Annotated in this window: 47 protein-coding genes (1 of these 47 running past the window's edge); 8 read left to right on the top strand and 39 right to left on the bottom strand. The window is 63.8% G+C overall.

Features of this window, described 5'->3' with window-relative positions:
• From D7S89_RS14365 to D7S89_RS14245, 26 genes are all read right to left on the bottom strand, one after another.
• Positions 1-362 carry the 5' portion of an O-succinylhomoserine sulfhydrylase gene (locus tag D7S89_RS14365; protein ID WP_121278387.1) on the bottom strand. 832 nt of this gene lie to the left of the window's left edge, so only the first 362 of its 1194 coding nucleotides appear in the window; the start codon lies at positions 360-362; the stop codon falls past the left edge of the window.
• 234 nt (positions 363-596) lie between these two features.
• Positions 597-2144, bottom strand: coding sequence for an amidophosphoribosyltransferase (gene purF, locus D7S89_RS14360; protein WP_121278386.1), 1548 nt, complete (start codon positions 2142-2144; stop codon positions 597-599).
• Between the two features lie 64 nt (positions 2145-2208).
• The gene (locus tag D7S89_RS14355) at positions 2209-2703 is read right to left on the bottom strand and encodes a CvpA family protein (protein ID WP_121278385.1); all 495 of its coding nucleotides are present in this window, start codon (positions 2701-2703) and stop codon (positions 2209-2211) included.
• Between the two features lie 8 nt (positions 2704-2711).
• Entirely contained in the window at positions 2712-3578 is an 867-nt protein-coding gene (locus tag D7S89_RS14350; protein ID WP_121278384.1) for an SPOR domain-containing protein, read from the bottom strand.
• Positions 3579-3610: 32 nt separating this feature from the next.
• On the bottom strand, positions 3611-4921 hold the full coding sequence (gene folC / locus D7S89_RS14345; protein ID WP_121278383.1) for a bifunctional tetrahydrofolate synthase/dihydrofolate synthase: 1311 nt from the start codon (positions 4919-4921) through the stop codon (positions 3611-3613).
• A 166-nt stretch (positions 4922-5087) separates the two neighbouring features.
• Positions 5088-5960 (bottom strand): acetyl-CoA carboxylase, carboxyltransferase subunit beta, encoded by an 873-nt coding sequence (gene accD, locus D7S89_RS14340; protein WP_121278587.1) that lies wholly within the window; start codon positions 5958-5960, stop codon positions 5088-5090.
• Between the two features lie 119 nt (positions 5961-6079).
• Positions 6080-6880, bottom strand: a complete 801-nt coding sequence (gene trpA / locus D7S89_RS14335; protein ID WP_121278586.1) for a tryptophan synthase subunit alpha — start codon at positions 6878-6880, stop codon at positions 6080-6082.
• 52 nt (positions 6881-6932) lie between these two features.
• A complete protein-coding gene (locus D7S89_RS14330; RefSeq protein WP_121278382.1) occupies positions 6933-7790 on the bottom strand; it encodes a DNA-methyltransferase in 858 nt (285 codons plus the stop codon).
• Positions 7791-7801: 11 nt separating this feature from the next.
• The gene (gene trpB / locus D7S89_RS14325) at positions 7802-8995 is read right to left on the bottom strand and encodes a tryptophan synthase subunit beta (RefSeq protein WP_121278381.1); all 1194 of its coding nucleotides are present in this window, start codon (positions 8993-8995) and stop codon (positions 7802-7804) included.
• 74 nt (positions 8996-9069) lie between these two features.
• Complete coding sequence (locus D7S89_RS14320) at positions 9070-9768, bottom strand: phosphoribosylanthranilate isomerase (protein WP_121278380.1); 699 nt, start codon at positions 9766-9768, stop codon at positions 9070-9072.
• A gap of 7 nt (positions 9769-9775) precedes the next feature.
• Positions 9776-10573 (bottom strand): tRNA pseudouridine(38-40) synthase TruA, encoded by a 798-nt coding sequence (gene truA / locus D7S89_RS14315; protein ID WP_121278379.1) that lies wholly within the window; start codon positions 10571-10573, stop codon positions 9776-9778.
• Between the two features lie 11 nt (positions 10574-10584).
• Positions 10585-13230, bottom strand: coding sequence for a FimV C-terminal domain-containing protein (locus tag D7S89_RS14310; RefSeq protein ID WP_121278378.1), 2646 nt, complete (start codon positions 13228-13230; stop codon positions 10585-10587).
• A gap of 137 nt (positions 13231-13367) precedes the next feature.
• Positions 13368-14489: an aspartate-semialdehyde dehydrogenase gene (gene asd, locus D7S89_RS14305; protein ID WP_121278377.1), complete on the bottom strand. Its 1122-nt coding sequence runs from the start codon at positions 14487-14489 to the stop codon at positions 13368-13370.
• Positions 14490-14570: 81 nt separating this feature from the next.
• Complete coding sequence (locus tag D7S89_RS27455) at positions 14571-14726, bottom strand: hypothetical protein (RefSeq protein WP_183085196.1); 156 nt, start codon at positions 14724-14726, stop codon at positions 14571-14573.
• 149 nt (positions 14727-14875) lie between these two features.
• Entirely contained in the window at positions 14876-15943 is a 1068-nt protein-coding gene (gene leuB, locus D7S89_RS14300; RefSeq protein WP_121278376.1) for a 3-isopropylmalate dehydrogenase, read from the bottom strand.
• A gap of 59 nt (positions 15944-16002) precedes the next feature.
• The gene (gene leuD / locus D7S89_RS14295; protein ID WP_121278375.1) at positions 16003-16653 is read right to left on the bottom strand and encodes a 3-isopropylmalate dehydratase small subunit; all 651 of its coding nucleotides are present in this window, start codon (positions 16651-16653) and stop codon (positions 16003-16005) included.
• A 7-nt stretch (positions 16654-16660) separates the two neighbouring features.
• A complete protein-coding gene (locus D7S89_RS14290; RefSeq protein WP_121278374.1) occupies positions 16661-16804 on the bottom strand; it encodes an entericidin A/B family lipoprotein in 144 nt (47 codons plus the stop codon).
• Positions 16805-16808: 4 nt separating this feature from the next.
• The gene (gene leuC, locus D7S89_RS14285; RefSeq protein WP_121278585.1) at positions 16809-18218 is read right to left on the bottom strand and encodes a 3-isopropylmalate dehydratase large subunit; all 1410 of its coding nucleotides are present in this window, start codon (positions 18216-18218) and stop codon (positions 16809-16811) included.
• Between the two features lie 533 nt (positions 18219-18751).
• Complete coding sequence (locus D7S89_RS14280; RefSeq protein ID WP_121278373.1) at positions 18752-25672, bottom strand: LamG-like jellyroll fold domain-containing protein; 6921 nt, start codon at positions 25670-25672, stop codon at positions 18752-18754.
• Positions 25673-25731: 59 nt separating this feature from the next.
• Complete coding sequence (locus D7S89_RS14275; protein ID WP_121278372.1) at positions 25732-27852, bottom strand: hypothetical protein; 2121 nt, start codon at positions 27850-27852, stop codon at positions 25732-25734.
• Positions 27853-27961: 109 nt separating this feature from the next.
• A complete protein-coding gene (locus D7S89_RS14270; protein ID WP_183085193.1) occupies positions 27962-33577 on the bottom strand; it encodes a putative Ig domain-containing protein in 5616 nt (1871 codons plus the stop codon).
• A gap of 207 nt (positions 33578-33784) precedes the next feature.
• The gene (locus tag D7S89_RS14265; RefSeq protein WP_121278370.1) at positions 33785-34270 is read right to left on the bottom strand and encodes a GNAT family N-acetyltransferase; all 486 of its coding nucleotides are present in this window, start codon (positions 34268-34270) and stop codon (positions 33785-33787) included.
• Positions 34271-34287: 17 nt separating this feature from the next.
• Positions 34288-34581 carry a DUF6916 family protein gene (locus D7S89_RS14260; protein ID WP_147426655.1) on the bottom strand — a complete coding sequence of 98 codons (294 nt, stop codon included), beginning with the start codon at positions 34579-34581 and terminating at the stop codon, positions 34288-34290.
• 81 nt (positions 34582-34662) lie between these two features.
• Complete coding sequence (locus D7S89_RS14255) at positions 34663-35169, bottom strand: phage tail protein (RefSeq protein ID WP_121278368.1); 507 nt, start codon at positions 35167-35169, stop codon at positions 34663-34665.
• A 16-nt stretch (positions 35170-35185) separates the two neighbouring features.
• Entirely contained in the window at positions 35186-35737 is a 552-nt protein-coding gene (locus D7S89_RS14250; RefSeq protein ID WP_121278367.1) for a phage tail protein, read from the bottom strand.
• 2 nt (positions 35738-35739) lie between these two features.
• Positions 35740-36285 (bottom strand): phage tail protein, encoded by a 546-nt coding sequence (locus D7S89_RS14245; protein ID WP_121278366.1) that lies wholly within the window; start codon positions 36283-36285, stop codon positions 35740-35742.
• Between the two features lie 183 nt (positions 36286-36468).
• Between D7S89_RS14245 and D7S89_RS14240 the strand changes: the two genes are divergently transcribed.
• Both D7S89_RS14240 and D7S89_RS14230 read left to right on the top strand, forming a co-directional pair.
• Positions 36469-37173 (top strand): response regulator transcription factor, encoded by a 705-nt coding sequence (locus D7S89_RS14240; protein WP_121278365.1) that lies wholly within the window; start codon positions 36469-36471, stop codon positions 37171-37173.
• Between the two features lie 379 nt (positions 37174-37552).
• The gene (locus tag D7S89_RS14230) at positions 37553-39505 is read left to right on the top strand and encodes a sensor histidine kinase (protein ID WP_121278363.1); all 1953 of its coding nucleotides are present in this window, start codon (positions 37553-37555) and stop codon (positions 39503-39505) included.
• Positions 39506-39578: 73 nt separating this feature from the next.
• On the opposite strand, the gene D7S89_RS14225 is transcribed toward D7S89_RS14230, so the two are convergent.
• From D7S89_RS14225 to D7S89_RS14220, 3 genes are read right to left on the bottom strand one after another with little or no spacing between them, the layout of a single operon-like run.
• On the bottom strand, positions 39579-40235 hold the full coding sequence (locus D7S89_RS14225; RefSeq protein ID WP_121278362.1) for a pyridoxamine 5'-phosphate oxidase family protein: 657 nt from the start codon (positions 40233-40235) through the stop codon (positions 39579-39581).
• 6 nt (positions 40236-40241) lie between these two features.
• Positions 40242-40517: a hypothetical protein gene (locus D7S89_RS27185; protein ID WP_147426654.1), complete on the bottom strand. Its 276-nt coding sequence runs from the start codon at positions 40515-40517 to the stop codon at positions 40242-40244.
• Positions 40514-41761: an MFS transporter gene (locus D7S89_RS14220; RefSeq protein WP_121278361.1), complete on the bottom strand. Its 1248-nt coding sequence runs from the start codon at positions 41759-41761 to the stop codon at positions 40514-40516. Before D7S89_RS14220 ends, D7S89_RS27185 begins: the two co-directional genes overlap by 4 nt.
• 112 nt (positions 41762-41873) lie before the next feature.
• Here D7S89_RS14220 and D7S89_RS14215 point away from each other — a divergent pair, with 112 nt between their 5' ends.
• Positions 41874-42830: a LysR family transcriptional regulator gene (locus D7S89_RS14215; protein ID WP_121278360.1), complete on the top strand. Its 957-nt coding sequence runs from the start codon at positions 41874-41876 to the stop codon at positions 42828-42830.
• Positions 42831-42894: 64 nt separating this feature from the next.
• Here D7S89_RS14215 and D7S89_RS14210 read toward each other — a convergent pair whose 3' ends face one another.
• The 3 genes from D7S89_RS14210 to D7S89_RS14200 all read right to left on the bottom strand — a co-directional run bounded on the left by D7S89_RS14210 (position 42895) and on the right by D7S89_RS14200 (position 46622).
• Complete coding sequence (locus D7S89_RS14210; RefSeq protein WP_121278359.1) at positions 42895-43458, bottom strand: hypothetical protein; 564 nt, start codon at positions 43456-43458, stop codon at positions 42895-42897.
• 369 nt (positions 43459-43827) lie between these two features.
• A complete protein-coding gene (locus D7S89_RS14205) occupies positions 43828-45315 on the bottom strand; it encodes a M81 family metallopeptidase (RefSeq protein WP_121278358.1) in 1488 nt (495 codons plus the stop codon).
• Positions 45312-46622: an MFS transporter gene (locus D7S89_RS14200; RefSeq protein ID WP_121278357.1), complete on the bottom strand. Its 1311-nt coding sequence runs from the start codon at positions 46620-46622 to the stop codon at positions 45312-45314. Before D7S89_RS14200 ends, D7S89_RS14205 begins: the two co-directional genes overlap by 4 nt.
• A 175-nt stretch (positions 46623-46797) precedes the next feature.
• Between D7S89_RS14200 and D7S89_RS14195 the strand changes: the two genes are divergently transcribed.
• The gene (locus D7S89_RS14195) at positions 46798-47736 is read left to right on the top strand and encodes a LysR family transcriptional regulator (protein ID WP_121278356.1); all 939 of its coding nucleotides are present in this window, start codon (positions 46798-46800) and stop codon (positions 47734-47736) included.
• Positions 47737-47916: 180 nt separating this feature from the next.
• On the opposite strand, the gene gltA is transcribed toward D7S89_RS14195, so the two are convergent.
• The 7 genes from gltA to D7S89_RS14160 all read right to left on the bottom strand — a co-directional run bounded on the left by gltA (position 47917) and on the right by D7S89_RS14160 (position 53795).
• The gene (gene gltA / locus D7S89_RS14190; protein ID WP_121278355.1) at positions 47917-49221 is read right to left on the bottom strand and encodes a citrate synthase; all 1305 of its coding nucleotides are present in this window, start codon (positions 49219-49221) and stop codon (positions 47917-47919) included.
• Between the two features lie 69 nt (positions 49222-49290).
• Positions 49291-49563, bottom strand: coding sequence for an FAD assembly factor SdhE (locus tag D7S89_RS14185; RefSeq protein WP_121278354.1), 273 nt, complete (start codon positions 49561-49563; stop codon positions 49291-49293).
• Position 49564: 1 nt separating this feature from the next.
• On the bottom strand, positions 49565-50266 hold the full coding sequence (locus tag D7S89_RS14180) for a succinate dehydrogenase iron-sulfur subunit (protein WP_121278353.1): 702 nt from the start codon (positions 50264-50266) through the stop codon (positions 49565-49567).
• Between the two features lie 28 nt (positions 50267-50294).
• Positions 50295-52070, bottom strand: coding sequence for a succinate dehydrogenase flavoprotein subunit (gene sdhA, locus D7S89_RS14175; protein ID WP_121278352.1), 1776 nt, complete (start codon positions 52068-52070; stop codon positions 50295-50297).
• A gap of 4 nt (positions 52071-52074) precedes the next feature.
• Positions 52075-52443, bottom strand: coding sequence for a succinate dehydrogenase, hydrophobic membrane anchor protein (gene sdhD, locus D7S89_RS14170; protein WP_121278351.1), 369 nt, complete (start codon positions 52441-52443; stop codon positions 52075-52077).
• A 3-nt stretch (positions 52444-52446) separates the two neighbouring features.
• Positions 52447-52863 carry a succinate dehydrogenase, cytochrome b556 subunit gene (gene sdhC, locus D7S89_RS14165; protein WP_121278350.1) on the bottom strand — a complete coding sequence of 139 codons (417 nt, stop codon included), beginning with the start codon at positions 52861-52863 and terminating at the stop codon, positions 52447-52449.
• Positions 52864-53006: 143 nt separating this feature from the next.
• Positions 53007-53795: a GntR family transcriptional regulator gene (locus tag D7S89_RS14160; RefSeq protein ID WP_121278349.1), complete on the bottom strand. Its 789-nt coding sequence runs from the start codon at positions 53793-53795 to the stop codon at positions 53007-53009.
• A 348-nt stretch (positions 53796-54143) separates the two neighbouring features.
• Between D7S89_RS14160 and D7S89_RS14155 the strand changes: the two genes are divergently transcribed.
• The 4 genes from D7S89_RS14155 to D7S89_RS14140 all read left to right on the top strand — a co-directional run.
• Positions 54144-55127, top strand: a complete 984-nt coding sequence (locus D7S89_RS14155) for a malate dehydrogenase (protein ID WP_121278348.1) — start codon at positions 54144-54146, stop codon at positions 55125-55127.
• Between the two features lie 279 nt (positions 55128-55406).
• Positions 55407-56423, top strand: coding sequence for an HpcH/HpaI aldolase/citrate lyase family protein (locus D7S89_RS14150; protein WP_121278584.1), 1017 nt, complete (start codon positions 55407-55409; stop codon positions 56421-56423).
• A complete protein-coding gene (prpB, locus tag D7S89_RS14145) occupies positions 56420-57313 on the top strand; it encodes a methylisocitrate lyase (protein WP_121278347.1) in 894 nt (297 codons plus the stop codon). Before D7S89_RS14150 ends, prpB begins: the two co-directional genes overlap by 4 nt.
• Positions 57314-57341: 28 nt before the next feature.
• Positions 57342-57671 (top strand): citrate/2-methylcitrate synthase (locus D7S89_RS14140; RefSeq protein WP_281273126.1); only part of this gene is annotated, 330 nt, incomplete at its 3' end.

Genomic DNA, 57671 nt, shown 5'->3' with positions numbered 1-57671 from the left:
AAGATCTGCGAGAACATGCCGAGCGTCGAGCCGAACAGGCTCCGCGAGCTGACCATATGGTCCCCCGCCTGCATCGCGGCCATCACGATCGACAGGATCGCACTCATGCCCGAGGCCGTCGCGATGCAGGCCTCGCCGCCTTCGAGCGCGGCGAGCCGGTCCTGGAACATCGTGACCGTCGGGTTCGTGAAGCGCGAATACGTGTAGTAGTCCTCAGAATGCTTGAAGCGTTCGGCAGCCTCGGCTGCGCTCGTGAAGCAGAAGCTCGAGGTCAGGAACAGCGCTTCCGAGTGTTCGTTGAAGTCGGTGCGCACCGTGCCCGAGCGCACGGCGAGCGTGTCGAAGTTCAAAGAGTCGTCCATGATCGTAGGGTCTTTCGCGTTCGATGGAAGAATCACCGAACGACGGCCAGCAAAAAGCCCGCTTCGCGTCGGCAAAAGCGGGCTTCGTGTGCGGGGGACGCTGCGGCGTCGGGCGGCGTGACCGCCGTCTTTCGCTTTAGCTGTGTTTGGGTCGCCCCGCGTCCGCAAGCTGAATCAAATCGACGCTTGCGCATCGTAGCACATGCGGCACCGTTCGTTCTCCAACGCTCGGCATCACTCCGTCGACAACTGCAAATGCAGCTGCGAGCGGACCACCGAGTTGTCTGCCGTATCGCCGGCCGACTCGCGCTCCGACTGCGACGCCGGGGCCGTACGTGCGCGTTCGATCGCATCGAGGTACTCGGGCGTCACGTCGCCGGTGATGTACTCGCCGTCGAAGCACGAAGCCTCGAAACGCGAGATCGCCGGATTGATGTCACGCACGGCGCGCTTGAGCGCATCGACGTCCTGATACACGAGGTGATCGGCACCGATCATCTTCGCGACTTCCTCATCGGTCCGGCCGTGCGCGACGAGCTCGCCGCGCGTCGGCATATCGATGCCATACACGTTCGGGAATTTCACGGGCGGCGCCGCCGACGCGAAGATGACCGACTTCGCGCCCGCATCGCGCGCCATCTGCACGATCTCGTGCGACGTCGTTCCGCGCACGATCGAATCGTCGACGATCAGCACGTTCTTGCCCTTGAACTCGATCGCCATCGCGTTGAGCTTCTGGCGCACCGACTTCTTGCGCACCGCCTGGCCCGGCATGATGAAGGTCCGGCCGACGTAGCGGTTCTTGAAAAAGCCCTCGCGATACTCGACGCCGAGCTTGGCCGCCACCTGCATCGCCGCGGGGCGCGACGAATCGGGAATCGGCATGACGACGTCGATCCGCACGTCGGGCAGCTCGCGCTTGATCTTCTCGGCGAGGTAGTCGCCCATGCGCAGACGCACGTTGTAGACGGGCACACCATCGAGGCACGAATCGGGCCGCGCGAGATACACGTACTCGAAAATGCACGGGTTCAGGCTCGGCGACTCGGCGCACTGCTGGCTGTGCAGGTTGCCTTCGTTGTCGATGAAGATGGCCTCGCCGGGCGCGACATCACGCACGAACTCGAAACCGATGCCTTCGACGGCCACCGACTCCGACGCCACGATCCACTCGACACCCTGCGCCGTTTCATTCTTGCCGATGCACAGCGGACGAATGCCGAACGGGTCGCGGAACGCGAGCAGGCCGTAGCCGGCGATCACCGACACGATCGCATACGAGCCGCGCACGCGGCGATGCACGCCGGCCACCGCCTTGAAGACCGCGGCGGGATCGAGCTGCAGGCCCGAGGTCGCGAGCTGCACCTCGTGCGCCAGCACGTTCAGCAGCACTTCGCTGTCCGAGTTCGTGTTGATGTGGCGACGGTCGATGCGGAACATCTCGTCCTTCAGTTGCCGCCAGTTCGTCAGGTTGCCGTTATGCGCGAGGATGATGCCGAACGGCGCGTTCACGTAGAACGGCTGGGCTTCCTCCTCGCTCGAGGCCGAGCCGGCCGTCGGATAACGCACTTGGCCGATGCCTGCCGTGCCGGGCAGACTGCGCATGTTGCGCGTGCGGAACACGTCGCGCACCATGCCGTTCGCCTTGTACATATGGAAGGTGCTGCCGTTCGCCGTCGCGATGCCGGCTGCGTCCTGGCCGCGATGCTGCAACAGCAGAAGGCTGTCGTAGATCAGCTGATTGACCGGGGAATGGGAGACTACGCCTACGATGCCGCACATGGCAGGTCCTTCAAAGATACGAAAAAAAGGCTACTGGCCCCCGCTGCTTCGGGGCGCACTACCGTCATACGCGAACGTACGCGGCCAGTGTCTCGGGAAGCAACGGTTTCACCTTGTGCACGCCCTGCTCGGCAAACGGCCGCAGCAAGGCGTTGCGCCAGAATTCCTGTTTCGGCAGTTCCGTCAGGCCAGCGAGGGCGACGAGCACGAGCACGAGCACGACGCCGCGCACGAGACCGAACATCAAGCCGAGCGAGCGGTCCACGCCGCCCAGGCCGCTCACCGCGACGAGTCGCGCCAGCAGCGCGTTCGCCACGCCCGCAACGAGCACGACGCCGATGACGATCAACGCAAACGCGAGCAGCCACTGCGTCAGTGCACCGCCTGGCCAGTTAGCTGGAATATAGGGCACCAGGAGACCGACGTAGCGGCAGGCCACGAAAAAAGCCACGACCCAGCCGATCAGCGCGAAAACCTCGGACAACAGCCCGCGCCACGCGCCGCGCAGCGCCGATAGGCCGATTACCGCCATCACGGCGTAGTCGAATGCGGTCAGCATCGGAGCGGTCACTGCGCCGCGCCTGCTTGCACGTTCGCCCCCAGCCCGGCCTCACGCACCTTCGCGATGGCGGCCGAAGCCGCGCCTCGGTCGGCAAACGGCCCGGCACGCAGGAGCGTGCGCGTGCTGCCATCGGCCAGCTTGCGGTGTTCGAGATAGGCGGGCACGCCTGCGGCCCTCAATTTCGTCTCCCAGTTGCGCGCGCCGGCTTCGTCGGTGAACACGCCGAGCTGCACGGCAAAACGCGCGCCTGCCGGCGCGGCCGGTGTGCCCGATTCCGGCACGGCGCCCTGCGCGGACTTGGCCGCTTGCGTGGCGGCGACGGCCGGCTGCTGCTGCGGCTTGGCGCCGGCAGCCTGGTGAGCCGGCTCGGAGGAGGAAGATGGCTGCGTGCTGGCGAGCTTGCCCGATTTGGCCGTCTTCGCCGATTTGCCGGCTTCGTCGGACGCCGCAGCCGGCGTGGGCGAAGCCTCGGTCGCCGAAGCCAGCGGTGCGGCGCCAGCCGTGGCCGATGCGCTGTCGGGTGCGACGCCCGCCTGCGTGTCGACGGGCGCATCGTCGTTGCGCGTATTGGCCGGCACGGTGGCAGGACGGTTCGGAATGTCGATCGCGATGTCGTCCGTGACGGGCTTCGGATGCGAATCGAGCACCATCGGCAAGATGATCACGGCCGCGACCACGAGCGCAATCGCGCCGACGAGCCGGCGACGAGCCCGCTGTTTCTCGGGAAGCGTGGGGTCGAGCAGCATCGCATCGGCATCGGTGCGCTCGGTACGGCGGCTGCGCCGCTCAACGCCCTCGCTGCGCGCGGGCTTGGCATTCGCGCCACGTCGGCGCGACGCGTCGTCTTTGTTGCCGAATGAGAAAAGTCCCATGAATTGCTGAAATCGAGGCTGGCGCGCGTCGGTCAATGTTGCTGCAACTTACGGTAGGCCATCACACCGGCTACCGTATAGAAGCTACCGAAAACGATGATTCTATCATCCTCCGTCGCTCGCCCTAAGGCATCTTGAAACGCTTCGGCCGGCGTGGCGAAGCGCGTGACGCTGCTGTCCGCGCTATCCACTACGCCCGCCGCGTGCAGGGCCTGCTCGAGCTGCTCGCCCGTGGCCGCGCGCGTGAGCGGCAGATCCGTCACGCACCAGTGGTCGATTTCGCCCTTCACGTGCGCAATGACGCCCGCGATGTCCTTGTCATGCATCGCCCCGAACACCGCGTACGTGTAACGGAAAAAGCCCATGCTGCCGAGGTTCTGCGCGAGCACAGCGGCCGCATGCGGGTTGTGGGCTACATCGAGTACCACGGATGGCCGGCCCGGCAAGACCTGAAAACGTCCCGGCAGTTCGACGTTCGCCAGCCCCAGGCGCACGTCCTGCGCCGCGACGGGCAACGCATCGCGCAGCGCCTCGAGGGCCGCCAGCGCGGCCGACGTGTTGATGAGCTGGTTCGCCCCGCGCAGCGCCGGATAGGCGAGCGCCGAGCGCCGCACCGTGCGCCCGACGTAGCTCCATTGCTGCCGCTCGCTGCCGGCCTGCCCTTCGTAACGGAAATCGCGACCGAACAACCAGAGATCGGCGCCGATGGCGGCCGCATGGTCGATCAGCGTCTGCGGCGGGGCCGGATCGGCGCAGATCGCGGGCCGACCCTGCCGGAAGATGCCGGCTTTCTCGAATGCGATCTTCTCGCGCGTATCGCCGAGATATTCGGTGTGGTCGATGTCGATGCTCGTGACGACCGCGCAATCGGCATCGATGATGTTCACGGCATCGAGCCGGCCGCCGAGCCCCACTTCGAGGATCACGGCATCGAGCCCGCTCGTGGCGAACAAATGCAGGATCGCCAGCGTCGTGAATTCGAAGTACGTCAGCGAAACCGGCTCGGGCAGGCTCGTGCGTGCGCGCTCGACCGCTTCGAAGTGCGGCAGCAGCTCCGCGTCGGTCGCGTTCTGGCCGTTCAGCCGCGCGCGCTCATTGAAGGCGAGCAAATGCGGCGACGTGTGGCAACCCACCTTGTAGCCGGCACTCAGCAGGATCGACTCGAGCAGCGCGCAGGTCGAGCCCTTGCCGTTCGTGCCGCCGACGGTGATGACCGGACACGCGAACGTGAGCCCGAGCGCCGCCTTGACCGTGCCGATGCGCGTCAGGCCCATGTCGATGCCGACCGGATGGGCCGATTCAAGATGCGTAAGCCAAGCGTCGAGTGTGGGAAAGGTGGTCATCGGAGGTGTCGGTATCAAGCTGAAGCTGAAGCGGAAAAATCGGTAGCAGGCGACAGGAAACCCTGCGTGCCAAGCCGCGAAACGAAAACGCGCCGCCCGAATTCGATCGGAGCGGCGCGCTCGGGCGCCCGGCGACCAGCTCGCCGGGCCGTCGGCCAACGCACCGTCAGGCGACGGCGTCCGCCGGCTGACGCTGCAGCAGCGCGATCAGCTGGGCCAGCTCGTCACGCATCTTGCGGCGGTCGACGATCATGTCGATCGCGCCCTTTTGCAGCAGGAACTCGGCGCGCTGGAAGCCTTCGGGCAGCTTCTCGCGCACGGTCTGTTCGATCACGCGCGGGCCGGCAAAGCCGATCAGCGCCTTCGGCTCGGCAATCACGACATCGCCCAGGAACGCGAAGCTTGCGGACACACCGCCCATGGTCGGATCGGTCAGCACCGAAATGAACGGCAGCTTGGCGTCGGACAGCTTGGTCAGCATAGCCGTCGTCTTGGCCATCTGCATCAGCGACAGCAGGCTCTCTTGCATACGCGCGCCACCCGAGGCCGTCACGCAGATGAACGGCACCTGCTGCTCGAGCGCGTTTTGCGCGCCGCGTGCGAAACGCTCGCCGACGACCGAGCCCATCGAGCCGCCCATGAACGCGAACTCGAAGCACGCGACGACCACGGGCAACGTGCGGATCGCCCCGCCCATCACGACCATCGCGTCGGTTTCACCGGTGTCGTCCATCGCATCCTTGATGCGGTCCGGGTACTTGCGGCTGTCCTTGAACTTGAGCGCGTCGACCGGCACGATTTCCTGACCGATCTCGTAGCGGCCTTCCGCGTCGAGCAGCGCATCGAGACGCCCCCGCGCGTTGATACGCATGTGGTGGCTGCACTTCGGGCAGACGTGCAGATTCGCTTCGACGTCGTTGCGATACAGCACCGCCTCGCACGAGGGACACTTGACCCACAAGCCTTCGGGAATGCCCTTGCGGCTCTTCGGGTCGGTCTGCTTGATTTTCGGCGGCAACAGTTTGTCGAGCCAGCTCATCGTCGTTCCTTCAAATGGTGTTTCGGTGCGCGCTGTCGAGCGCGCCATTCAATCTCGTGTCGTCCGCGGGCAGCGGGCCACCCGGTCGAACCGTGAGCCCGCTCCGCCACCGCGCGCCATCACGCACCGTCGAGCGCGTGTCGCACCTCGGCGACGAAGTTCGTCAGCACTGCCTCGGCGGCCTCGGGCGCCGTGTCTTCAAGCAGCTGCACGATGCGGCTGCCGATCACGACGGCGTCGGCCACCTCGGCCACCGCACGGGCCGTGGCGGCGTCGCGGATACCGAAACCGACCCCAATCGGCAGCGGCACATGCGACTTGATGGCCGGGATTTTACCCGCGATGCTGGAAACGTCCAGATTTGCCGATCCGGTCACGCCTTTCAACGACACATAATAGACGTAGCCGCTGGCCACCTGCCCCACCGCCTTGATGCGCTCGTCCGTCGACGTGGGCGCGAGCAGGAAGATCGGATCGATGTCCGCCGCACGCATGCGCGCGGCGAATTCGGCGGCTTCCTCAGGCGGATAGTCGACGACGAGCACGCCGTCGACGCCCGCTTGCGAGGCTTCTTGCGCGAACGCGTCGATGCCCATGCGTTCGATCGGGTTGGCATAGCCCATCAGCACGACGGGCGTTTTCGTGTCGCGCTCGCGAAAACGCGCGACATCGGCGAGCACGTGCTTGAGCGACACGCCGCGCGCGAGCGCCCGCTCCGACGAGCGCTGGATGACGGGGCCGTCGGCCATCGGGTCCGAGAACGGCACGCCGAGCTCGATCACGTCGGCGCCGCCGGCCACGAGCGCATGCATGAACTCGACGGTCTTCGCCGGATCAGGGTCGCCCGCCGTCATGAACGGAATCAGCCCTTTCCGGCGTTGTGCGGCAAGTGCCGCAAAGGTGGTTTCGATACGGGACATGGCATCTATCTCTGCAATCGGGTTCTCGCGCAACAGCCTGCTCGTCAGCGCCTCAAGGGGCGACGGCAGGCGCGTCGAGCGGGCGGCCGCAGATGGCATCGACCCGCTCGCGCGCAATCGCGCAGTAGTTTTCGTTGATCTCATAGCCGACGAATGCGCGCGCGTGGCGCGCGCAAGCGACGGCCGTCGTACCGCTGCCCATGAACGGGTCGAGCACGCGCCCGCCCGGCGGGCAGCTCGAGAGCACCATGCGTTCGACGATCTCGAGCGGCTTCTGCGTCGGATGGTCGACCCGCTCCGCGTGCTGGCGATGCAGACGCGACACGGACCACACATCTTTCGGGTTGTAGCCGATTTCGAGCCACTTGCTGCCTTCGAAGAGCTTGCGCGAACGCGCCTTCTTCGTCGCCGCATCGTAGGGAATGCGCACTGGGTCGAGGTCGAAGTAGTAATCCTTCGACACCGCGAAAAAGCCGATGTTGTCGTGCACGGACGTAAAACGCCGCGTCGTGCCACCCATGCTCGGTACGCGCCGGTCCCAGATGATCTCGTTGACCATCGTGAGGCGAGTCTTCAGAAACGAGAAGATCTCGGGCGCGTACTGCCAAGTGCAGAACACGTACAGCGAGCCGCTCGGCTTGAGCTTCGGAATCGCCAGCTCGAGCCAGCTGCGCGTCCAGGCCAGAAAGGCTTCGCCGGCCAGCATGTCCGAGTCGTTGCCGTAGTCCTTGCCGAGCCCGTAAGGCGGATCGGCCACGATCAGGTCGATCGAGCCATCAGGCAGGCTCGCTGCATCGGTCAAAAAATCGCGGTTGCGCAAATCGCAACTGACGGCCGGCACGCGCGCACGCCCGGGGGCGCCGCCAGCGGCCGCCGTCGGCTCATTCAAGTCGTCGATCGTATTGCGCATCAGGGCGGTGCTCAGAAGCGGATGCCCGATCGCTCGGCGACCGTATGCATGTCCTTGTCACCGCGGCCCGACAGGTTCACGAGCAAATGCGTGCCGTGTCCGAGTGTCGGCGCGAGCTTGGCTGCATAGGCCAGCGCATGGCTCGACTCGAGTGCGGGAATGATGCCCTCGATGCGGCAGCAGTCATGGAACGCCTTCAGCGCTTCCTCGTCGGTGATGGCGACGTACTGCGCGCGACCGCTGTCCTTGAGCCAGGCATGCTCGGGGCCTACGCCCGGATAGTCGAGCCCTGCCGACACCGAGTGCGTTTCGATGATCTGCCCGTTCTCGTCTTGCAGCAGATACGTGCGATTGCCATGCAGCACGCCGGGGCTGCCGCCGATCAGCGACGCCGCGTGGCGTCCCGTCTCGAGCCCGTCGCCGGCCGCCTCGACGCCGATGAGCTTGACCGCCGTGTCGTCGATATACGGATAGAAGATGCCCATCGCGTTCGAGCCACCGCCCACGCACGCGATCACGACGTCGGGCTGACGCCCCGTCATCTCGGGCATCTGCACGCGGCATTCGTCGCCGATCACGCGCTGGAAGTCGCGCACCATCATCGGATACGGATGCGGGCCGGCCACCGTGCCGATGATGTAGAACGTGCTTTCGACGTTCGTCACCCAGTCGCGCATGGCCTCGTTGAGCGCATCCTTCAGCGTGCGCGAGCCCGATTCGACGGGCACGACGGTCGCGCCGAGCAGCTTCATGCGATAGACGTTGGCCGCCTGACGCCGCACGTCTTCGGCGCCCATGTAGACCACACATTCCATGCCGAAGCGCGCCGCGATCGTCGCCGTCGCCACGCCATGCTGGCCGGCGCCCGTCTCGGCGATCACCCGCTGCTTGCCCATGCGCTTGGCAAGCAGCGCCTGGCCGATCACGTTGTTGATCTTGTGCGCGCCCGTGTGGTTCAGGTCTTCGCGCTTCAGGAAGATCTGCGCGCCGCCGAGCAGTTCGCTCCAGCGTTGCGCGTGATAGATCGGCGAGGGCCGGCCGACGAAATACTTGAGTTCGCGCTCGTACTCGGCGATGAACTCAGGGTCTTGGCTGAATTTTTCGTAGGCAACGCGCAATTCGTCGAGCGCGTGCACGAGCGTTTCGGCTACGAACGTGCCGCCGTAAGGGCCGAAGTGGCCTCGTGAATCGGGGAGGTTGTACATGTCGTCACTCTTCGCAGGGGGCGGCACGTCGGGTCTCGCGTCTTACGCGACGAAATCGACCGCGCCGCCTTCAATCATCGGGCGTCCGCTTCGCGCACCGCGCGTACGAACGCAGCCATCCGGGCGGGATCCTTCACGCCCTTGGCGCCCGGCACTTCGATGCCGCTCGAGACATCGACCGCGTACGGGCGCACGCGACGAATCGCGTCACCGACGTTTTGCGCGTTCAAGCCACCACCTAAAACGGCCCGACGCGCGAGCTCTCCTGGAATAAGTGACCAATCGAAAGTTTTCCCGCCGCCGCCATAGCCTTCGACATGGGTATCGAAGAGCAGGCCGCTGGCTGCCGAATAGTTGAGGGCCAATTCTACCAAATCGGACGCGCGCGTATCTTGCGCGATGCGCAGCGCGCGCAGCCATGGCAAGCCGGCCTGCCCCGCGAGCGCCTCGCACTGCTGCGGCGTCTCGTCGCCATGAAATTGCAGCATCGTCAACGGCACATTGCTGGTCACTTCCTCGAACCACTCGGGCGACGCATTGACGAACAGGCCCACGACCGACATGAACGGCGGCACGGCATGCGCAAGCTCGATCGCCTCCGGCACGCCGACCGCGCGCGGGCTCGGCGGATAGAAGACGAGACCGATCGCATCGGCGCCGAGTTCGACGGCAAGCGCGATGTCGGCCACGCGCGAAAGCCCGCACAGCTTGATGCGCGTACGGTGCGGCACGGCCTCGGCCGGCTGCTGAGAGGGGGCTGCGGTTGCGTTCATAGGGGACTCAGTCGCTCCAGATGCCGCTCCAGGGCACGCTGCCGAGATGCGCGGGCGGCACCGCGAACGCCTCGGGATAACCGACCTGGGCCAGATAGAGCCCTTCCGGCATGAAGGTGGGGGCCGCGCAATCGCGATTGCGACTCGCGAGCACGTCGGCGAGCCATGCCACCGGGTAGCGGCCCCGGCCCACCGCGACCAGACTGCCCATCAGGTTGCGCACCATGTGATGCAGGAACGCGTTCGCGCGAAAACGGAAGTGGATCAGATCGCCGGCTTCGCGGATATCGATTTGGTACAGATGCTTGACCGGCGTCTTGGCCTGGCATTCCGACGAGCGAAACGCCGAGAAATCGTGCTCCCCGATCAGGCATCGGGCGGCCTCGCGCATCGCGTCGACATCGACCGGCGTGTGGATCCATCCAGCACGGCCCGTCAGCATCGGCGAACGCACCGGGTTCACGTACAGCATGTAATAGTAGGTACGCTCGAACGCCGAGAAACGTGCGTGAAACGCCTCGGGCATGGGCTTGGCCCATTGGACGGCAACCGTCTCGGGCAGGAACGCGTTCGTGCCGCGCACCCATGAAAAATCGGTGCGATCGAGATCGGTATCGAAGTGCACGACCTGCCCGAGGCCGTGCACGCCCGTATCGGTGCGGCCGGCCACGACCGTCTGCAACCGGGTGCGCGCAAATTCGGCCAACGCGCGCTCGAGCGCGTCTTGCACCGTCTTGCCGTGCGGCTGCGACTGCCAGCCGCAAAACGCCGTGCCGTCGTACTGAATGCCGAGAGCGATACGCATGGCCGACGCGCTCAGGACAGCGGCGCGAGCGTGGCCAGCAGCGCATGCGCTTCGTCGCGCGTGGCCGCATCGTTCGACTCGATGACTTCGTTGATCAGCGTGCGTGCCCCGGCCAGATCACCGAGCGCGATGTACTCGCTCGCCAGCTCCAGCTTGTTGCGCGCGATCTTCGCCAGCGCTTCAGGTGTGAAGGCCGGCTGCGCCGGCGTTTCGGCCGCGGGCAGATCGAGATCGAACGAAATGTTCATGCCGCCGAAGCGCGCGGCGCCGAGCCCGGCCACCGCGGCCGGTGCGGGCGTGGGGGCTTCCGGCATCTGGGACGTTGCACGGGCTTCGCTGGCCTGCGGCGCAGGCGTGTGGAGCGTCGACTGCGGTTCAGCCGGCTGAGGCTCAGCGGGAGCCTCGTGCTGGTGTGCGTGTGCAGAGTCCGCCGCCTGCGCTTCGGCAACCGGCTCCGGCTCAGCAGGCGCAGCCGGTATCTCGGCCTTCGCTTCCTCATGCTGCGCAGGTTCCGGCACGCGCGGCGGCAACGCCAAGTCGAGCGTATCGAGCGCGGCGATCGCGTCGGCGGGCAGCGATGGCGTCGGCCCGGCCGGCGGCGGCGTCTCCTCGGCTGCTACGGGCTCTGCGGCTGCTACGGGCTCTGCGGCTGCTGCGGGCTCTTCAGGCGCCGCAGACGGCTCTTCCGCCGCGGCCGGCAGTTCGCCGGTTACAGCGTCTTCGAGCGTCGGAATCAGTTCATCCGGGGGCAGATCAGTCGCCACGTGTGAATGGGGGACCAGCGGCTCGACAACCGGAGCCGGGGTAACCGGCGCCTCGGCGACCGGTGCAACAGCCTCGTTCACCGGAAGCTCGGGCTCGGCAGCAACCGTGACAGGTGTAGCCGGAGCAACAGGCGCCGGGGACTCGACCGACTCCGGCACAGCCTGTGCCTGCGGTACATCGACGGCCGGCTCGACCGCCTGCCCGTCCCCTTCGCGTGCGGGCTCCTGCTCGTGTACGGCCGGCGTCGCTTCAGCAGCGAGTCCATCTTCATGATCGGACGCCGTCGCGCCTGCCTCGGGTGCTTGCAGCGCGTAAAGCGGATTGTCGGGATCGAGTTCGCGACCTAGCGCCGCCACGTGCAGCCAGTTCGGCCCGTGCCCGCCCGACAGACGCCAGATGCGTTGCGCGATTTCGTCGAATCCACGTGCGTTGCGCCGCTCGGCATAGCGCGCGACCAACCCCATCAGGGCCCGCTTGCTCGATGGCGTACGCGCCAGGATGGCGAGATATTCGGCCTCGATAGGATCTTGCGACGCCGTATCCGTCAGCGGCGACGCCGCGCCCGGCGTGGGCGCCTGCTCGGCTTGCGCGGCCGGCGCCACTTCGGCGGTCGCCGATGCCGGTACGGGATGACGCTTGCGCTTGGTCAGCACGAAACCGAGGATCAGCGCAATGAACCCTGCAACGATCGCCGCCACGAGGATGGCCGTATTGCGCCACGAGATACGCGACAGATCGATGCCGTACCCGTTGAAGCCGACAAAGCGCTCGTTCGCGACGAAGCCATGCGATGCCGTTGCCGGCGCTGACGCCACGTTCGCGATCTGTTTTTGTACAGGCTTCGGCGCCACCGCAGCGCTCGACGCGCTCGCACCACCTTGCACCGCGCGCGGTGCCTGCGACCCGAAACCGTGACGCTGCAACTCCATCAACACGCGATTCTTGAGCGTGAGCAGCTGCTGCAGGCTCGAAACCTTCGGCTGCGCAGCCGCAGCCGACGCGACAGGTGCAGCCGCGCTCGTAGCCGCTGGCGCCACTACACGCGGGGCGACGGCTGCCGGCAGACTTGCCAGCGTCGGGGCACTGGCCAAGCTGGGTGCGCTGGCCACGCCCGCTGCGCTCGCGACGCCCGGTACGTTCGCCGCACCCGCTGCGCTGGCGCTGGCCTCGCTGGCCATTGCCGAAGCTGGCGCGCTCGGGGCCTGTTGAATGACGCCGCTCCACACGTGTCCGCTGCTCGCGCCCGCGGGCGCTTGGACACCTGCCGACGCGGCAGCGTTCGTCTGAGGATGCGATGCCGGGGCGACCGCGGCAGCGGCTGCGCCCTTAGCGGCACCGCCAGGAATGGAAGCCCCGCCCGTCGGCATATTCGCATGGCTCGGCGGCGCGACAACCGGAGCCGTACTGCTACTGCTAGCCGCCACCCCCGCCGAGGCGCCGGACGCCGGCGCAGCCACCGTGCCCGACGCCGCCTTGACGGCGTTGCCCGACGTGTCGAGCGCCGGCACGTTCAGCAGCGCGCCGACTCTCATCCGGCTCGGATCGCCTTTCATGAACGCCGCTGGATTGGCATCGAAGATGGACTTCGCGGCACGTGCGAGCACAGTGCGGTCGTGCGACTGCGTCATGTCCACGGCCACGTCGTTGAGCGACTGGCCGGGCTTGACCGTGTACTGCGTCGCCGCCGACGCAACCGCTGCTGGGGCCGAAGCCGCTGTCGAAGCAGCCGGTACAGCTACGGCGCTTGCCGCAGGCGCGGCCGATACGCCAGGCGCTGCAAACACGCTGCCGGCCAGCGCGATAGCGGCAACCAGCCGCAGCGCTTGTTGGCCATGCGAGATTGATGCACCGGCGCGCCGTGCGCCGGCACGGGACGTCGAACGTACTGTCATGGAGGTGTTCCGCGCATCGAGGCGCGGCCCTGAATGGCGTTTGGGCAAATGCAAGATTCGGAGCAGCAAAGAAAAAGGCGCCGCGATAACGCGACGCCTTTGGGGGTTTTCCACGCGTCGTAAGCGCGTAGTTTACGCTACTTGTCGAGCAGGATGCGCAGCATGCGGCGCAGCGGCTCGGCCGCGCCCCACAGCAGCTGATCGCCGACCGTGAATGCCGACAGATACTCGCCGCCCATCGCGAGCTTGCGCAGACGGCCGACCGGCACCGACAGCGTGCCCGTCACGACGGCCGGCGACAGTTGTTGCATCGACGCTTCGCGCTCGTTCGGCACGACCTTCACCCAATCGTTGGCCGACGCGAGCATGCTGTTGACTTCGTCGAGCGGCACGTCCTTCTTGAGCTTGATCGTGAGTGCCTGCGAGTGGCAGCGCATGGCGCCGATCCGCACGCACAGCCCGTCGACGGGAATCGAACCGGCCTCGCCCATCGCCGGCTTGCCGAGGATCTTGTTCGCTTCGGCGCCGCCCTTCCATTCTTCCTTCGACATACCGTTGCCGAGATCCTTGTCGATCCAGGGAATCAGCGAGCCGGCCAGCGGCACACCGAAATGCTCGGTCGGCATGACATCGCCGTTCATGGCGGCGAGCACGCGACGGTCGATGTCGAGGATCGCCGACGACGGATCGGCCAGTTGCTCCTTCACCGCGCCGTGCAGCGCACCCATCTGCGAGAGCAGTTCACGCATGTTCTGCGCACCGGCGCCCGAGGCGGCCTGATACGTCATGGCCGTGATCCAGTCGACGAGGTTCTCGCGGAACAGGCCGCCCAGCGCCATCAGCATCAAGCTGACCGTGCAGTTGCCGCCGATGAAGTTCTTGGTCCCCTTGACGAGCGCATCCTTGATCACGTCGAGGTTGACCGGATCGAGCACGATGACCGCGTCGTCCTTCATGCGCAGCGACGAGGCCGCGTCGATCCAGTAGCCGTTCCAGCCCGCCGCGCGCAGCTTCGGAAAGACGTCGTTCGTGTAATCGCCGCCTTGGCACGTGATGATGACGTCGCACTTCTTGAGCTCGTCGATGTTCGACGCATCTTTGAGCTTGGTCTCGTTTTTGGCGAATGACGGCGCATTGCCGCCCGCGTTGCTGGTGCTGAAAAACACCGGTTCGATCAGATCGAAATCGCCTTCCTGCTGCATGCGCTGCATGAGGACGCTGCCGACCATACCGCGCCAACCTACGAGACCTACGTTCATGACTAACCCTTGGAGTGGACGCTTCCCCGCAACCTTGCCCTGCGTGACCGCGCGGGGAAGATGAGCGGGCACGACGGACGATCAGCGTTTCGTGATCGTTTTGGGGGTAATCGTTTTAATCATGGCGATGCCGGCCGCATCGGCCGTGCCGATCGTACCGGTAATGGCGAACCCACCCGCACGGGCCGTTTCGCCGTGAAGGTTAGCAATCGAGGAGATTTGAGGGATTCGCGCCATCGGCACAGTCTACACGAAAAAGCTTTTCCGGCGGCTTGCATAGCCGCGGGGTTTCAACAGGAAATTCAACGAGAAATGGGGCCCGTATGCCCACTTCTCATGCGAACCGGGCGGAGACTCGTCCGCCCGGTTCGCAAAGCGGGAAGCGCTTAGAGTGCCGCGCGCACCGCGTCGCCCATCTCGACCGTGCCGACCTGACGGCAGCCCGGCGTGGCGATGTCGCCCGTGCGGTAGCCCGCCTCGAGCACCTTTTGCACGGCCTTTTCGATGCGATCGGCCTGCTCGGCCTTGTTCAGCGAATAGCGCAGCATCATCGCGGCCGACAGAATCGTCGCGAGCGGATTGGCAATGCCCTTGCCCGCGATGTCGGGTGCCGAACCGTGCGACGGCTCGTACAGCCCCTTGTTGTTCTTGTCGAGCGAGGCCGACGGCAGCATGCCGATCGAGCCCGTCAGCATGGCCGCCTCATCCGAGAGGATGTCGCCGAACATGTTGCCGGTCACGATCACGTCGAACGCCTTCGGCGCCTTCACGAGTTGCATCGCCGCGTTGTCGACGTACATATGCGACAGCTCGACGTCCGGATATTCCTTCGCCACGTCGATCATCACGTCGCGCCAGAACTGCGACGTCTCGAGCACGTTGGCCTTGTCCACCGACGTGAGCCTCTTGTCGCGCTTTTGCGCCGCCTGGAACGCGACGTGCGCGATGCGGCGCACTTCGGGCTCCGAATAGCGCATCGTGTCGAACCCTTCGCGAGCGCCTTCGAACAGGCCGTCTGGCGCTTGGCGGACGCCACGCGGCGCGCCGAAGTAGATGTCGCCATTGAGCTCGCGCACGATCAGGATATCGAGGCCAGAGACGATTTCAGGCTTCAGCGACGACGCGCCCGTCAGCTGCGGATAGCAGATCGCGGGACGGAGGTTCGCGAACAGCTGCAGATGTTTGCGCAAGCCGAGAATGGCTTGCTCGGGGCGCAGCGCGCGCTCGAGCGAGTCGTACTTCCAGTCGCCGACGGCGCCGAACAGGATCGCATCGGACTCCTTCGCCAGCGCAAGCGTCGAATCGGGCAGCGGATGACCCTTCGCTTCGTAGCCCGCACCGCCAACCGGCGCTTCTTCGAGTTCGAACTTCTCATCAAGCGCGCCAAGCACCTTGACCGCTTCCTTGACGATTTCCGGGCCGATGCCGTCGCCGGGCAGCACTGCAATCTTCATTCTTCGGGTGTCCTATGCAGGAGGTTGTTCGGGTAGTAAGCCGATGGAAACGAAGCGCGTCAGCCGATCAAACGATGGCCAAGCCACGGCTGCTTCGCGAGCCGTTCGGCTTCGAAGGCGCGGATCTTGTCCGCCTGTTGCAGCGTGAGGCCGATCTCGTCCAAGCCGTTCAGCAAGCAGTACTTGCGGAACGCGTCGACTTCGAACGCGTATTCGCGCCCGTCCGGCGTGCGCACGACTTGCGCGGCCAGATCGATCGTCAGCTGGTAGCCGTTGAACGCGTACGTTTCGTTGAACAGATGATCGACCTGCTGCTCGGTCAACACGATCGGCAGCAAGCCGTTCTTGAAGCAGTTGTTGAAGAAGATGTCGGCAAAGCTCGGCGCGATCAGCGCGCGAAAGCCGTACTGCTGCAGCGCCCACGGCGCATGCTCGCGCGAGCTGCCGCAGCCGAAGTTCTTGCGAGCCACCAGCACCGACGCACCTTGATAGCGCGGCTGGTTGAGCACGAAGTCGGGGTTCAGCGGGCGGCGCGAATTGTCCTGCCCCGGCTCGCCGTGGTCGAGGTAACGCCACTCGTCGAACAGGTTCGGGCCGAAGCCCGTGCGCTTGATCGACTTCAGAAACTGCTTCGGAATGATCGCGTCCGTATCGACGTTTTCGCGATCGAGGGGCGCAACCAAGCCCGTATGTACGACGAATTTATCCATGTCCGAGTTACTCCGCGGCCTTCTTGATGGCGTGACCTGCTTCGCTCATGTCCTGACCGAAGCCGGCCATCGTGTTGCAGCCTGCCAGACCCAGCAATGCGCCGGCGATTGCGATCAGTGCTGCGCGACACCAAAACTTCTTCGCTTTCATCGCCTTACCCCAACTTACGAATATCGACGAAATGCCCCTCGATAGCCGCCGCCGCCGCCATCGCCGGGCTGACGAGGTGCGTACGCCCCCCTGCGCCCTGGCGGCCTTCGAAATTGCGGTTCGACGTGGAGGCACAGCGTTCGCCCGGATCGAGCCGGTCCGCGTTCATCGCCAGACACATCGAGCAGCCGGGCTCACGCCATTCGAAACCGGCTTCGCGGAAGATCTGATCGAGCCCTTCGCGCTCCGCTTGCGCCTTGACGAGCCCCGAGCCCGGCACGACCATCGCGAGCCGGATGTTCGACGCGACGCGGCGGCCCAGCTTCTTCACGACATAGGCGGCCGAACGCAGGTCTTCGATGCGCGCGTTCGTGCACGAGCCGATGAAGACCTTGTCGACGTTGATCGACTCGATCGGCACGTTCGGCTCGAGCGCCATGTATTGCAGTGCGCGCTCCATCGCGTCGCGCTTGACGGGATCCTTCTCGTGCTCGGGGTCGGGCACACGGCCATCGATCGACGTGACCATCTCGGGCGACGTGCCCCAGGTCACCTGCGGCATGATCTCGGCTGCATTCAGCTCGACTACGCGATCGAACGTCGCACCTTCGTCCGACTTGAACGTGCGCCAGTACTCCACGGCGATGTCCCACTCGGCGCCTTGCGGCGAATACGGGCGGCCCTTCAGATATTCGATCGTCGTGTCGTCGACGGCGACCATGCCGGCGCGCGCGCCCGCTTCGATCGCCATGTTGCAGACGGTCATCCGGCCTTCCATCGACAACGCGCGGATCGCCGAACCACCGAATTCGATCGCATAGCCGGTGCCGCCGGCCGTGCCGATCTTGCCGATGATCGCGAGCACGATGTCCTTGGCGGTGCAGCCGCGCGGGAGGTGGCCATCGACCTTCACGAGCAGGTTCTTGCTCTTCTTCTGCAGAAGTGTTTGCGTGGCCAGCACATGCTCGACTTCCGACGTGCCGATGCCATGCGCGAGCGCGCCGAACGCGCCGTGCGTCGACGTATGCGAATCGCCGCAGACGATCGTCATGCCGGGCAGCGTCGCACCCTGTTCGGGGCCGATGATATGAACGATGCCTTGACGCTGATCGTTCATCTTGAACTGCGTGATGCCGTAGGCGTCGCAGTTCGCGTCGAGTGTATCGACCTGCAGCTTCGAAATGGGATCGGCAATGCCGTGGCTGCGATCGGTGGTCGGCACGTTGTGGTCCGACACGGCGAGGTTCGCGCTGATGCGCCAGACGGGGCGCGCGTGCAGCTTGAGCCCTTCGAACGCCTGCGGGCTCGTGACTTCATGCAGCAATTGACGATCGATGTACAGCAGCGCGGTGCCGTCCTCTTCGGTGTGGACGACGTGCGAATCCCAGAGCTTGTCGTAGAGAGTCTTTGGCATGGTATGCGGGGTGATCATGTCATCGGGCAATCCCGGTTCGGTCGATTATGCCATGCACGGTGGCGGCGCGGCACCGGCGGATAGGTAAAAAGACGATAAAAAACAGGGAGTTGGGTGGTAGTGGCGATACCTGGATCGGAACTGCCGGGCTGGGCTGGATGGTCTGCCAGTCACGCACGCAAGCCGGGCATCGATATTCTGCAGAACGAATTAAGTGATGGTGAAGTGAGAAATTTCTCGGTTTCGCCCGGAAATGCCTTGCTTTTCGTCAATCGGGTAAATGGATACGCCAGGACAAACCATAATCGGCTGGAGCACACATCGAATCCATTCACACGACGAAGCCATGACCACTCGACCACTGCATCGCCTCGCCCTGCGCGGCGCACACGAAAAAAGACCCCGCCCAAAGGCGGGGCCGATCTTTACGGTTTGTGTTGACGGATGGCTCGAACGGCTAGCAGACCGTGTCGCCGTAGCGAGACACGCCCTGCGCCCCCGTCACCATCATGACTTGCGCAGCGGAGCGAAAGTCACTTCGGGTCCCCGTACTTGAAGACCCCGACGCCGTGCAGCGCGATCGACGCGACATTGGCGGCTAACCGAGTCAGCATGGAGGAGATATAAAGCGTGCTCGATATCGGCTTGCCCCCCCATATCTTTACCCCTTCCTTCGTATAGAGAAATTCGAACAGAAGCGGAACGAGGCTGACGATGTCGCGAAAGGTGAGCCACACGAATTCTTCGCGAAGGTCTCTGTATGCCGGGGGGGCCGTCTTTCCTTCCAGTTTCTTGAGCAAGCCTCTCTCCACGGCGTCGTGGTAAAGGAGGAGGGAGACGATGATCGCCTCCATGCTTGCCGTCGCCAGCCCGACCATGACCAGGTATTCCTTATCCTTGACAAACTTCTTCATCTTGCCGAATCGTGTCGAAGTATCGATGGCTTCCACGCCGCCGTCACTCCAGGTGAGCGCCCCCGTCACGATTTTGACCACGCTCTTGGCCATCAAGATGCTGAAGGTCAGGTAAACCAAGCTTTCGATCCGGGTGGCCACCTCGCGTTGATCGCCCAACGCCGCCTTCAGTCTGGCATGATAGGCAGGCTGGGATTCGAACGTGAAGACGCCGGCGGCGACCGCGCTGAAGATGCCTTGGAAGATGCCCACCTTGGCCAAATACACCCGGTCGAAGTTGGTTTGCCGTCCCTTGCGCGTATTAGCCGTGTCGTAGTACTGCGCGTCGGCCAACGTGTCGCATACCACGGTCAGTGCGCGTGCCCCCATGTAGACGATTTCCCAGACCTTGGGGGTGCTCGGCACGACAGCGGCCCGCTCCATGCTCCCCTCTTCCCCAGTCGTATCCCCGTGCAACAGCATGGTCTCAGGGCCGGCAATTTCCTTTCGCTTGCCTCCTTGCGAATTCGCCTTGGCATCGCTGATGAAGGTACGCGCCTCGCCGTCGACCAGAAGGGTGACGAAGGCGTACAGCGTATTGAAGAAAACGCCCAACCCGAGGCAGAGCAGGCTCAAGAGCGACAGATCCTCGCCGGTTATCCACTTGTACAGTTCGCTGACGAACGGGATGTAAATCGTCGTGTCCAGGATGGCGATGATGGCGTCCATCGCCTCGGCCATGGTGCTGCAGGTATCGGCCAGCTGGTCTGCAATGGCGCTCATGCCGCCTGAAACGGCCTTCTTCACCTGTGCGATCAGGTCGCCCGGTGAAAGGTCGAGCACCGAGCCCGCCAACCCGATCAACAGGTTCTCGATCCCGGCAACCGGATCGCCGCCCGGGGCGGTCAGTTCCACTCCCTTGGGATTGCTCTGGCTTGAACTAATCTCGCCAGTTCGCGTTTTCTCGAACATCGAATTCGCCTGTACGCCGTCGGAGCCGGCGATCACGGGCGAGTCTCGCCCGCCACCCTCGCGCGCGGCGCCGTTCAGGCTGCCCTTGCCGGCCGGAACCGGCGGCGGGTTGCCTGTGGCCACGCCGAGGACTTTCTTGAGAAGCGCCTTGTCCTTGAGCGTCTTGCTTTGCATCTTGAAGGCGTCGCGCAGCAAGTCGCGGAAATAGCGTTGCGCCTCGAGAATGGCACCCCAGTCGAACAGCGCGCGCAGGAATGCGATGACCTTCTTGATCGCGACCGCTATCTGCTCGAAAAAGCCGGCCACCGCTTTCAAGGCATCCTGGACCGTCGCGACGACCGCATGCACGACCCGCTTGATGCCGTTGACCATCTTGGTGACGGCGATCTGGACGGCCTCGCCGACACTGACGACGATGCTCTTCGCGCCGTCATAGATGTTGGTTGCCGTGTCCTTGATGCCGGACCACATGTCGTCGAATATATTGCCCAGCAACGCTGGGGCATGGAGCACAGGAGTCGGCACATCGCGCGCGCGCTCGACCTCTTCCTCGGTGTAAAGGGGGCGATAGCTGAATCCTTCCGTTCCGCCGGCTTCGATGACGAAGCCCATCGCACCGCCCAACGAACCGCGGAAAGCATCGGGGTTGGCCGGTGCGATGCGCGGCGTGCCAGCCATCGTGCGCAAGAGCGCGACGCGGTCGGTTTGCGCACCCGCCTCCTCCTGGCGCATGGCCGCAATGCGCGGCTGCTGCATCGTGCCGTTCTCGCCGGCCATCAGAAGCGCGACGTCCTCGCCGTTTTCCGCCGCGCGCATCTGCGCCAGCTTGCGACGCGCGGGCGAGATGCGGTTGCGCAGCATCGTGTGATCATCCTCGGCCTTGACCGACGAAGCCACCTGCCGCACCGCTTGCGAAATGTCGCCGGCATGCGCGTGATGCTCGCGGTTCAGAAGCGTCTCGCCTTTATCGTCCTTTCCGCCATCTTCGGGGCGCTTCCAGTTGGTCACGCGTGCGCGGGTCATGTCCTCGGCTTTGATGGCCGAGAGCTGCTGCTGCGCATCCTGATCGGCGTGGATGACGATGCGGTCGTTCCGGTGCATGAAGCCGGCGCGCGCATAGAGCGTCGGCGCGGTCAATTCGTTCGCCTCCATGACTACGGTCATTTCGCCGTTCAGCTCGGCATCCAGCGTGACGGAGCGTTCGCTGTTGACCGTGTGCCGCGCACCGTTGACCTCGATCGTCGCCGTCGTCGATGCCCACAGGGTAATCGGCTCGCGCGGCCGGATCATGTCGTTGGATTCGCGTGCGCGCAGGACGATGCGCCACGTGGAGCGGTCCTTTTTGTGGTCGACCTTGTCGCCCCGGGTGTAGTGGTAGTCCTGGAGCAGCTTGGCCTGCGCCGTCAGCGTCGGCGGCGCGGGCTTGGCGAGCTTCTGATTGTCGATCAGAACGTTGACGTGGAACCGCTCATTGACCGGCATGAACGAGGTCCACAGGTCGAGCGAAGGACCGTGGCCACGCTGCGACGAGGCCACGGTCAACTTCAGCGTGCCGTCCGCGCCCGTCACGGCGGAAAAGACCCGGGCAGCTTTGGCGGCCAGCAGGACCGGATCAGGCTCCGTGCCCGGTTTGACGCCCTGCACTTCGGTGCCGTTGATCCAAATCGAAGCCGGGTCGCCAGGCTTGCGCAGGATGTACCACATTTCGACGCGTTTGCCGGCCATGCCGCTGCCGTCGGCGGCGCACACCTTGGCGGTCAGCGCGTAGAGGGGAGTGCCGTCCGCCTCGACCTGCGACACGGACGCCGCGGTCGTAATGTGCGGGTAGTTCGGCACGCTGAACGGCAAGTCGGTCAGCCACCATGCCGGTGCGGCGGCGGTAGGCGCCTGCGCCAGCTGTCCGCTATGCCCTTGCAAGGCGGAATCGTGCACGGCTTGGTAATCGAAATTCCAGTAGGCCAATAGATCGGGTTCGTCGCCGCGCAGCTTGACCTGCATGCGCGAAGCGATTTCCGGCGCTGCCCGATAGGTATCCCATACGCGTACCTCGGCGATCATGCCGCAGAACGGCCTTGCCGCGCCGAGATCCTCGGCCACGGTCGCACCGACATAGGCCTTCAGACCCGATGCGGCAACGCGTGGCGAGGCAGGCGCGGACAAGTGTTCGACCGGCACCGCCACACCGTCGACATAGAGAATGATGTGATCGGGTGCCCCCGCTTTCTCGCTCGGTAGGGCCAGGCGGCGTGATACGGCGAGGTGGTGCCAGCGGCCATCGGTGATCTTGGTCGCGGCCTTCACGTGTACGCCGCTCCAGCCCCCCTCTTCCTTGGCGCGCGAGGCGTAATGCACCGTGCCATCGGACTCCATCCAGAGGTTGATGTCGAAGCCGGACTCCTCGGTCGGCACGATGCCGACTATGCCACCGCCGACGCGCGCAGCGGCATCCTCCGTCAATCGAGGGACGTTGACCCACGCTTCGACGCAGCTCTGATGCACTTCCATCAGATGCAGCGTCGCGCCCTCGGTGTTCGTGTCGATCACGGCGTGTTGCTTACCGTCGGCAATCGGATTGCCGTGGCGGTCGAGATTCAGGCGCAGCGCCATGGTGTCGCCGAACACGATGCTGTGCATCGCGCCATCGAGTTCGAAATCGAGCGCGTTGGCAATGGTGTCGCGGCATCCCGTGTACACCGTGCCGGCATAGACGGCCGGCGTGCCGATCGCACCGTTCTCGGCGTGGTACAGGCCAAGCAGGCTGCCGGTCTCACCGGAGAGCGCGGCAATCGTGCCGCTGCTCGTGGTGCAGATGATGCGCGAGGCTTGATCGAACACAGGCCGGTTGATTGCGTTCCACGCGCCACCCGTGCGCCCGATCGGAAGCGCGGTACTCCAGGCCGGCGCAAGTTCGCTCAGGCTGAATCCGAGTACCTTGCCGGCTTCCGTGCCGATCGCGAGCAAGTCGTCGTCGAGCGATGCCGCAAGTCCAGTGGCGGCGCAGCCCAGTTCAGCCGAGACGGTCAGAGGCGCCCCCCCGATGTCGGCGGCAGCGAGCTTCTGCACGGCACCGTCGGCCACGGCGAAAATCCACGAACCTGCGGCGCAGAATGCGTCTGCTGCGATACGCCGCCGTCCGTTCACCTTCCCCGTCTTGCAGTCGACCAGATGCAGCGTGAAGTTGCCGTCCGCTTGCGTCAGCACCAGCAGGCCCGCGTTGCAGAAGGCCAAGCGGACGGGCGTGCCGGGGAGCGAGATTTCGATGCCGGCATCCGCATCGCGCGTGCAAATGACGACGGACGCACGCCCGCCCCCTGTCGCTGCCGCGATATAGTTCGGGTCGGTTGCCGGTGCTGGCAAGGCCTCGTCATGGTTGTGGCGCATGCCCGCGAATGCCGGCACTTGGATTTTCGCGCCGCTTCTCGCGTCGATGTGGATCAGGGAATCGTCCTGCGTCAACAGCAGGAAACCGCCGCCCTCGGCCACCGGGTCGGATGTGCGGCTCGCGATGTCCATCGACCATTTGCGCCGGCCGTCCTGCGCACCGACCGCGTAAAGCACGTTGCCGGTCGAGAAAGCCACGACGCCGTTCGTGGACAAAGCCGGCGAGCCGACGACCTGCGATTGCCCGCGTGCACCCCAGGTATTGGCATACGGCCATTGCTTCGCCGATTCACGCAGCAGATACGGAAAGGCCGAGCGATCCATCATCAGATCGCTCGGACGCGAGGCACGGTTGATGAACTGCGCTCGGATACGATGGCGGCTCACCGCGTTGTGCGGCTGGACCGGTTGCTTGTCACCCGGCGAATGCACTTCGTCCAGGCGCCACAGGCCGAGCAACTGCGGCTCCGCCCCCGACAACGCGGTCTTGCGGTTGGTTTCGATCAACGCGGCTTCCATCGCGCACTTCCACAACCTGACTTCGCGAATCAGCCCGGAGAAGAAGCCACTCGCTTTGGCGCCCTGCTCGGGCACGAAGGCACCGATGGCAATGGCCGCGTGACCGCCGATCGACAAGCGCTCAGCGCCTTCGATGTCGGGCAGTCGCACTTCCTGTGCAATGCCGTCGAGCACGATGAGGTAGGTGTCGGCGCGCCGCACCAGCGCGACGTGATGCCAATGACCGTCGCATGCTCCGGTGGCATTGGTCCTGCCCATGCTGTGGCGCTTGCCGTCAGTGGAAAATATCCCGACACGAATCTGGCCGTCCGGGGCAAGGTTGAGCCGGAAGCCGTGAGCATTCGAATCCTTCGTCGTCGGGTAGCCGCACAGGATTTCGCCGCCGGCGCTGCTGCGAAACCAGGCCTCGACGGTGAAGTTGCGTTCGCCGAAGTCGAACTGGTCACCGTCGGGCCGGATGTCGATCATCGACGCGGCGCCGTCGAAGTAGGCAGCCGCCTGTGTGGCGGAGTAGGGCCGCGCGGCGATGTTGCCGGCTTCGTCCGGCAAGAACAACGTGCCGTTGGTGATGACGGCCGGCTGCGTGCTGGGCAGACTCGGCAGCGTATAGGCGACGCCGGCCGCATTGCCGTTTTCGACCTTGAAGCGTTCGAGTTGACGGCCTTCGTGGGTCTTGATGTGGACGACGCCGTCGATGATGTTCGGCTCGCCGGGCGAGTTCAGCTTGCGGCTCCACCGGATGCCGCCATCGGCCAGGGACAGGCAGATCAGGTCGCCCTGCGAATTGGTCGCGACAGCGAAGCCGGCCGACAGGTTGGCGGCTTGCGCGTCAGCTTCGGCGTCGGCTCGCAGCAGGCCCTGTGCGCTGGCCTGGGGTCGCGCCGCCCGCAGGTTGACGGCCTTGGTAGCCGAGTGCACCGTCGATGGCACATGAATCGCTGGCGTATGCCAGACAGCATGACCCGCTGCGCTCGGTTCGATCCTGAAGCGCTTCGTGCCGTTGTTGATGTCGATGCCGTAAAGGCAGCGTCCCGAGGCCAGCACGACGCTCTTTGCAGCGCATGGGGCGACGACGTCGGTGATCTTGTCGTCTTCCAGAGCGAAAGTCCAACGCGCATCGCCCGAACGCAGGTTGACGCCGTGCAGTTTGTCGCCGGCGGCGAAGAACACGGCGTCCTCCCCGTAGCCTGCCGGCCCTGCGCTTCTGCGCGAGATTTCGACTGGTTCGAAGGCTTTCGCCCCGGTAGCGGCGACGAAGCCCGCGACCTTCGAAGCGCCCTTCTTCGGGTCGAGGTAGACAGCCATCACCACGCCGCGATGGGCGATCAACGAGCTTGCCCTGCCCAGTTTTGGCGCCGTCCAGTTCGGCAACGGCGAGGCATCGGCCAAGCGTAGGGCGAGGAGTTTTTCACCATCCATCAGATACACGACGCCGTCGCAGGCCGTCACGCGCGGCGCGGCGCCGTAGCGGTCCTGGAGTTGAAAGACCCAGCCGCCCTTCCCCTCTTTCGGGGTGCAGGCGAGTTGCCCATTGTGGATGTCGATCGCGAATACCGTGCTGTCGGCGACGCCGATCAGCTTATCGCCGGCACACGCCAACGGTGAAGTCAACGGCCCGAATTGCGCCTCGTATGTCCAGGTCGGGGTCAGGACTTCAGCGCTCAGCATGTCTTCGAACATTTCGCTCATGAGATTTTTCCCCTGTGTTAGGTGTTACGTGCCCCCAGTGGAGGGCCGGCAATCCAGCGCTACCTGCCGCTCCGGTAGGTGGCGGACACTTCGACGGTGATGACCGGCGTCGTGCCCTTGTCGAGCGTGACCGAATTGCAGCTGGCCGATGCGCTCGTATAGGTGCGGCCGAAGCGGCCGCCGCCGCTGCGCCTGTCCTTGAGGCGCTGAGCCAAATCATTGAGGGAGCGGAAATGCACGGTCGCCTGGCAGCGCTGGGATGCCCCGTCGAGAACGGTCGCATCGATCGTGGCCACACCGTTCTCGTCGGTCCAGATGTCTCTTTCACCACCCGACGCCAGCTTGAGCTTCAGGTGCTCGCCGCGCAGGGGTACCGTGGGTTCGGTCACGGGGGTGTAGATGAATCCGTCGCTTCCCTCCGTCCATATCAACTCGACTTTGACCCGGACCGGAATCGTGCGCGGCACCATCTCTTTCAACGCTTGAGTGGCTGACGCGCGAAGCTCTCGCAGCTTGTCGGCATGGAAGACGAACTTGGCCAGTGCATCCTCGGATCGATCGACGGCCTGCGGTGCCGGCAGGTGCTCCGCGCGGAGCATGCCGCTTTGCGTCAACGCCTCCACCTGCTGCGGGATCGCAGAAAGTGAGTGATCGGAATGCGCACCCAGTTGTTCGGCGCTGCCCACGAGCGCCCGCGGCGCCTGCGGGCGGGTGGTGCGAACCATGCAATACAGGTGCTCACCGGCCAACGTGGGACGACTGCGTATCCACCGGATGGGAAACGTGCCGGCTGCCCCATCTTTGATCGTGCCCGTCGCAAGTACGACAGCGGGCGGCGGATACCCGGAAGGACGAGCTTCGGAACTGACGTCGACGGAGTTGGCGAGCAGGACGCGTAAGCCGAGCGGTGCGTCATTCGATTGGAAGGCATCGATTTCCACGACGGCCTGCGGCGCGTCACTCGCCCCGGTAGGCAGGAATCCGACCTGCACCGGGAGCGAGTTTTGACGCAATTGCCACCGGTCTCTTTGAATCGCACTGGCGTCGTAGGCATGCAGGCGGGTGGAAGTGCCGTTCGAGAGCAGGACGAACTTTTTCTCTTCATCGACTTCGTAGCTCACCCAGCCCCCGGGGGGCGCGGCGACGATTTGCGCCAGCGAGGCCGACGAGTTGGCCTCGGTCACGAAAAAGTCCGCGCCGAAGAGGCCACCGCCCATCAGCCATTTTCCGTGGCCCGAGAGAGGCAGCACCTTGTCCGCAGCCGGTTTTCCCTTGCCGGGCCAACCTGTTCGCTGATCGAGGTTCGGCGTGGCCCCGTCGAGAACAGCAATGCCGCCATCATCGGTCACGTAGTACAAGCGGCATGAGTAGGCATTCGACGCGTCTGTCCATTCCCCGACTGCAAGTTCGGCACGCAGAGGCATCAGGCCGCGGTTGACGGGTGAGAGCGATCGCAGTTCGACATCCATGGCATACACGGTGCCGTCCAATCCGAGCGAAAACAGCATGGCCCCAGCCACGCCATAACGTTGCTCCTTGCGGACCACCGGTGCGGAATAAACGATCTTGGACACCGATTTGAGTGTCCGCTCGAGCTCGGCCCTTGTTTCGGCCACGACCTGTTCAGTGTCGCCGTCGGCCTTGAGCAGTCCGCGCACCCTATCGGCCGTTTGCGCGGCATTGGCCTGTGCATTGCCCATTGCGACGTGTTGCTCGAGGTCTTCCAACACCGTCGCCCACGCATGCCGGTTACGCGCCGCCGTCAGCTTGGCGTAAAGCGGTGCATCTTCATCGGAGAAAGCATAGAACTCGTCCGGTGGCACCTCCTGCGTCGCGTCCTCGTCCCGCCACCAAACCTGCCCCGTCGAAAGATTGCGCGCGGCAGACATCTTCTGGCTGGTCAGGGACCAGGCAGCAAGTACGGGGCCGTCTTGAACGTAAAGCTCGGAATGGTTGACGCAAAAGCCGGCAATGCCGTTTTCAAGCCGTGAGGGGATGGTTCGCAGCACGGATGGTCGACCTTGCAGCGCGAATATCGCGATCGCACGCGATCCGCCCGCGACGAGCGTGCTGCCCGACTGGGCGACGACGGGGTCGAACGGCTTTTCTCCAGGAAGCGCGCATTCCGCGTTCATGCGCAGCGGCTCGAATTGCGGGGTCAGCTCGATTTGAATGGCCATTGAGAGTCTCCGACGTGGCGAAGGTAAAAATACGGACTACTAAACAAACAATATCTGTGGGCAGGGATGCCCGCGAGGCATCCCCTACCCTATTTGCCAGGGCGCGGCCTTAAAACGGCCCCCCAAAAGTCAATCGCACGCCCTGCTGCAAACCACCCATGCCGAACATCACGCTGTAGTCCAGCCCGAAGGTGAACACGCCCGTCCGGAACTTGGTGCCCACGCCGATCTGCATGCTGTCGCGGCCGTATGGGCTGCCGCTCACGGTGTAGGCGGGGCCGAACGAGGCGAGATCCGCATAAGCAAGCCCCGCGTTGCTCTGGCCGTTGAAGTCATGCTGGTATTCCACGCGCGCGTACGGCAGGAAGGTGCCCCATCGGGTCTTCTGCTCAAGCTCGCTGCGCAAGCCGAGCGTGCCGGATACGGTGGTGACCGTCTGCGCGAAGTAAGTCAGCGCGTTCAGGCCCGCGCCTGTTTCGGAGAACTGATCGAGCGTCGATTCCGACACCGACAAGCGCCCGTACGGCGAGATCAGCCAGGTGCTGTCGCGGCGCTCATAGCCAGCGGACAACGACGCGAATACCTGGCGGCCGTTGCGATTGCCGGTAGCAAAATCGTTGGCGTCACTCACCCAGCGGCGCGAGTCGAAGCTGAGCGTGCCGAAACCCGCCACACCATCGACGAACAGCGTGGGCATCGGGCGATAGCTGCCGTACAGCGCGACGCTGTAGCTGTCGCCCATGCTTTTGGTACCGGCGCTGCCGATGTCGGTGGAGTCGTGCCCATAGCCGAAGCCAGCGCCGATCGAGAACTGGTCCGACACGCGGTAGTCCGCGCCCGCCGTGATGCCGCCCGTGGTAAAGCGAAAGCCTGCGCGCTGCGTGCCGGTGTTGGCGAAACCGAAATCGAGCGTCCCGGCACTCCAGAAGGCGACATCAGACTGGTTGGCACCAGCGGCGTCAGCACCGGGCCGATCGAGGCCGGCACCCGCGGCGCCTTTGCTGTCGGCGTTGTCCGCATTGCGTGTGCCACGCGCGAGCGCCGGTTTCCCGGCCGTGCTGTCGCCACGCAGGCAGGCGTCGCGAGCGGTCACATCGAAGACATCCTGGCAGCGCACCTGTGCCTCGCCGCGCGAGTTCGGCATGGCCACCGTGATGCCGTTGCCGGATGGTGCGCGTCCGGTGCCGTGCAGCGCCTCCAAGCGCTGGTTGTAGTTGCCGATCTGCGCGGTGGCGAAGCGCTGTGCGGCCTGGATCTGCGCGTTGATGAGGCCCGTGACGTCAGGATCGGTGGACGGATCCTTGCGCGGCATGACGCTGACCTGGATCGCGGCCGCCGCCGAAGTAGCGACGGCGTTCGACAGTGTGTATGTGATCGTGGCCGTGCCGCTGAAGGTCGCTGCGGGCGTGAAGCTGAGCAGATAATCCGGACCGGCCACCATCATCGCCTTGGCCACTCCCGTTCCTTGCGCGGACTGCTGCACGATGGTAGCCGTGCCGGCGTTGGCGGGCGTGACCGACACGATCGTCGCGCCGGTGAACGGGCCGCCGCTCGCACCGTCGGTGAGGCTCACATTCACGAGTTGACCCGCCGCGGTGCTGGCCGTCTTCTGCGAAGCGGCGATCGGCACGGCATTGACGGTCACCGTCGCCTGGATCGGTGCGGAGGTGCCCGCCGTGTTGACCAGCGCAAAGGTGAAGGGGACGTTGCCCGAGGTGGTCGGCGCCGGCGTGTAGACGATGTCCATGCCGTTGACTACGGCAGTGCCGCTTGCCGGCTGCGTGACGATAGTCACGGCGGTGAACGGGCCGCCGATCGCATTGGCCGTGGCGTGCAGCGTAACGGGCGCGACGGACGTGGTGGTGGCGCTCATCGGCGATGCGACGCCGATGGTCTGGCCGACCGCGAGCGTATAGCTGTGTGTGCCGCTGTACGGCGCACCCGTGCCCGTGCTGCTGTCGGTGGCCCGGATGGTGAACGTGCTGCTGCCCGTCGCGGTAGGCGTACCGCTCAAGACGCCGGTGGTGCTGTTCAGGTTCATGCCTGCCGGCAGCGCGCCGGACGTGACGGCATACGTGTATGGCCCGATGCCGCCGCTGGCGGTAAGCGTCTGGCTATAAGCCGTGCTCAACGTCGCGCCCGGCACGGTGGCGGGAGTCAGCGCAACGGCAGCGGCACCGATGGTGACGCTGTACGCACGGCTAGCGGTAAAGCTGTTGGCATCCGTTGTCGTGACGGTGAAGCTGAAATTGCCACCGGCTGTCGGCGTGCCGGACAGCACGCCCGTGCTGCTGAGCGACAGGCCGGCTGGCAGCGCGCCGCCGGTGATCGCGAAGGTATACGGCGCCGTGCCGTTGCCGGCCGTGAGGGTCTGGCTGTAAGCCGCGCCGATGACCGGGTTCGGCAGCGTGGACGGCGCCACACTCAATGTGGGCGCGTGCACGGTCAGCGTATACGTGCCGGACGCCACATAGGGGCCCGAGCCCGAACTGCTGTCGGTGACCGTGAGGGTGAAGCTGACCGTGCCGGCCGCGGTCGGCGTGCCCGACAGCGTACGGGTAGCCATGTTGAACGACAGACCGGCGGGCATCGTGCCGGAATTGATCGTCATCGCGTAGTTGTAGGGACTGCTGCCACCGCTGGCGGTGAAAGACTGGCTATAGCTGGAGCCAGCGGTGGCGGTCAGCCCGGAAGTGGACGTCGGCGCGATCGTCAGCGTGGGGCTGTTGACGGTCAACGTGTAGGCCTGGCTGCCGGTGAAAGGGCCCGCGCCCGCGGTGCTGTCCGTGGCGCTGATCGTGACGTTGAAGCTGCCGCCTGCGGTTGGCGTGCCCGACAGGACACCGTTGGAAGCCAGCGACATGCCCGCAGGCAAAGCGCCGCTGGTGACAGCATAGGTATAGGGCGCGATGCCGCCGCTCGATGTCACCGTCTGGCTGTAGGCCGTACCGACCGTGGCACTGGACAGCGTCGCCGGGCTCAACACGATGGTGGGCGCTGCCACGGTGAGGCTGTAGTTGCGCGTGCCGCTGTAGCCGTTGGCGTCGGTGCCGCGCACCGTGAAGCCGAACGTGCCGGCGGCCGTGGGCGTACCGCCGAGCGCCCCTGTGCTGGCGTTGAGGCTGAGCCCTGTCGGCAGCGCTCCGCTCGACACGGCGTAGGTGTATGGCGCGCTGCCGCCGCTGGCCGTCACGCTTTGGCTGTACGCCATGCCCGTGCTCGCGCTCGGCAACGTTGCAGGAGACACGGTGATGGTCGGCGCGGAGGTGGCCAGTGTGTACGTGGCCGAGACGGTGTAGGGACCCGTGCCGGTACTGCTGTCGGTGCCGCTGACCGTGAAGTTGACCGTGCCGGCCGTGGTGGGCGTACCGGACAATACGCCGGTGGCGGCGTTGAACGACAGGCCCGTCGGCAGCGTGCCGGAGTTGACGGACAACACGTACGTGTAAGGCGCCCTACCGTTGGCGGCCGCGAACGATTGACTATAGGCGACGCTGGTCGTCGCGCTCAGGCTACCTGCTGCGGGTGTGATCGACAGCGTGGGGGCGTTGACCGTGAGCGTGTAGTTGCGGCTACCGGTAAAAGGCCCCGTACCCGTGGAGCTGTCGGTGGCCGTAACCGTGAAATTGAAGTTGCCCCCGGCAGTGGGCGTGCCTGACAAAACGCCACCTGACGACAGACTCATACCCGCAGGCAACGTGCCGGCTGTGATTGCATAGGTGTAGGGGGCGGTCCCGCCGCTGGCACTAACCGACTGTGAGGAAGTCATGCCGACCGTCGGGCTCGTCAACGTGCCGGGCGAGAGCGCGATAGTCGGCGCCGATATCGTCAAGTTGAGTGAGCCGCTGATGGCCGAGAACGGTCCCGTGCCTGTGCTGCTGTCCGTGGCCGCGACGGTAAAGGTGAAGGTGCCGGCAGCGATGGGGGTACCGCTGAGCGTGCCATTGCTGCTCAGCGTGACACCCGGCGGCAGCGAGCCCGTGGCGAGCGCATAGGTGTAAGGCCCGGTGCCGCCGCTGGCAGATGCCACCGACTGGCTGTAGGCCACACCGACTGCACCGGGCGAGGGTGCTGCTGGCGCGTAGCTGAGCGTTGCGCTGGAGACCGTTACCGTCACTGTAGCGGGCGACGATGTACCGGCGCTGTTGGTCGCGGTATACGTGAAGCTATCCACGCCCGAATAGGAAGCGTTGGGCGTATAGGTCATGCCGGTGCCGCTCGCCGTGGCGGTACCGTGAGCCGCGGCAGTCGCCACTGCCACCGACGTCGCCGCGCCCCCGGAGAGGTTGAGCGTCACTGCATCGTTGGTACTGCCGTGGGCGACCGTCACGCTCGCCGCGCCGGCGACGGGCGGCTGCACGTACGTGAATTGGTCGGCACCGCTGGTCACGCTCGTGCCATTGGACGTCGTGACGGTGACATCAACGGTACCGCTGCCTGCCGGCGCAGTTGCGGTAATCGACGTTGCACTGTTGACCGTGAATGAGCTGGCGTTGGTGCCGCCAAACTTCACCGCCGTCGCGCCGGTGAAGTTGGTGCCGCCAATCGTGACCGACGTGCCACCGGCCGCCGGGCCACTGCTGGGTGAAACACTGCTGACCGCGGGGGCCGGCACGTAAGTGAATTGGTCGGCACCGCTGGTCGCGCTCGTGCCCCCGGGCGTCGTGACGGTGACATCAACCGCACCGCTGCCAGCAGGCGCAGTGGCGGTAATCGACGTTGCACTGTTGACCGTGAACGAGCTGGCGTTGGTACTGCCAAACTTCACCGCCGTCGCGCCGGTGAAGTTGGTGCCGCTAATCGTGACCGACGTACCGCCAGCAACCGGGCCACTGCTGGGCGAAACACTGCTGACCGCGGGGGCCGGCACGTAAGTGAACTGATCGGCTCCGCTGGTCGCACTCGTGCCGCCCCCGGACGTCGTGACCGTGACATCAACCGTGCCGCTGCCAGCCGGCGCAGTGGCGGTAATCGATGTCGCGCTATTGACCGTGAATGAGGCGGCGTTGCCGCCACCGAACTTCACCGCAGTCACCCCGGTGAAATTAGCGCCGCTAAGGGTGACCGACGTGCCACCGGCCGCCGAGCCGCCACTGGGAGAAACCGCCGTCACTGTCGGCGGCGCGTTATAGGTGAATTTGTCGCTCGCGCCGACGGCGCTCGTCCCACCTGGGGTGGTCACGGTGATATCCACCGTGGTGTTGGCCGTGCCCGCCGGAGCAGTCGCGGTAATCGACGAATCGGAATTGACGGTAAAAGCCGGGGCGTTGACACTGCCGAACTGGACAGCCGTTGCACCCGTCAACGCAGCGCCAGAGAGCGTGACGCTGATACCGCCCGACGCCGAACTCGACGAGGGCGAGACGGACGATAGGGTCGGGATGACAGGGCTGACCGTGATGGTGACCGTATACGGACCATAGTTGCTCCCGTTCCACGCATAGAAAGTCGCCGAGTCCGTACCGTAAAACCCGACCTTGGGCGTGTAGGCGAATTGATCTTGGGAGGCGGGATCAGTCGGTGTCAGCGTGCCCCCCTGACTGGTCGCAATCGGGTCGTTGCGCAGGGCGGCATTGCTAAAAACGCCGTTGCCGTTAGGATCGCAGCCAACAAGATTGGCCGGCGCGCTCGTCGGGGTCGGGGTCCACACGACCACGCCCCCCACCTGGTTCTCGCTCGCGGTGAATGTGCAGGTCGCCCTGGCTGCTGCAGGAAACAACAACATCGCGCAAATAGCCGCGAAGATACGCACCCAGAGCGATAGGCAGGCGTTGCCGCGCGCTACCGCACTTGATTTCCCCTTGTGGCCCATTCCGGCGACCTTTCTTTTTGATTGAATTAGATTGAATTGGATGACACGACGCCTGGCCGGCGCGTTCGTTATCAATGGACACACCGGCCCACGCCCCGCGTGCTACGAGGCGTGGCTGCCCTACGCTCTACCCCCACCCCGCTCCAGCAGGAGGTACACGCCCTTGTCTTCCAGCAACCGAAAGCCCAGCCGTTGATACAGCCGCAATGCCGGGTTCAGCTTTTCCACGTGAATTCGGACTGCTTGTTGCCGGACGCCGGCCCGCGAGAATACCTCTTTCAGCACGTCGCCGCCGATACCCTGCCCGCGCCATGCCGGCAACAAAGAGAGATCGACGATCGAAAGAGTCGTCTCACGGTCTTGCAAGTACACCCGCCCGATCGGCTCCCCATCCAGCAACAGAAGGAAAAATGCCGCATTGGGGTAGCTGTTGTAGGCGCATTGCTGAGCAGCGAACTGCATCCGTACGAAGCGCTGCCTCTCTTCCTCGTCCCAGTCGGTGAGCTTCAGTTCTTCTTCGCGCGTCGACGCGTAGAGGCGAAGCAGGAAATCCTCATCGCTGGGTGCAATGGCACGCCGAGTCAAGCGGGGGTTGGCAAAATGCATGAATGCCGCCCCCAGGTTCAGGCCTGCACGTTGAAGCACGCCTGGTAGCGATGGCCATTGGCGGTTTTGGCGATCGGCACCAGAAAGATGAACTGCTCCCCCAGTTGTGCGTGCTGCAACCTATATCCCCCTTGTGGCAGCGGTGCCGAGGACTCGTCGGCGAAGAACAGCGAAAAGCTGTGATAGCCGCTGTTTTCCATCGCGCCGTTCGTGATCGACTCCAGCAGCAAGGCAACCTCCCGGTTGTCGGGCGAATGCGTGGAAAAAGATGTGTCGACGTAAGGCCGGAACAGCGCAGCAGTAAAAGTCATCGGTTGGAGCTCAGCGGTAGCGGAAAAACAGTCAAGGCGAACCCTGGCGGCCAGAGATGGGGCATTTCCAGATCAGGCCGGTCACGCGTCCTTCAGGGCAATGCAGAAATTCAACCCGAGGTACGGCTGTCTGTTCTCATGCGGCAGGCTCTCGCCGAAGGTGCCGACTGCAAGTGGCGAAAGCTGGGTAATCGTCGGGCCGGGGGTAGTGCCCGTGGCAATGAAAGCGCAGTTGTTGGCCTCGCTCGAATGTGCCGGCAGACGGCCGTCGGGTGCGCTGGAGTGTGGCCTCAAGTAGTCGGCGTAGAGGGTATGGGTATGCGCCGGCATTTGATCCGCCGAGAGTTGCACGGTATCTGCACCTTGCGGATTGTTCAGGCCGCCGGCGTCCGGCGCCATGGCAGCCCGGCCGCGCAGATCGGGCAGAGCGAAGTTGTCTACACCGTTGCCGCCATAGGTGACGCCCAGAACGGAAAAAAGCTTCCGGTTCTGCTCGATAGGCATCAATTGGCCGTCACAGAATGCCCAGTCGGCCGGCGCGTAGTTGAATCCGAAGATGCGGATTTCCCCAAGGAATTGATCTGCCATGTTTTGCTCCGAATCTTCAACCCTGCGAAGGGAACATCCCTGCAACAGCGATGATGTAATTGATCGACAACGTGCACATCTGATTGGTGTGCGGCGTGCCGTTCCCGATCGAACCGAATGCCTGGCTGCTGAATGCCTGCTTGGCGATCGGGGTGGAGCCGTCTGCGCTGGCACCGTAGAACAGCGACACAGCCGGATCCTGGCTGATCGTGCCCAGCGTCAACGTCGGCCCGGGCGCGACGGCATCGGCAATGTTGTCGCTTGCATTGACGGCGTGCAGATGCGCCGGCAGGTTGGCATCGGTCAGGCTGACGCCATTCACGCCGACCTGCTGCCCCATGAGGCGACGGGTGAGTCCAGGGGCGGCACCCTGGCCGACCGGCAGCCTGCCGCGCAAATCGGGCAGGCGGAACGTGTTGGGACCGCTACTGCCATAGGTTGTGCCGATCAGCGCAAACAACTCGTCGTAATCGTTGATGTTCAGCGCCGACCCGTCGCACATCATCCAGCCCGCCGGGGCGGCGTTGCCGCCAAACATCCTGATTTCACCAAGAAACCATCCAGCCATGATCAGCCCTTGATTGGGTAGATGCCATCCAAAGCGATGACGTAGTTGAGCACCAGCGAAGGCTGCATGTTCTCGTGTGCAGCCCCGGCTCCCACGGGGTCGCACATGATGCGGCCCAGCTCGATCAGGTTGGTTGCAGCGGCATAGATCGGCTTACCGGGCTTGCTGCTGGACGGGGTGGACGCGTCATAGACCTGGCTGGCCGCCAGCAGATGATCCTGCGTCGTGTCGATATTGATCGCGGTACCGGGCGTGCTGGACACGTTGAATGGATGGTTGTGCGCCGGCACCTGCCCATCACTCAAGGTCACCCGTTCCAACCCGCCGGCGGTGCCCTGCGGATGGTCTACGTCACGATGCACGGCGACGCGTCCGCGCAAATCCGGCAGCGCGAAGGTGACGATTCCGTCGCCACCGTATTGCGTGCCCAGCAACGCGTACAGCATCCGATTCTGATTGATGCGGACCAGCGCGCCGTTACAGAGGGCCCAGCCCCTGGGCGGGAACGCAAAGGCGCACAGCTTGATTTCCCCGACAAATGGTTCCAACGATGGTCTCCAGCGATGCGCCACGTGCCCTGGTTGAAGACGGCCACCTAGCTACCCGCAAGGGTTTTGTGTTGATACTTATCAAGAAAGACGGGGCGAGTATAGGGAGCGGAACCTACTATTTGCTGTAGCACAAATGCGCTACACGGGGCGATCACCTTCCCCCTTTACAATCGCTCCATCATGCAATCCACCCATACCGGCTCCGAAACGCACCCCATCCACGTCGTGATCGTCGAGGACGACCCCAGCTTCTCCGAAGCGCTGAGCCGGGCCATCCAGGCCGCGCCGGATATGCGCTTGGCGGGCGTTGCGGGCACGCGTGCCGAGGGGCTCGCCCTGCTGCAGGGGCCGCCTGCCGACGTGCTGCTCGTCGACCTCGGCCTGCCGGATGGCTCGGGCATCGACGTCATCCGCGAGGCTGCACGGCAGTGGCCCAGCTGCAGCATCATGGTCAGCTCCAACTTTGGCGACGAGACGCACGTGATGCGCTCGATCGAGGCTGGGGCAGCCGGCTATCTGCTCAAGGACAGCTCGCCCGCGCGCATGACCGACGAGATCCGCAGCCTCGCCAGCGGCGGCAGCCCGATCAGTCCCATCATCGCCCGACAGATCCTGCTGCGATTCCAGCAGGGTCAAGCCGGCGCAACCGTCCCTCCGAAATCACCCGCAGCACCCGCCACCCCCTCCCCATCGCTATCGGCGCGCGAGAAGGAAGTCCTCGACTACATCACCAAAGGCTTCTCGACGCAGGAGATCGCCCGTCTGATGGAGTTGTCCCACTTCACCGTGCGCAGCTTCGTTCGCCGCATCTACGGCAAACTCGAAGTCAACTCCAAAGCGGAAGCCATTTACGAAGCCAGAACGCTGGGGCTGTTGGACGACTAAGCGGTGCCCGCATGTCCCGGGGCGTCCAAGATCCGGCGGGCAAACCGCCAGCCCACGTCAATCGCCCCCGTCTCCAGGTAACTCTGCCAGCGTGCTCTGCTCACCGCGGATCGCGCCACCCTAAGGTCGCTCCGACCCGACGCACACCCTAGCGTCATTGCCGACGGCTTCCCGTCATAAGACTTCGATAAACTGACGGCCCTGTCGCACTTCATCGTGCGCGGCTGCGCGCGGCGCATCTACGGCAAGCTCAAAGTCACCTACAAGGCGGAAAGCCATCCATGAGACCAAAATATCGGGGCTACCGGCCGATGCGGACATCCTCCGTCACGGTCCGTACGTGTTGCGTCATCGCTCAATATCCAGGCAAGGTGGTGTCGTGAGATATCGCCCCGCGACGCTGCTCGCCAATGCCGTGCTCTTCTTTTCCATTGCGATACTGATTGCGGTTGGCATTTGGTACGTCTCCGCCGATGGTGTTCAGCCCGCCACCGCGAGCGTGCACCTCACACACGCCGACTGGCAGACGACGAAAGCAACCGGCATGACCCTGCCGCCACTGACAGTAGACACGCGTGCCCTGCCTGATGCCTGGCAACCCACCGTACTGCCCCAGGCCATGCCTGCCACCCGGCCCAAGGCTCAGCCGGGTGCTCCCATCAACACGATCGGCGGCGTCACCTGGATCCGGCTCTCCACGCGAGGGCTGTCCCTGCCAGCCGGACCGTTGGTGCTCTACGGCAGCCGCATCAGGACCGACGGCACCATCGCCATCTACGCCGATGGTCGGCTGATCTACCGTGCGCAAGAGCAGGGGCCGCTATGGGACAGCCTGTTCACCCCGCTATGGGTGGAGCTGGACAGGCGCAACGGCGACGCCCCGCTCGGCGAGATTCTGATCCGCCTGGAACACACACCGACAGCACAAGTTGGCCTGGCCTCGCTCTGGCTGGGCACAGCCGATGCGCTGCGCGGGCGCTACACCATGCGCCAATGGTTGCAGCGCGAGTTGCCGGTCATGCTCAGCACGTCGTTCCTGATGGTGGGTATCTTTGCGCTGTGCGTGTGGTTCTGGCGCCGCGAAGAAACCGGCTACCTGCTCTTCTTCAATCTGGCGGCAACCTCGTTCGCGGGCCACCTGCATTACTACGCGAGTGTGTCGATCACCGATGATTGGTTTGCCTGGCTGACGCTGAACGCCCTGTTCTGGCTGATTACGGTCATCCATTTTTTTCTGTGTCAGCTACACGGGCGCCCGCTCAAGTGGCTGACCCGTGCGGTGGTCGGCATCACCGGAGCGATCACGCTGCTGACGCTACCCGTGGTGGGCGTGCTGCCCGTGCTGCCGAACACGCCCGTCATCGTTCCGTTGATCTATGCGGTCGCCATTTCGATGGGCGCGACGGTCGGCCTGGTGGGCGTGCTGATTGCCTGGCGCCGCTCGTGGGAAGCACGGCTGTTGGCAGTGGGCGTAGGCGTGTGCACCTTGCTTGGCGTGTCCGACTGGCTGATGCACAACAACGTGATCAGCCAGGAAGGCTGGTTTCTCGGCGCCTATATGAATGCCGTCACGTTCGCGATGTTCGGCTATCTGATGTACCACCGCTACGCGAGTGCCATTCTCGAGGTCGAGCAGGTTAATGCCAATCTCGCACAGCGCCTGCGGGCACGCGAAGCCGAGTTGGAGGAAAGCCACCGGCTGCTGCGCGAGGCCGAGCGACGCCAGACCATCAGCGACGAGCGGCGCCGCCTGATGCAGGATATGCACGACGGCCTGGGCTCGTCGCTGATCAGCGCCATCCGCTCCGTCGAGCGGGGCGGTGCCAGTGATTCGGATGTATCGAGCATCCTCAAGGGCTGCTTGGACGACCTGAAGCTCACCATCGACTCGATGGAACCCGTCGAGGCAGACCTGTTGCTGTTGCTGGCTACGCTGCGCTTCCGGCTGGAACCGCGCCTGGAGGGCACCGGCATCGCCCTGCTCTGGGAAGTGCAAAGACTGCCGACCCTGACGTGGCTCGACCCATCCAGCGCGCTGCACATCCTGCGCATCGTGCAGGAGAGCATCTCCAACATCCTGCATCACACGCGCGCCAGCGAGATCCGGGTGGAGACGGCCGCACAAGCGGACGGCGTGCTGGTGAGCATCGAAGATAACGGCCAGGGCTTCGATGTTCAGAGCGCCCTGGCTTCCGCCGGCAAAGGACGTGGCCTCCACAACCAGCAGCGCCGGGCTCAGGCCATCGACGGCACCGCCACTTGGGTATCGGGGCCGGAGGGAACGCGCTTCACGCTGTGGCTACCGTTGGAGCGTACGCTCCGGCCTGCCTAGGGTGTTCTCCTCGTCGTCAATCGCGCGAATCGGGGCTGAGCCGATAGTCTGCATAACGAAGGAAACGCGAAAATCAATCGGCCCAGTTTTTAACGTAGTCCGGCACGGCAATGTGCTCACCGCTTTCGGCATGGATCGGCATTCCGCGGGTCGTTTTCAGCGGTAGGATTCCTGTCCAGACGGCAAGGTCGAGATCTTCGTCCTTGTCGGATGGCAAGGAGTCGCTGACTTTCACCGCCGCCTCCGCAAGAGAAATCCGCAGTACGCTGGTCGCGTTGATCTCCTTGGAATTGCCAGGCCGTGCTTCATGGTTGCGGCCTGCGGCGATCTTGTCCATGAACACGTCCAGGGCCGCGAGCTTTTCCGCGCTGTCTTGTACGACTTCAAATTGCCCGTAAACAACCGTGGATCGATAGTTCATCGAGTGGCTGAATGCCGACTTGGCCAGAACCAGGCCATCCAGCAACGTAACGGCAACGGAGGCTTGCGCGCCTGCGGATAGCGCCTTGATCAAGCGGCTTCCGTTCGAGCCGTGGATATAGAGGTAGTCATCCTTTCTCCAATGCGCGGTCGGAATGCAGTGCGTGTCTTGATTGGCGGCGAAAGCTATGTGGCAAACGTAGGCCTCGTCCACGATGCTGTAGAGCATCGCACGATCATGGTTCGCCAGTTCGGGTAAGCGACGAATGGTGGTGCGGGCGGACGGCGATACGGTGGTTCGGTCATTCATGTTTTGTTATTGTCCTGGTCGATCAAAAATGTACTGAAAAACCTCGCCGCAACGCTGAGCGAGATGAACGTATTTGCTGCACCCGTCGGGGGGAAATACGGCCTGGGCCGCGTCTCTTATAAGCCGCCCGATCGTGAGCACCACGGACACGATCAGCGCATTTTCAAACGGCTTGGCGGAGGAAGCACGAATTTTCGAGATGCGCTGTTTAACGTGAATGCCACTCAAAGTCAACGCCACACGTTCGCTTACCACCAAAGGTGTTTCAGACTCGGCATTCAAGCGGCCTGCGCAGCCGCCATCTGGCGATAACGTCCATATGCCTGCATCAGCAGGAAGCTGCACAGGAAGCTCGAGCCGCCGATGAGCAGCAATCCCCTCTCGCCGACCAACGGAAGCAAGTTCGTGAGAAGGCCCGTCACGACCCAGGCGATGGCCATCACGGAGCCGGCGACACCCAGCGCCCAACCTTGCCGCTCGGGCGCAACGGCATCGGAGAACGCCGTGTACATCGTCGTATAGGCGACCATGTCGAAGCAGCCGATCAGTGCGCCCAGTACCCACAGCAGCGTTTCCTGGGGAAACAGGGCCGAGAGAACCTGACCGATGCCCGCGACGAGCAGCCCGGCCTTCGCGATGTCGACGACGCGCCAGACACGAAGCATCAGGCGGACGATCACCATGAGCCCCACGACGAAGAAAATGCCGATCACGCCGCTGAACAATCCCAGCCCCGCGCTCGTGTAGTGATAGACGGATTGCAGCAACAGCATGATCGTTTGCAGATACAAGCCGTAGCCGACCTGCATGAGGAAGAACACCACCGAAAGAAAAGCCACTTCCTTGTGCAGGGCAGCCTCGCAGACGATGCGCACCGGCAGCATGAGATCGACTTTCGCCTGACCGGGCGGCAGGGTCACGTCGCGGTACGACTTCCACGTCCAGATACCGCACAGCAGCGCGAGTGCCCCGACAATCAGAAACGGGGTGCCGTAATTGAAACCAGCGAGGATCGTGCGATCGGAGGCCACGCCGCCTAGAACCGGGCCGATGATGACGCCCGCGCTGAACGCCATCGACATGATGCTCATGTTGTAGGCCTTGTTCTCCGGCGTGCTCATATCGGCAATGGCCGCCTGTGCGATCCCCTGACAACCCGCCATGAGACCGCTCAGACCACGCCCGATCAACAGCAGCGCGAGACTGGGCAGCAGCGCGCCGAGCGCCATCAGGAAATAGCTGACCGACAATCCGAGCACACACAGCAGCATGATCTTGCGCCGACCAAAGCCATCGGATAACTCGCCCATTAGCGACGAGCCAAAAAACATGAAAAACGGATAGATGCCGTAGCCCAGCCCCAAATAGAAATTTCGCCAATGCGCATCGATATGACCGGATATCACACCGGAATGCGGGTCGCCAAAGATCGCCGACATCATCGGATAAACGAGGCCGAAGCCCATGGCGTCGAGTGCGATCGCAACAAGGCAAGGTCCGAGCAGTTTCAGGTTGAGCTTCGACATAGGCAGCGTCTTCGAATGGTTATGGGTGCGGCACAGCGTAGGCGTGCCCGCCCATTCGCAGAAGACAGCTCGGTGCGATTTCACTTATCGGTAAAACTGATACGATGCCCGCATGGATTTACTAGCAGCCATGCGCATCTATGTTCGAGTGGTGGAGCGCGGCAGTATGTCGGGGGCGGCGCGCGATCTCGGCATCGGCCAGCCCGCCGTCAGTGAGCGTATCGACAAACTTGAACAGTATCTGTCCGTGCGACTACTTCGCCGTAGTACGCGCGCCATTTCGTGCACCGATGCGGGCGTCCAGTTCTATGAACGCAGCAAGCAAGTGCTCGAGGCCGCCGAGGAAGCGCTGTCGGTCGTCGCACAAGACGACCAGGCTTTGCGCGGCGTGCTGCGTATCGCCGCTCCGCAAGGTCTCGGCGAGGTCGTTCTGCCGTCTATCCTGCTTCGCCTGCGCGAGCGGCATCCCGACCTCAACATCGAACTCGTGCTCAACGATCGTGTCGTCGATCCGGTCACGGAAGGCGTCGACCTCTCGCTGCGGCTTGGTGCGACCGGCGAAGGCAGCTTCGTCGTGCGCCGGCTCGCGCACGTACGCCGTGTGCTCGTTGCGGCGCCGGCCTATCTCGAACGTCACGGCGTGCCGGCGCAGCCCCACGAACTCGCAGCCCATCCGTTCATCCGCGTGACGGGGCTCTTTGGCGACCGGCAGCTGCAGCTCGTCAATCCGCAACGCACGATCGAACACGCGCCGCTCAGTATCGCGTGGGGAGCCAGTCATTGGCGGCCCGTCTATGAGTTGCTGCTCGCGGGCGCCGGCATCGGCGTGCTGCAGGAGCCGGTCTGCTTTGACGCGCTCGCGTCCGGGCGGCTCGTGCGGCTGTTGCCCGACTACACGGTCCCGGGCTTCGAGCTCAATGCGCTGTTTCCGTCAGCCAGGCCCGTGCCGCCGAAGACGCGCGCCATTCTCGCGCTGCTCGAAAAGCATCTGCCGGCCGCCCTCGCCGGCCACGAGCCCGACGCGCACAACGAGCCGCAAACGGACCAAGCCCAGGCCCCGACAATCTGACGGCCTAGGCCTGTTCATGAACGGATAGCGCGTTTCGCCCCGGCCAACATCGAATCTCGCCGCTTCAAGTCACGCACTTGGGCCTACTGAAGTTGCCGAACTCCACGCCTAGCCGATAGGTCTGCCCCATGCGCATGGCGGCATATACCGCGCTCGAGGCCTGGAAGAACTCGAGGATCAGATGTTCATTGCCATCGTGGTCCAACATGTAGACCCCGAAGGATTCCGCGTGTTCGGCATTCGCGCAGCCCCGCCGGACCGCATGAACCAGCACGCGCTTGGCCAATGGCAACAGCACCCTGAGAAATTTGATGTGGACATTGGCCTCTGATTGAAGCACATCGCCCGAATCAAATACATCGGCTGGAAATTCCGCCTCGTCCCGGCCCGCCGGCTCCACGCCTTCGGCATCAGCATCGGCTAAACCGTCCGAGGGCGTGGGCTGGGAAGAAAAGGCGCGATCGACCGCAAGGCCGACCGCAAAACCACCCGCTCCATACATCGAGGCGGAGCGGGCAGGGCACGGCTCGCTAGCGAGCCGCGCAGGCGAAACTTGCAGCGGGGTGTTCAGGGTGGTTTTGAGATACGCCCCCGACACGTAAGGCGAATACGTGACGACGCGTGTCATGCTTGAAACGTGAGGGCGCGTCAGCTCGGCAGCGCTCGGTAAAGCGCCGCCGAATTGGCGCTGCCTTGGAAAGCAAGCAGCCATGGGTGGTCTCGTTCAGAACGTTCAGGTCAAGGTAGTACCGGTGCTCGCAACACCTGCCCTACCCTCGCTTTAAGGTCTTCGCTACGCTTTTTCCTTCGACGAAAATGAATGAAATCGCTACGCCATCAGGTGGCACGCTGCAACGCATACACCATCATTATTGGTTGCCGTAAAATGAGCGCACCCATGGGTGGTCTCGTTCAATATCGTCCGTGGTAGGCCGATGTCGGTGCTCGCAACACCGACGTCGGCCGCCCCTTTCCTGCATTCACTTACCGAATGCGATCAAGCGCAAGATGCCAGCTCGAACGCATGACCTAGCGGAGACATGCGAATCCCGGGCGATAAACGTCGCCAAGGCAGCTGCGCCGGGTCGGTCATGATCGAACCAGTGCGCGTACGCGCAATGAGCACGGCTTCGGAAATCGGTTCGAAATCTGCGCGGAAATGGACCGAGCTTTTATTGACGAGTATCGCCATACGCTCGGGCTCGATACCCACCATCCGATAGATATTGCGATCCAGCATTTGAACTTTTTTGCTGGTTACCAAAATTCGCACGTCGCCGACCACTAAACATGCGCTCGGCCCCAGCTGCAATTTGGCACCAGACATCATCGGCCCACTCAACGTACATTCGCCATTGGATATCGCTTCGACGCGAAAAACGTTGCTCAGCGCATGTCTCGTTCCTTCGGCCAGCGTGAGGGGCAAGGTCACCCCCACCCCTGCGGCGTGAGCTGCGCGCGCCACCGCCGGATCGCAGAGAGGGCCGATTGCAGCCCGCGTCGCGCGTTGTTCCAGCAGCGCCGCCAGCATCTCGGTGGAGTTGCCGTCCGCGCCAGCCCCGGGATTGTCGTGCGTATCGGCGATGACGACCGGCTTTACCGCGTGCGCCGCTATGCTCATCGCCTCTCGCACCGCGTCACTCGCGGAAAGCGCCGATACCGACCAATCGGCCTCCTTATCGCACAGCTGCCGAAACAGCGTGTCGAGTGCCTGATCAACGACCTGTTGATCCGGTCCGTACCCCCAGATCGTCGGGCCGCATTCGTCGAAATCGGCAGCCGGAAAACCCAGCGCAATCGACAGATCGAGATCGAAAGCGGATTCGAGCGCGCGGAGCTTGTCATACAGGTCCGCCGCAGGCGCCCTGCCCGTCGACATCGCCTCGATCGGGATCAGGAACGGCGAGCGTCGAATCCCGCGATGCAAGGTTTCTCCACGCATCACACGTTCGAGCACGCGACCGCATCGGCGGCCGATGTCGGCCATATCGACGTGCGGATAGGTACGGTACGCAACAAGCGCATCAGCACACGAAAACATCCGGGCTGTCACATTCGCATGCAAATCGAGCGACGCCACGATCTTCGTTTGCGGGCCGACGGCGTCGCGCAGTCGTGCAAGCAGTTCCCCTTCGCCGTCGTCGACATGCTCCGCCACCATCGCGCCGTGCAGATCGAGGTAAATGGCATCGGCCTTTGCCTGCCGGGCACTCGCGACGATCTCGTCCGCAATGCGCTCGAACGCGTCACGCGTGACCGGGCCTGAAGGGGTCGCCCACGCCGCCAATCCGGGTATCAGGTCATAACCATGCGCCTGGGCGTGCGCAACGAATCCGCCCATGCTGACGTTCGCATCACGCAGTGCAAGCAATGCATCGCCGCGCAGAATCGGGCCGGTCGCTCCGCCGTCGAATTCACCGTAGTCGGCCCGCGACGGAACGAAGGTATTGGTTTCGTGCTGGAAACCGCTGACAAAGATCTTCATGTACGCCCCAACTCACGGCTGCCTGCAGCAGGCATCGTCAACAAAAGCAAAGAGCCCACCACGACCAACCCGACGATCACCAGGAGGCCGGCCTGCGCATTATGGGTAACCGTGTTCGCCCAACCGATCATCGTCGGGCTCAAAAAGCCGCCGAACAAACCAATCGTATTGATGACTGCGATGCCGCCTGCTGCGGCGCGGCCGCTCAGGATGTCGGAGGGCATGGCCCAGAACACCGAATAAGCTACGTACATTCCAGCGGTCGCAACGGTAATAGCGATCATCGCCGTCGAGAACTCGGAGAGACGGAACGCGGCAATAGCCAGTGCCACAGCTCCGATCAAGCCTGCAATTCCCGCATGCAAGCGACGTTCGCGACGCTGATCGGAACTGCGCCCGGCCAGATACATCGATGCCGCGGCAAATCCATACGGAATCGCCGAAAAGAGCCCGATCTGGACATAGCCCTTGAGACCGATGGTCTTGAGAATCGTCGGCAGCCAGAATCCGATCGCATACAGGCCGCAGATAAAGCAGAAATAGGCAGCAGCCAGCCGATACGTAAGCGGGTCCCGCAGTACGACCGACAGGGTGCGGTTCGCATGGGGCGTCGTGGAAGCCGGGCTGACCATCGCGCGCAGATCGGCCTTCTCATCTGCCGTCAGCCATCGAGCTTCGTCCGGCGTGTCGGCCAATGCGACAAGCGCCAGCAAGCCCAACACCGCAGCCGGAATACCCTCGCAAATGAACATCCACTGCCATCCCGACAGTCCGCCGACACCCGACAACGCCGACAGCATCCATCCCGATAACGGACCGCTGATGACGCCACCGATCGGCGCTGCACAAAGCAGCAAAGCCAAGGCGCGCGCCATGCGCTCACGGGGATACCAGTACGTCAAATAAAAGATCATGCCCGGTGCAAATCCGGCCTCGAATACCCCGAGTAAAAAGCGAAGCAGATAGAAAGAGGTGGTATTCGACACCAAGTACATCGCGGCCGATGTCAGCCCCCACAGGAACAGGATGCGGCTCAGCGTCTTTCGCGCGCCGATCTTGATCAGTAGCAGGTTGCTGGGTACCTCGAACAGCACATAGCCCAAAAAGAAAATACCGGCACCAAGGCCATACGCGGCTTCACTCAAGCCGAGATCGTGCTGCATCTGTAGCTTTGCGAAGCCGATGTTCACACGATCGATATACGCAAACGCATAACATAGGGCGAGAAATGCCAAAACGCGAATGTCGACGCGACGAAACACTGCCTCTCGATCCTGCTGCTGTGCCAACGTCGAAATCGACGACATCTCGCCCTCTATGTGTTGTTTTGCGAAAATGGAATAACATCTGACACAGCACTGTAAAACGAAAACCCCAATCTGCCGTTGCCGCCAGAGCAACAGGGTGTTCACAAACACAAGACCCTACAAAGTCATGCAGTTGACTAGCTTCCCGCCATAAGAATTCTTTCCATGGAAAGAGATGCAAAACGTAAAGTTTGACCGGCTCCGGTACCTGGAATCGGTAATGACTGAAGGCTCGATTCGAAAGGCTGCAGAAAAACTTGCCGTTCCTCCGTCGGCGGTGAGCCGCCAAATCCAAACGCTCGAGCAAGAAACCGGCCTGACACTGTTCGAGCGCCTGGCGACGGGCGTCGCGCCCACCGGCGCGGCCGAGCATTTACTCGATTACTATCGAGTCTGCATGGCGCAGTGGGAAAATCTCGAGCATCAGCTCAGCGCGCTTCGCGACCTACAAACAGGCAGCGTCAGCTTGGCTGTCAGCGAGGGGCTCATCGGTCCGCTTACCGAGGAAATCCTCTGGCACTTCCATCGGCGATACCCTCACGTCCGCATCTCCGTTCAAATGAAGGCCACGGCTGAGATCGTTGAAGCGGTCGAGAACGGTGCCGTTCATATCGGACTCGCATACAGCCCTCCACACACGGAGCGGATACGCTTTCACGCGAATGCCAAGCATCACGTCGTCGCAGCAGTGAGCCCCCGTCACCCCTTGGCACGACAAAAGGGCGACATTACTTTCGGCCGGGCCATCTCCTATCCATTCGCGACGATGCCGGCCGTGTATGGGCTCGGCAGGCTGATCGAAGCCGTCGCCGCGGCTGAGAATCTACGCTTCGGGCCGACGTTCCGCGCGAATACGCTCGATATGCTGAAGCGATTTGCCATCGAGGGGCTCGGTGTCTCCTTCGTCACCGACTTCTCGATCATGGATGAAGTGGCGGCAGGCAAGCTGATCGGCCGCAGGATCGACCATCCGATGCTGGGCAATCAGTACGCGCGCGTGCTCGTGAAAGCGGACCGCTTGCTCTCGCATGCGGCAACCGAACTCCTGCAATGGATCGAAACGCGATTGTCGGTTTTCAATCCCACGGCGGATTTGGGGGAAGCGATTTGTTGATGGGGCCGGCGATTTAATCGTGCGTCGGATTTACACCACGCTCGCTCGGCGCCTTATCACCCCACAACCTTGATAGGTATGTGGACCTCGGCCTTCGCCGCCCCAGCGCGCGAAGACAAAAAAATACCCCGCAGATAAATCTGCGGGGTATTGCCCTACTACTACGGTCAGCCGAAACGCTTACGCGCGCTGCGCCAGCGGCTTCGCCTCACGCGACGTCTCGCCGATAAACAGCTGACGCGGACGGCCGATCTTCTGTTCCGTCTCCGAGATCATCTCGTTCCACTGCGCAATCCAGCCCACCGTACGCGCCATCGCGAAGATGCAGGTGAACATCGACGTCGGGATGCCCAACGCGCGCTGCACGATACCCGAGTAGAAGTCGACGTTCGGGTACAGCTTGCGCGATACGAAGTATTCGTCTTCGAGCGCGATCTTCTCGAGCTCCATCGCGAGCTTGAACAGCGGATCGTCGTGCAGGCCCAGTTCTTCGAGCACTTCGTGGCACGTTTCGCGCATCAGCTTCGCACGCGGATCGTAGTTCTTGTACACGCGGTGACCGAAGCCCATCAGCTTCACGCCCGAGTTCTTGTCCTTCACTTGCTTGATGAACTCAGGGATGCGGTCGACCGAGCCGATTTCCTCGAGCATGTTCAGCGCCGCTTCGTTCGCGCCGCCGTGCGCCGGGCCCCACAGGCAGGCGATACCGGCCGCGATACATGCGAACGGGTTCGCGCCCGACGAACCAGCCAGACGCACCGTCGACGTCGACGCGTTCTGCTCGTGGTCGGCGTGCAGGATCAGGATTCGGTCGAGTGCGCGCACGAGCACGTCGTTGACCTTGTACTCTTCGCACGGGTTCGAGAACATCATGTGCATGAAGTTCGCGCTATACGACAGCTCGTTCTTCGGATAAACGAACGGCTGACCGATGCTGTACTTGTACGCCATCGCCACGAGCGTCGGCAGCTTGGCGATCATGCGAATCGCCGACACGTCACGGTGATGCTGGTCGTTGATGTTCAGCGAGTCGTGGTAGAACGCCGACAGCGCGCCGACTGCGGCGACCAGGATCGCCATCGGGTGCGCGTCGCGGCGGAAGCCACGGAAGAAGAACTGCATCTGCTCGTGGACCATCGTGTGCTTCGTGACGGTGCCGACGAACTCGTCCTTCTGCTTCGCGTTGGGCAGCTCGCCCTTGAGCAGCAGATAGCAGGTTTCGAGGAAGTCCGCGTTTTGCGCGAGATTCTCGATCGGGTAGCCGCGATACAGCAGCTCGCCCTTGTCGCCGTCGATGTACGTGATGGCCGAGTTGCACGAAGCCGTCGACATGAAGCCCGGGTCGTACGTGAATTTGCCGGTCTGGCCATACAACTTGCGGATGTCGATCACGTCCGGGCCCATCGTGCCCTTGTAAATCGGCAATTCAACGCTCGGCGAATTATCGCTGAACGACAGCGTGGCTTTAACATCTGACGGAGTCATAGCATCCTCAATCGAAGGTGTAACGGGTTTCCGATCATGCGCGCGCGGCGCTCTCATGCGTGCGACGCTTCAAACAGCGCGCAGCAACCCCAGCACCCGGATGATGTCCGGGTCGGAAAGTTCGCCTTCCGGTTCCTTGCGGCCGAGCAGCAAGTCCATCAGGTCGTTGTCGCTCAGCTCGAACAGACGCGTAAGCGCTCCTACGTCTGCATCGCTGAGGTTGTGTTCGTATTGGCTGAAAAAACGCTCGAAGATGAGATCATTTTCGAGCAGCCCACGCCGCGCGCGCCAACGAAGGCGCGCGCGGCGAAGCGGGTCGGACTGATGCGAGGCTTCTGTCATCTCAAACGGTGCGACGCACCATCAGTTCCTTGATCTTGCCGATCGCCTTCGTCGGGTTCAGGCCCTTCGGGCAAACGTCGACGCAGTTCATGATCGTGTGGCAACGGAACAGACGATACGGATCTTCCAGGTTGTCCAGGCGCTCACCCGTCGCTTCGTCGCGGCTATCCGCGATGAAGCGATAGGCTTGCAACAACCCTGCCGGGCCGACGAACTTGTCCGGATTCCACCAGAAGCTCGGGCACGACGTCGAGCAGCTCGCGCACAGAATGCACTCGTACAGGCCGTCGAGTTCATCGCGCTGCGCGGGCGACTGCAGACGCTCCTTCTCGGGCGGCGGCGTGTCGTTGATCAGGTACGGCTTGATCGAGTGGTACTGGTTGAAGAACTGCGTCATGTCGACGATCAGGTCGCGCACGACGGGCAGCCCCGGCAGCGGACGCAGCACGATCGTTTGCGGCAGATCGTTGAGGTTCGTCAGGCACGCGAGGCCGTTCTTGCCGTTGATGTTCATCGCGTCCGAACCGCACACGCCTTCACGGCACGAGCGACGGAACGACAGCGTTTCGTCGACCGCCTTCAGCTTCACGAGCGCATCCAGCAGCATCCGTTCGTGCTCGAGCTCGAGCTCGTACGTTTGCATGCGCGGCGCCGCGTCCTTGTCCGGATCGTAGCGGTAGATTTGAAAAATTCGCTTTGCCATTTCTAGTGTCCTTTGAACGGGGCCGTCCTTAGAAGGTACGCGCCTTCGGCGGCACCGATTCAACCGTCAGCGGCTGCATGTGCACCGGCTTGTAATCGAGGCGGTCGCCCTCGCTGAACCACAGCGTGTGGCGCATCCAGTTCTCGTCGTCGCGATGCTCGTAGTCGCTGTGCGCATGCGCGCCGCGGCTTTCCTTGCGCGCTTCGGCCGACACCATCGTCGCGCGGGCCACTTCGATCAGGTTCGCGAGTTCCAGCGCTTCGACACGCGCCGTGTTGAACACCTTCGACTTGTCCTTCAGGTGCACGTGCTCGACGCGCTCCGTCAGTTCCTTCATATTCTCGACGCCTTCGGCGAGCAGCTTCGACGTACGGAACACGCCGGCGTGCGTCTGCATCGTCGAACGGATGTCGTTGGCGATGGCTTGCGTGTATTCGCCCGAGCTCGACTTCTCGAGCTTGTCCAGGCGTGCGAGCGCGAAATCGGCAGCATCGGCCGGCAGCGGCTTGTGCTCCTTGATTTCCTTCACGTGCTTGACGATGTGGTTGCCGGCCGCGCGGCCGAACACCACGAGGTCGAGCAGCGAGTTCGTGCCGAGGCGGTTCGCGCCGTGCACCGACACGCACGAGCATTCGCCGACCGCGTAGAAGCCGTTGACGACTTCCTCGTGACCGCGCGGGGTGCCCACGACCTGGCCGTTGATGTTCGTCGGAATGCCGCCCATCTGATAGTGGATCGTCGGCACGACCGGGATCGGCTCCTTGATGCAGTCGACGTTCGCGAACTTCAGCGCGATTTCGCGGATCGACGGCAGACGCTTCATGATCGTCTCGGCGCCGATGTGCGACAGGTCGAGCAGCACGTGGTCCTTGTTCGGACCCACGCCACGGCCTTCCTTGATTTCCTGGTCCATCGAGCGCGACACGAAGTCACGCGGCGCCAAGTCCTTCAGCGTCGGTGCGTAGCGCTCCATGAAGCGCTCGCCGTTCGCGTTACGCAGAATGCCGCCTTCGCCGCGCACGCCTTCGGTGATCAGCACGCCCGCGCCGGCCACGCCGGTCGGGTGGAACTGCCAGAACTCCATGTCCTGCAGCGCGATGCCCGAGCGGGCCGCCATGCCGAGGCCGTCACCGGTGTTGATGAACGCGTTGGTCGACGCCGCGAAGATACGGCCCGCGCCGCCCGTGGCGAACAGCGTGCACTTGCCTTCGAGGATATAGACTTCGCCCGTTTCCATTTCGAGCGCGGTCACGCCGAGCACGTCGCCGTCCGCGTCGCGGATCAGGTCGAGCGCCATCCATTCGACGAAGAACTGCGTCTTCGCCGCGACGTTTTGCTGATACAGCGTGTGCAGCAGCGCGTGGCCGGTACGGTCAGCTGCCGCGCAGGCGCGCTGCACGGGCTTTTCGCCGTAGTTCGCGGTGTGGCCGCCGAACGGGCGCTGATAGATCGTGCCGTCGGCGTTACGGTCGAACGGCATGCCGAAGTGCTCGAGCTCGTAGACGGCGTTCGGCGCTTCACGGCACATGAATTCGATCGCGTCCTGATCGCCGAGCCAGTCGGAACCCTTGATCGTGTCGTAGAAATGGTAGTGCCAGTTGTCTTCGCTCATGTTGCCGAGCGATGCGCCGATCCCGCCCTGCGCCGCAACCGTGTGCGAACGCGTCGGGAACACCTTGGACAGCACGCAAACCGACAGGCCCGCGCGGGCCAGCTGCAGCGATGCGCGCATCCCGGAGCCGCCGGCGCCGACGATCACCACGTCGAAGCGGCGACGCGGCAGAGAATTCTTGATTGCAACCATTCTTTTACACTCTCCAGAGAATCTGCGCAGCGTAGCCCGCGCACGCGAGCAGCCAGACGATCGTCAGCGCTTGAAGGAGCAGCCGCGTGCCGACGGGCTTTACATAGTCCATCCAGATGTCGCGCACGCCCACCCATGCGTGATAGAAGAGCGAGAGCAGCGTGACGAAGGTCGCCAGCTTCATCCATTGCGCGGAGAAGATCGACGCCCAACCGTCATACGAGAAAGCCTGCGCGCCGAAGAACCAGGCGAGCAGGATCACGGTGTAGATCGCCATGATCGAGGCGGTGATGCGCTGTGCGAGCCAGTCGCGCAAGCCGTAATGTGCGCCGACGACGAGACGCTTCGGGCCGATTCCGTTATTGGCTGCCATTTTTTAGAAAGCTCCGAACAGTTTGAGCGCGAAAGCGAGCGTCAGGATCGACGACACCACGAGGACGACGACCGAGGTGCGCTTGCCGCTTTCCTTCGACACCGCGTTGTGGTTCGTGTCCATCACGAGGTGACGGATGCCGGCGCAGAAATGAAACAGGAAGGCCCACGCGAGAACGAGCGTGATGAGCTTGACGACGATGTTGGCGAGGAAGGCCTTGAAGAACTCGAAGCTGATCTCGGAGGTCAGGCTCTGATCGAAGAGGTACAGCAGGAACGGAAGGAAAAGAAACAAGAGTGCGCCGCTCACGCGATGCAAGATCGAGACACGCCCCGCTAGAGGAAGACGGTACGCCGTCAAGATCTGACCGATACCGATGTTCCGGTACTCCGGCCTCGGTTTTTTTACGGCTTCTGTCATGCTAGACCCCTACTATGTAGTCACACTAATCCGCGATTTTAGCGCCTTTTCATATCGCGGCGCAGCGAAAAACGGTCGAAGACCGTTGCGAAACGCGCAATGTCGGCGCCCTGTCTCAGCCGTCCATCCCTACCCCATCGATGTCAGCTCAGGTCGTTCTGATAGTAGTACCCGGTTGTGACATACCAACCGCGGCGCACTTCGACGGGCCGATCACCGTAGGTATAGGACACGCGCTCGACGGACAGCAAAGGAAATCCGGCCGCCACGCCGAGCAGCTCCGCCACGGCCGGCTCGGCCGCCACCGCGCGGATCTTCTCCGAGGCGCGAATCATGCGGGTGCCGAATTCCGCCTCGAACAGCGCGTACAGCGGCCCCTTGTACTCGTTCAGACGCTCGAGCGTCAGGCCGCGGAACATGGCGCCCGGCAGCCAGATCTCGTCGAGCACCGTCGTCACGCTGTCGAATTGCAACAGGCGCTTGATTTGAACGACCGGATCAGCCGGCTTCAGGTCCAGCTGGCGCGCGATTTCCGCCGGTGCGCGCAGGCGCCGGCACTCGAGCAGCTTGCTGATGTGGGGATGTTCGGCGCCGTCGTCGGCAAGCAATCGCAGGAAGCGGAACTGCGCGCGATCCTCATTGTGCGTTGCAACAAACGTGCCTTTGCCTTGGCGGCGGACGAGCAGGTTCTCGGCAGCGAGTTCGTCGATCGCTTTTCTGACCGTTCCCTGACTCACTTTATAGCGCCCGGCGAGTTCGACCTCGCTCGGGATGATCTCGCCGGGCTTCCACTCGCCCGACTCGAGGCTCTGCGTGATGAGCCCCTTGATCTGCTGGTACAGCGGACTGAACGTGGGCGAAGGCGCGCTCGCGGCCGTGCCCTCGCCGGACTGGCCGTTCATGTTCGCCGCGCTCGCCTGGTTCGCATTCATCCGCGCATTTCAACATAAAGAGGGGTGTCGAGTCCAGGTTTACCCCCTCGAATTCATCTGTCTTATATAAGACATAAGATAATGTTGACTTTGCGTAGCCTCGCTCCTACACTCCGTCGCGAACAAGGGTTTCGGGTCGGTTTAGGGCTCTACGCAGCACGCGAAATGTCGCTTCGCCTTGCAGGTTCGCGGCGTCATCCGCATGCGTGCCGACAGTCCGGTTCGCGTCGCCGCGCACGCCTTGCGCGGCTTCGCCTGCCCCCGCCCACGACACGCTTCGTGTAACGCGCATAGAATGGCGTTTTCCCTAGCGTAGACGCATCAACGCATCGTTCTGGAGAGTTCTCAATGGCTAAGTCCGCAAAGCGCGTTGCCGTCACCGGCGCCGCAGGTCAAATCGGTTACTCGCTGCTGTTTCGCATCGCCAACGGCGATATGCTCGGCAAGGACCAGCCCGTCATCCTGCAATTGCTCGACCTGCCGCAAGCGCAGGCTGCCGTCAAGGGCGTCGTGATGGAGTTGGAAGACTGCGCATTCCCGCTGCTCGCGGGCGTCGTGGTCACGGACGACCCGAAGGTCGCCTTCAAGGATGCGGACGTTGCCCTGCTCGTCGGCGCCCGCCCGCGCTCGAAAGGCATGGAGCGCAAGGATCTGCTGTCGGCCAACGCCGAAATCTTCACGGTGCAAGGCCGTGCGCTGAACGAAGTGGCAAGCCGTGACGTGAAGGTGCTCGTGGTCGGCAACCCGGCCAACACGAACGCCTACATCGCGATGAAGTCGGCTCCCGATCTGCCGAAGAAGAACTTCACGGCGATGTTGCGCCTGGACCACAACCGCGCGCTGTCGCAGCTGGCAGCCAAGTCGGGCAAGCCGGTCTCGTCGCTCGAAAAGCTCACCGTCTGGGGCAACCACTCGCCGACGATGTACGCCGACTACCGCTTCGCAACGACCGACGGCCAGCCGGTGAAGGCGCTCATCAACGACGAGGAATGGAACCGCAACGTGTTCCAGCCGACCGTCGGCAAGCGCGGCGCCGCGATCATCGAGGCGCGTGGCCTGTCGTCGGCGGCGTCGGCTGCCAACGCGGCGATCGATCACGTGCGTGACTGGGTGCTCGGCACGAACGGCAAGTGGGTCACGATGGGCATCCCGTCGGACGGCTCGTACGGCATCCCCGAGGACATCATGTACGGCGTGCCCGTGACCTGCGAAAACGGCGAGTACAAGCGCGTCGAAGGCCTCGAGATCGACGCCTTCTCGCGCGAAAAGATGGACTTCACGCTCGCTGAGCTGCTCGAAGAGCGCGACGGCGTGCAGCATCTGCTCGGCTAAACGCAGCACACGCGCAGGTATGCGTCGCATTGCGCACGCCTGCCTGCGCCCGTTGCGAACGGTGGCCCAGCCACGGCGTGCGTAGCTTGCGCGCCTGCCCCGCCACCGATCGCATCGGATTCGCGCGCGCTTTGCCACCGCAGGCCGCGGCCTCGCCCTTTCGCGAACCGGCCCGCCCCGCAGTCGGCTTTTCGCTTGCTTGATGCCGCAGTCATGCGGATCGCAGAGCCCGCCCGAATCCGGTTTCCCTGACGACGATTGACGCTTTTGACGCCGAAGATGCGCGCCCTCCCCCCCGCCGAAGTGCTGTTCGACGGCGAAGCACCGCCTGCGATCCTGCCCGTTTGCGATCACTATGCGGGCAGCGAGAAGCTGATGATGAAGTCGCTCGCATTGCAGGCGCAGCTCGGTCCCGTCTTCGATGTGACGCTCGACTGCGAGGACGGCGCGGCAGTCGGTCAGGAAGCGGCCCATGCTGAGCTCGTCGCCTCACTGATCGGCAGCGAGCACGACCCGTTCGGGCGCATCGGCGTACGCATCCACGATTTCGCGCACCCGCACTGGCGCGACGATGTGCGCCTCATTCTGCGCGCCGCCAAGCGTGCGCCCGCCTACATCACGCTGCCGAAGGTGCGGAGCACCGCCGATGCCGCCGAGATGTGCGCGTTCATCGAAGCCACACGCCGCGAGTTCGGCATCGCCGAGCCCATCCCCACGCAGATCCTGATCGAGACGCACGGCGCGCTCGCGCAGGTATTCCAGCTGGCCGCGCTGCCGACGGTTCAAGCCCTGTCGTTCGGCCTCATGGACTTCGTCTCGGCCCACGAGGGCGCGATCCCCGATACGGCCATGCGCTCGCCGGGCCAGTTCGACCATCCGCTCGTGCGCCGCGCCAAGCTCGAGATCGCGGCGGCGTGCCATGCGCACGGCCGCGTGCCGTCGCACAACGTCAGCACCGAGGTGCGCGACATGAGCGTCGTGGCCGCCGATTGCGCGCGAGCCCGCGACGAGTTCGGCTACACGCGCATGTGGAGCATCCATCCTGCGCAGATCCCCGTGATCGTCGCGGCATTCGCGCCGCGCGACGAGGCGATTGCGCTTGCTAGCGAGATCCTGCTCGCCGCCCAGGCGGCCAACTGGGGTCCGACACGGCACGGCGATACGCTGCACGATCGCGCGAGCTACCGATACTACTGGTCGGTGCTGCGTCGCGCTTGCGCGATGCGCCGGCCGCTGCCGCCCGAGACGGCACCGTTATTTGCCACCCAGGCATCCTCAGAGGAGACACCAAGATGACGAATCAATCGGCACTGGCATCGGCGGGCGCCAAATTCCGCGCGGCCGTGGCTAACGAAAAGCCGTTGCAGGTGGTCGGCACGATCACGGCCTATGCCGCGAAGATGGCCGAGGCCACGGGCTTCAAGGCCGTGTATCTGTCGGGCGGCGGCGTGGCGGCGAACTCGCTCGGCGTCCCCGATCTGGGCATCAGCTCGATGGAAGACGTGCTCATCGACGCGCGCCGCATCACCGACGCCTGCACCCTGCCGCTGCTCGTCGACATCGATACGGGCTGGGGCGGCGCGTTCAACATCGCGCGCACGATCCGTTCGTTCATCAAGGCCGGCGTGGCCGCCGTGCACCTCGAGGATCAGGTCGGCCAGAAGCGTTGCGGGCATCGTCCCGGCAAGGAAGTGGTGCCGAAGGAGGAAATGGTCGATCGCGTGAAAGCCGCCGTCGACGCGCGCACCGACGACCAGTTCGTCATCATGGCGCGCACCGATGCGGCCGCGGTCGAAGGCATCGACGCCGCGATCGAGCGTGCCGTGGCTTACGTCGAAGCGGGGGCGGACATGATCTTCCCCGAAGCGATGAAGACGCTCGACGACTACCGCCGCTTCAAGGCTGCCGTGGGCGTGCCGATCCTTGCAAACCTGACCGAGTTCGGCTCGACGCCGCTGTTCACGACCGACGAGCTGAAGACGGCCGACGTCGACATCGCGCTGTACTGCTGCGGCGCGTATCGCGCGATGAATGCGGCAGCGCTCAACTTCTACGAGACGGTGCGCCGCGACGGCACGCAAAAGGCTGCGGTGCCGACGATGCAAACGCGCGCTGACCTGTACGAGTACCTCGGCTACCACGCGTACGAAGACAAGCTCGACGCGCTGTTCGCAACTCAGAAGTGATCCCGCGCGCCCTCGGAGAACAACGATCATGAGCGAAACCGGGAAGCAAGCGGCCAGCCCCTCGGGCTTCAAACCCAAGAAGTCGGTCGCACTTTCAGGCGTGACCGCCGGCAACACCGCGCTGTGCACGGTCGGGCGCACCGGCAACGACCTGCACTACCGAGGTTACGACATCCTCGATGTGGCCACCAGCTGCCAGTTCGAGGAGATCGCGTATCTGCTCGTGCACGAGAAGCTGCCCACCGCCACCGAGCTCGCCGCTTACAAGGCCAAGCTCAAGGCGCTGCGCGGCCTGCCCGCGAACGTGAAGGCCGCGCTCGAGTGGGTCCCGGCCTCGGCCCATCCGATGGACGTCATG

It is taken from the genome of Trinickia fusca (genome assembly GCF_003628145.1).
GTDB lineage: Bacteria > Pseudomonadota > Gammaproteobacteria > Burkholderiales > Burkholderiaceae > Trinickia > Trinickia fusca.
This window is presented reverse-complemented; position numbering and strand designations above follow the sequence as displayed.

What these genes read in the sequence shown, in the direction of transcription:
- purF (WP_121278386.1), bottom strand. Translation starts at nt 2,144, where the DNA reads ATGTGCGGCATCGTAGGCGTAGTCTCCCATTCCCCGGTCAATCAGCTG.
- D7S89_RS14355 (WP_121278385.1), bottom strand. Translation starts at nt 2,703, where the DNA reads ATGCTGACCGCATTCGACTACGCCGTGATGGCGGTAATCGGCCTATCG.
- D7S89_RS14350 (WP_121278384.1), bottom strand. Translation starts at nt 3,578, where the DNA reads ATGGGACTTTTCTCATTCGGCAACAAAGACGACGCGTCGCGCCGACGT.
- folC (WP_121278383.1), bottom strand. Translation starts at nt 4,921, where the DNA reads ATGACCACCTTTCCCACACTCGACGCTTGGCTTACGCATCTTGAATCG.
- accD (WP_121278587.1), bottom strand. Translation starts at nt 5,960, where the DNA reads ATGAGCTGGCTCGACAAACTGTTGCCGCCGAAAATCAAGCAGACCGAC.
- trpA (WP_121278586.1), bottom strand. Translation starts at nt 6,880, where the DNA reads ATGTCCCGTATCGAAACCACCTTTGCGGCACTTGCCGCACAACGCCGG.
- D7S89_RS14330 (WP_121278382.1), bottom strand. Translation starts at nt 7,790, where the DNA reads ATGCGCAATACGATCGACGACTTGAATGAGCCGACGGCGGCCGCTGGC.
- trpB (WP_121278381.1), bottom strand. Translation starts at nt 8,995, where the DNA reads ATGTACAACCTCCCCGATTCACGAGGCCACTTCGGCCCTTACGGCGGC.
- D7S89_RS14320 (WP_121278380.1), bottom strand. Translation starts at nt 9,768, where the DNA reads ATGAACGCAACCGCAGCCCCCTCTCAGCAGCCGGCCGAGGCCGTGCCG.
- truA (WP_121278379.1), bottom strand. Translation starts at nt 10,573, where the DNA reads ATGCGTATCGCTCTCGGCATTCAGTACGACGGCACGGCGTTTTGCGGC.
- D7S89_RS14310 (WP_121278378.1), bottom strand. Translation starts at nt 13,230, where the DNA reads ATGACAGTACGTTCGACGTCCCGTGCCGGCGCACGGCGCGCCGGTGCA.
- asd (WP_121278377.1), bottom strand. Translation starts at nt 14,489, where the DNA reads ATGAACGTAGGTCTCGTAGGTTGGCGCGGTATGGTCGGCAGCGTCCTC.
- D7S89_RS27455 (WP_183085196.1), bottom strand. Translation starts at nt 14,726, where the DNA reads ATGGCGCGAATCCCTCAAATCTCCTCGATTGCTAACCTTCACGGCGAA.
- leuB (WP_121278376.1), bottom strand. Translation starts at nt 15,943, where the DNA reads ATGAAGATTGCAGTGCTGCCCGGCGACGGCATCGGCCCGGAAATCGTC.
- leuD (WP_121278375.1), bottom strand. Translation starts at nt 16,653, where the DNA reads ATGGATAAATTCGTCGTACATACGGGCTTGGTTGCGCCCCTCGATCGC.
- D7S89_RS14290 (WP_121278374.1), bottom strand. Translation starts at nt 16,804, where the DNA reads ATGAAAGCGAAGAAGTTTTGGTGTCGCGCAGCACTGATCGCAATCGCC.
- leuC (WP_121278585.1), bottom strand. Translation starts at nt 18,218, where the DNA reads ATGCCAAAGACTCTCTACGACAAGCTCTGGGATTCGCACGTCGTCCAC.
- D7S89_RS14280 (WP_121278373.1), bottom strand. Translation starts at nt 25,672, where the DNA reads ATGAGCGAAATGTTCGAAGACATGCTGAGCGCTGAAGTCCTGACCCCG.
- D7S89_RS14275 (WP_121278372.1), bottom strand. Translation starts at nt 27,852, where the DNA reads ATGGCCATTCAAATCGAGCTGACCCCGCAATTCGAGCCGCTGCGCATG.
- D7S89_RS14270 (WP_183085193.1), bottom strand. Translation starts at nt 33,577, where the DNA reads ATGTTGTTGTTTCCTGCAGCAGCCAGGGCGACCTGCACATTCACCGCG.
- D7S89_RS14265 (WP_121278370.1), bottom strand. Translation starts at nt 34,270, where the DNA reads ATGCATTTTGCCAACCCCCGCTTGACTCGGCGTGCCATTGCACCCAGC.
- D7S89_RS14260 (WP_147426655.1), bottom strand. Translation starts at nt 34,581, where the DNA reads ATGACTTTTACTGCTGCGCTGTTCCGGCCTTACGTCGACACATCTTTT.
- D7S89_RS14255 (WP_121278368.1), bottom strand. Translation starts at nt 35,169, where the DNA reads ATGGCAGATCAATTCCTTGGGGAAATCCGCATCTTCGGATTCAACTAC.
- D7S89_RS14250 (WP_121278367.1), bottom strand. Translation starts at nt 35,737, where the DNA reads ATGGCTGGATGGTTTCTTGGTGAAATCAGGATGTTTGGCGGCAACGCC.
- D7S89_RS14240 (WP_121278365.1), top strand. Translation starts at nt 36,469, where the DNA reads ATGCAATCCACCCATACCGGCTCCGAAACGCACCCCATCCACGTCGTG.
- D7S89_RS14225 (WP_121278362.1), bottom strand. Translation starts at nt 40,235, where the DNA reads ATGAATGACCGAACCACCGTATCGCCGTCCGCCCGCACCACCATTCGT.
- D7S89_RS14220 (WP_121278361.1), bottom strand. Translation starts at nt 41,761, where the DNA reads ATGTCGAAGCTCAACCTGAAACTGCTCGGACCTTGCCTTGTTGCGATC.
- D7S89_RS14215 (WP_121278360.1), top strand. Translation starts at nt 41,874, where the DNA reads ATGGATTTACTAGCAGCCATGCGCATCTATGTTCGAGTGGTGGAGCGC.
- D7S89_RS14210 (WP_121278359.1), bottom strand. Translation starts at nt 43,458, where the DNA reads ATGACACGCGTCGTCACGTATTCGCCTTACGTGTCGGGGGCGTATCTC.
- D7S89_RS14205 (WP_121278358.1), bottom strand. Translation starts at nt 45,315, where the DNA reads ATGAAGATCTTTGTCAGCGGTTTCCAGCACGAAACCAATACCTTCGTT.
- D7S89_RS14200 (WP_121278357.1), bottom strand. Translation starts at nt 46,622, where the DNA reads ATGTCGTCGATTTCGACGTTGGCACAGCAGCAGGATCGAGAGGCAGTG.
- D7S89_RS14195 (WP_121278356.1), top strand. Translation starts at nt 46,798, where the DNA reads ATGCAAAACGTAAAGTTTGACCGGCTCCGGTACCTGGAATCGGTAATG.
- gltA (WP_121278355.1), bottom strand. Translation starts at nt 49,221, where the DNA reads ATGACTCCGTCAGATGTTAAAGCCACGCTGTCGTTCAGCGATAATTCG.
- D7S89_RS14185 (WP_121278354.1), bottom strand. Translation starts at nt 49,563, where the DNA reads ATGACAGAAGCCTCGCATCAGTCCGACCCGCTTCGCCGCGCGCGCCTT.
- D7S89_RS14180 (WP_121278353.1), bottom strand. Translation starts at nt 50,266, where the DNA reads ATGGCAAAGCGAATTTTTCAAATCTACCGCTACGATCCGGACAAGGAC.
- sdhA (WP_121278352.1), bottom strand. Translation starts at nt 52,070, where the DNA reads ATGGTTGCAATCAAGAATTCTCTGCCGCGTCGCCGCTTCGACGTGGTG.
- sdhD (WP_121278351.1), bottom strand. Translation starts at nt 52,443, where the DNA reads ATGGCAGCCAATAACGGAATCGGCCCGAAGCGTCTCGTCGTCGGCGCA.
- sdhC (WP_121278350.1), bottom strand. Translation starts at nt 52,863, where the DNA reads ATGACAGAAGCCGTAAAAAAACCGAGGCCGGAGTACCGGAACATCGGT.
- D7S89_RS14160 (WP_121278349.1), bottom strand. Translation starts at nt 53,795, where the DNA reads ATGAATGCGAACCAGGCGAGCGCGGCGAACATGAACGGCCAGTCCGGC.
- D7S89_RS14155 (WP_121278348.1), top strand. Translation starts at nt 54,144, where the DNA reads ATGGCTAAGTCCGCAAAGCGCGTTGCCGTCACCGGCGCCGCAGGTCAA.
- D7S89_RS14150 (WP_121278584.1), top strand. Translation starts at nt 55,407, where the DNA reads ATGCGCGCCCTCCCCCCCGCCGAAGTGCTGTTCGACGGCGAAGCACCG.
- prpB (WP_121278347.1), top strand. Translation starts at nt 56,420, where the DNA reads ATGACGAATCAATCGGCACTGGCATCGGCGGGCGCCAAATTCCGCGCG.